The sequence below is a fragment of the Tessaracoccus sp. SD287 genome (assembly GCF_017355265.1).
In the GTDB taxonomy this organism is placed as follows: Bacteria; Actinomycetota; Actinomycetes; order Propionibacteriales; family Propionibacteriaceae; genus Aestuariimicrobium.
The window spans coordinates 171,519-227,031 of sequence record NZ_JADIJQ010000001.1 but is presented as its reverse complement, the minus strand read 5'-3'; the positions used below and the strand labels follow the sequence as shown (position 1 = coordinate 227,031).

The 55,513-nt window shown below is 69.6% G+C and carries 54 protein-coding genes and 2 tRNA genes (2 of these 56 only partly in view); 43 read left to right on the top strand and 13 right to left on the bottom strand.

Annotated elements, in window-relative coordinates:
• The 3 genes in view from IPV09_RS01065 to recN are tightly spaced (at most 40 nt apart) and all read left to right on the top strand, a layout consistent with a single transcriptional unit that may run on beyond the window.
• On the top strand, positions 1-326 hold the 3' portion of the coding sequence (locus IPV09_RS01065) for a TlyA family RNA methyltransferase (protein ID WP_207473012.1). It extends 445 nt beyond the left edge of the window; 326 of the gene's 771 nt are visible here — the last part of the coding sequence; its start codon lies beyond the left edge, outside the window; its stop codon occupies positions 324-326.
• A 40-nt stretch (positions 327-366) separates the two neighbouring features.
• Positions 367-1,335, top strand: a complete 969-nt coding sequence (locus IPV09_RS01060) for an NAD kinase (protein WP_207473011.1) — start codon at positions 367-369, stop codon at positions 1,333-1,335.
• 3 nt (positions 1,336-1,338) lie between these two features.
• Complete coding sequence (gene recN, locus IPV09_RS01055; RefSeq protein ID WP_207473010.1) at positions 1,339-3,063, top strand: DNA repair protein RecN; 1,725 nt, start codon at positions 1,339-1,341, stop codon at positions 3,061-3,063.
• On the opposite strand, the gene IPV09_RS01050 is transcribed toward recN, so the two are convergent.
• Positions 3,036-4,091 carry an ATP-dependent DNA ligase gene (locus IPV09_RS01050; RefSeq protein ID WP_207473009.1) on the bottom strand — a complete coding sequence of 352 codons (1,056 nt, stop codon included), beginning with the start codon at positions 4,089-4,091 and terminating at the stop codon, positions 3,036-3,038. The genes recN and IPV09_RS01050 overlap by 28 nt on opposite strands.
• 102 nt (positions 4,092-4,193) lie before the next feature.
• Here IPV09_RS01050 and IPV09_RS01045 point away from each other — a divergent pair, with 102 nt between their 5' ends.
• From IPV09_RS01045 to IPV09_RS01000, 10 genes are all read left to right on the top strand, one after another.
• Positions 4,194-5,909, top strand: coding sequence for a CTP synthase (locus tag IPV09_RS01045; protein ID WP_207473008.1), 1,716 nt, complete (start codon positions 4,194-4,196; stop codon positions 5,907-5,909).
• A gap of 20 nt (positions 5,910-5,929) precedes the next feature.
• Positions 5,930-6,556 carry an NUDIX hydrolase gene (locus tag IPV09_RS01040; protein WP_207473058.1) on the top strand — a complete coding sequence of 209 codons (627 nt, stop codon included), beginning with the start codon at positions 5,930-5,932 and terminating at the stop codon, positions 6,554-6,556.
• Positions 6,531-7,493, top strand: a complete 963-nt coding sequence (locus IPV09_RS01035; protein ID WP_207473007.1) for a site-specific tyrosine recombinase XerD — start codon at positions 6,531-6,533, stop codon at positions 7,491-7,493. The genes IPV09_RS01040 and IPV09_RS01035 overlap by 26 nt, the downstream gene beginning before the upstream one ends.
• Before the next feature lie 117 nt (positions 7,494-7,610).
• The gene (locus IPV09_RS01030; protein ID WP_370590171.1) at positions 7,611-8,582 is read left to right on the top strand and encodes a ParA family protein; all 972 of its coding nucleotides are present in this window, start codon (positions 7,611-7,613) and stop codon (positions 8,580-8,582) included.
• Positions 8,567-8,995, top strand: coding sequence for a hypothetical protein (locus tag IPV09_RS01025; RefSeq protein ID WP_207473006.1), 429 nt, complete (start codon positions 8,567-8,569; stop codon positions 8,993-8,995). The genes IPV09_RS01030 and IPV09_RS01025 overlap by 16 nt, the downstream gene beginning before the upstream one ends.
• On the top strand, positions 8,995-9,825 hold the full coding sequence (locus IPV09_RS01020; RefSeq protein ID WP_207473005.1) for a ScpA family protein: 831 nt from the start codon (positions 8,995-8,997) through the stop codon (positions 9,823-9,825). The genes IPV09_RS01025 and IPV09_RS01020 overlap by 1 nt, the downstream gene beginning before the upstream one ends.
• The gene (locus tag IPV09_RS01015; protein WP_370590167.1) at positions 9,822-10,532 is read left to right on the top strand and encodes an SMC-Scp complex subunit ScpB; all 711 of its coding nucleotides are present in this window, start codon (positions 9,822-9,824) and stop codon (positions 10,530-10,532) included. The genes IPV09_RS01020 and IPV09_RS01015 overlap by 4 nt, the downstream gene beginning before the upstream one ends.
• On the top strand, positions 10,522-11,436 hold the full coding sequence (locus IPV09_RS01010; protein ID WP_207473004.1) for a pseudouridine synthase: 915 nt from the start codon (positions 10,522-10,524) through the stop codon (positions 11,434-11,436). Before IPV09_RS01015 ends, IPV09_RS01010 begins: the two co-directional genes overlap by 11 nt.
• A gap of 69 nt (positions 11,437-11,505) precedes the next feature.
• A complete protein-coding gene (locus IPV09_RS01005; RefSeq protein ID WP_242681070.1) occupies positions 11,506-12,981 on the top strand; it encodes a proteasome accessory factor PafA2 family protein in 1,476 nt (491 codons plus the stop codon).
• A gap of 48 nt (positions 12,982-13,029) precedes the next feature.
• Entirely contained in the window at positions 13,030-14,097 is a 1,068-nt protein-coding gene (locus tag IPV09_RS01000) for an FKBP-type peptidyl-prolyl cis-trans isomerase (protein WP_207473001.1), read from the top strand.
• A gap of 38 nt (positions 14,098-14,135) precedes the next feature.
• Here the strand turns inward: IPV09_RS01000 and gluQRS are convergent, their stop codons facing one another.
• Positions 14,136-14,996, bottom strand: a complete 861-nt coding sequence (gluQRS, locus tag IPV09_RS00995) for a tRNA glutamyl-Q(34) synthetase GluQRS (protein ID WP_370590166.1) — start codon at positions 14,994-14,996, stop codon at positions 14,136-14,138.
• A 146-nt stretch (positions 14,997-15,142) separates the two neighbouring features.
• Here gluQRS and IPV09_RS00990 point away from each other — a divergent pair, with 146 nt between their 5' ends.
• The 7 genes from IPV09_RS00990 to IPV09_RS00960 all read left to right on the top strand — a co-directional run bounded on the left by IPV09_RS00990 (position 15,143) and on the right by IPV09_RS00960 (position 22,637).
• Positions 15,143-16,168 carry a YafY family protein gene (locus tag IPV09_RS00990; RefSeq protein WP_207472999.1) on the top strand — a complete coding sequence of 342 codons (1,026 nt, stop codon included), beginning with the start codon at positions 15,143-15,145 and terminating at the stop codon, positions 16,166-16,168.
• Positions 16,165-17,148: a YafY family protein gene (locus IPV09_RS00985; protein WP_207472998.1), complete on the top strand. Its 984-nt coding sequence runs from the start codon at positions 16,165-16,167 to the stop codon at positions 17,146-17,148. Before IPV09_RS00990 ends, IPV09_RS00985 begins: the two co-directional genes overlap by 4 nt.
• A gap of 10 nt (positions 17,149-17,158) precedes the next feature.
• On the top strand, positions 17,159-17,410 hold the full coding sequence (locus tag IPV09_RS00980) for a hypothetical protein (protein ID WP_207472997.1): 252 nt from the start codon (positions 17,159-17,161) through the stop codon (positions 17,408-17,410).
• 131 nt (positions 17,411-17,541) lie between these two features.
• Positions 17,542-17,799 carry a twin-arginine translocase TatA/TatE family subunit gene (tatA, locus tag IPV09_RS14385; RefSeq protein ID WP_207472995.1) on the top strand — a complete coding sequence of 86 codons (258 nt, stop codon included), beginning with the start codon at positions 17,542-17,544 and terminating at the stop codon, positions 17,797-17,799.
• 19 nt (positions 17,800-17,818) lie between these two features.
• Positions 17,819-18,691, top strand: a complete 873-nt coding sequence (gene tatC / locus IPV09_RS00970) for a twin-arginine translocase subunit TatC (RefSeq protein ID WP_207472993.1) — start codon at positions 17,819-17,821, stop codon at positions 18,689-18,691.
• Positions 18,691-19,653, top strand: a complete 963-nt coding sequence (locus tag IPV09_RS00965; RefSeq protein WP_242681029.1) for a diacylglycerol kinase family protein — start codon at positions 18,691-18,693, stop codon at positions 19,651-19,653. Before tatC ends, IPV09_RS00965 begins: the two co-directional genes overlap by 1 nt.
• Before the next feature lie 179 nt (positions 19,654-19,832).
• Positions 19,833-22,637, top strand: coding sequence for an RNA helicase (locus tag IPV09_RS00960; protein ID WP_207473053.1), 2,805 nt, complete (start codon positions 19,833-19,835; stop codon positions 22,635-22,637).
• Between the two features lie 4 nt (positions 22,638-22,641).
• On the opposite strand, the gene IPV09_RS00955 is transcribed toward IPV09_RS00960, so the two are convergent.
• From IPV09_RS00955 to IPV09_RS00945, 3 genes are read right to left on the bottom strand one after another with little or no spacing between them, the layout of a single operon-like run.
• Positions 22,642-23,169, bottom strand: coding sequence for a DUF4112 domain-containing protein (locus IPV09_RS00955; protein ID WP_207472992.1), 528 nt, complete (start codon positions 23,167-23,169; stop codon positions 22,642-22,644).
• Complete coding sequence (locus IPV09_RS00950) at positions 23,166-24,557, bottom strand: metallopeptidase TldD-related protein (protein ID WP_207472991.1); 1,392 nt, start codon at positions 24,555-24,557, stop codon at positions 23,166-23,168. Before IPV09_RS00950 ends, IPV09_RS00955 begins: the two co-directional genes overlap by 4 nt.
• Positions 24,557-26,071: a TldD/PmbA family protein gene (locus tag IPV09_RS00945; protein ID WP_207472990.1), complete on the bottom strand. Its 1,515-nt coding sequence runs from the start codon at positions 26,069-26,071 to the stop codon at positions 24,557-24,559. Before IPV09_RS00945 ends, IPV09_RS00950 begins: the two co-directional genes overlap by 1 nt.
• A 67-nt stretch (positions 26,072-26,138) precedes the next feature.
• Here IPV09_RS00945 and hisF point away from each other — a divergent pair, with 67 nt between their 5' ends.
• The 9 genes from hisF (at position 26,139) to IPV09_RS00900 (ending at position 34,893) form a co-directional block, all read left to right on the top strand.
• A complete protein-coding gene (gene hisF / locus IPV09_RS00940; protein WP_207472989.1) occupies positions 26,139-26,936 on the top strand; it encodes an imidazole glycerol phosphate synthase subunit HisF in 798 nt (265 codons plus the stop codon).
• A gap of 3 nt (positions 26,937-26,939) precedes the next feature.
• Positions 26,940-27,905 (top strand): 2-hydroxyacid dehydrogenase, encoded by a 966-nt coding sequence (locus IPV09_RS00935; RefSeq protein ID WP_207472988.1) that lies wholly within the window; start codon positions 26,940-26,942, stop codon positions 27,903-27,905.
• Between the two features lie 21 nt (positions 27,906-27,926).
• Positions 27,927-28,298, top strand: coding sequence for an HIT family protein (locus tag IPV09_RS00930; protein WP_207472986.1), 372 nt, complete (start codon positions 27,927-27,929; stop codon positions 28,296-28,298).
• Positions 28,295-29,548: a glycosyltransferase family 87 protein gene (locus IPV09_RS00925; RefSeq protein ID WP_207472984.1), complete on the top strand. Its 1,254-nt coding sequence runs from the start codon at positions 28,295-28,297 to the stop codon at positions 29,546-29,548. Before IPV09_RS00930 ends, IPV09_RS00925 begins: the two co-directional genes overlap by 4 nt.
• Before the next feature lie 111 nt (positions 29,549-29,659).
• On the top strand, positions 29,660-30,193 hold the full coding sequence (locus IPV09_RS00920; protein WP_207472982.1) for an aromatic ring-opening dioxygenase LigA: 534 nt from the start codon (positions 29,660-29,662) through the stop codon (positions 30,191-30,193).
• Positions 30,194-30,476: 283 nt separating this feature from the next.
• Positions 30,477-32,222, top strand: coding sequence for an acetolactate synthase large subunit (locus IPV09_RS00915; RefSeq protein ID WP_207472981.1), 1,746 nt, complete (start codon positions 30,477-30,479; stop codon positions 32,220-32,222).
• Positions 32,219-32,749 carry an acetolactate synthase small subunit gene (ilvN, locus tag IPV09_RS00910; protein ID WP_207472979.1) on the top strand — a complete coding sequence of 177 codons (531 nt, stop codon included), beginning with the start codon at positions 32,219-32,221 and terminating at the stop codon, positions 32,747-32,749. Before IPV09_RS00915 ends, ilvN begins: the two co-directional genes overlap by 4 nt.
• A gap of 74 nt (positions 32,750-32,823) precedes the next feature.
• The gene (gene ilvC / locus IPV09_RS00905; protein WP_207472973.1) at positions 32,824-33,852 is read left to right on the top strand and encodes a ketol-acid reductoisomerase; all 1,029 of its coding nucleotides are present in this window, start codon (positions 32,824-32,826) and stop codon (positions 33,850-33,852) included.
• 87 nt (positions 33,853-33,939) lie between these two features.
• Positions 33,940-34,893 (top strand): DUF1648 domain-containing protein, encoded by a 954-nt coding sequence (locus IPV09_RS00900; protein ID WP_207472972.1) that lies wholly within the window; start codon positions 33,940-33,942, stop codon positions 34,891-34,893.
• Positions 34,894-34,955: 62 nt separating this feature from the next.
• Here the strand turns inward: IPV09_RS00900 and IPV09_RS00895 are convergent, their stop codons facing one another.
• Complete coding sequence (locus IPV09_RS00895; RefSeq protein WP_207472971.1) at positions 34,956-35,159, bottom strand: cold-shock protein; 204 nt, start codon at positions 35,157-35,159, stop codon at positions 34,956-34,958.
• 260 nt (positions 35,160-35,419) lie between these two features.
• On the opposite strand from IPV09_RS00895, the gene IPV09_RS00890 reads away from it, so the two are divergent.
• From IPV09_RS00890 to IPV09_RS00880, 3 genes are read left to right on the top strand one after another with little or no spacing between them, the layout of a single operon-like run.
• Complete coding sequence (locus tag IPV09_RS00890) at positions 35,420-36,007, top strand: NfeD family protein (RefSeq protein ID WP_207472970.1); 588 nt, start codon at positions 35,420-35,422, stop codon at positions 36,005-36,007.
• Positions 36,008-36,064: 57 nt separating this feature from the next.
• Positions 36,065-36,601, top strand: coding sequence for an SPFH domain-containing protein (locus IPV09_RS00885; protein WP_207472968.1), 537 nt, complete (start codon positions 36,065-36,067; stop codon positions 36,599-36,601).
• A 42-nt stretch (positions 36,602-36,643) separates the two neighbouring features.
• Positions 36,644-38,182, top strand: a complete 1,539-nt coding sequence (locus IPV09_RS00880) for a flotillin family protein (protein WP_207472967.1) — start codon at positions 36,644-36,646, stop codon at positions 38,180-38,182.
• An 89-nt stretch (positions 38,183-38,271) separates the two neighbouring features.
• Here IPV09_RS00880 and IPV09_RS00875 read toward each other — a convergent pair whose 3' ends face one another.
• The 3 genes from IPV09_RS00875 to IPV09_RS00865 all read right to left on the bottom strand — a co-directional run bounded on the left by IPV09_RS00875 (position 38,272) and on the right by IPV09_RS00865 (position 41,963).
• Positions 38,272-38,973, bottom strand: a complete 702-nt coding sequence (locus IPV09_RS00875; protein WP_207472966.1) for an L-ribulose-5-phosphate 4-epimerase — start codon at positions 38,971-38,973, stop codon at positions 38,272-38,274.
• Positions 38,973-40,622 carry a ribulokinase gene (locus IPV09_RS00870; protein ID WP_207472965.1) on the bottom strand — a complete coding sequence of 550 codons (1,650 nt, stop codon included), beginning with the start codon at positions 40,620-40,622 and terminating at the stop codon, positions 38,973-38,975. Before IPV09_RS00870 ends, IPV09_RS00875 begins: the two co-directional genes overlap by 1 nt.
• A gap of 282 nt (positions 40,623-40,904) precedes the next feature.
• On the bottom strand, positions 40,905-41,963 hold the full coding sequence (locus tag IPV09_RS00865; RefSeq protein ID WP_207472964.1) for a 3-isopropylmalate dehydrogenase: 1,059 nt from the start codon (positions 41,961-41,963) through the stop codon (positions 40,905-40,907).
• 165 nt (positions 41,964-42,128) lie between these two features.
• On the opposite strand from IPV09_RS00865, the gene cimA reads away from it, so the two are divergent.
• On the top strand, positions 42,129-43,697 hold the full coding sequence (cimA, locus tag IPV09_RS00860; protein WP_207473052.1) for a citramalate synthase: 1,569 nt from the start codon (positions 42,129-42,131) through the stop codon (positions 43,695-43,697).
• A 13-nt stretch (positions 43,698-43,710) separates the two neighbouring features.
• Here cimA and IPV09_RS00855 read toward each other — a convergent pair whose 3' ends face one another.
• Entirely contained in the window at positions 43,711-44,991 is a 1,281-nt protein-coding gene (locus IPV09_RS00855) for a thymidine phosphorylase (RefSeq protein WP_207472963.1), read from the bottom strand.
• An 89-nt stretch (positions 44,992-45,080) separates the two neighbouring features.
• On the opposite strand from IPV09_RS00855, the gene IPV09_RS00850 reads away from it, so the two are divergent.
• The 4 genes from IPV09_RS00850 (at position 45,081) to IPV09_RS00835 (ending at position 47,342) form a co-directional block, all read left to right on the top strand.
• Complete coding sequence (locus IPV09_RS00850) at positions 45,081-45,887, top strand: fumarylacetoacetate hydrolase family protein (protein WP_207472961.1); 807 nt, start codon at positions 45,081-45,083, stop codon at positions 45,885-45,887.
• The gene (locus tag IPV09_RS00845) at positions 45,884-46,849 is read left to right on the top strand and encodes a lysostaphin resistance A-like protein (protein WP_370590165.1); all 966 of its coding nucleotides are present in this window, start codon (positions 45,884-45,886) and stop codon (positions 46,847-46,849) included. The genes IPV09_RS00850 and IPV09_RS00845 overlap by 4 nt, the downstream gene beginning before the upstream one ends.
• Positions 46,850-47,144: 295 nt before the next feature.
• A tRNA-Gln gene (locus tag IPV09_RS00840) sits at positions 47,145-47,216 on the top strand.
• A 50-nt stretch (positions 47,217-47,266) separates the two neighbouring features.
• Positions 47,267-47,342, top strand: a tRNA-Glu gene (locus tag IPV09_RS00835).
• A gap of 57 nt (positions 47,343-47,399) precedes the next feature.
• On the opposite strand, the gene IPV09_RS00830 is transcribed toward IPV09_RS00835, so the two are convergent.
• Positions 47,400-48,125: an IclR family transcriptional regulator gene (locus IPV09_RS00830; protein ID WP_207472959.1), complete on the bottom strand. Its 726-nt coding sequence runs from the start codon at positions 48,123-48,125 to the stop codon at positions 47,400-47,402.
• Between the two features lie 146 nt (positions 48,126-48,271).
• On the opposite strand from IPV09_RS00830, the gene leuC reads away from it, so the two are divergent.
• Both leuC and leuD read left to right on the top strand, forming a co-directional pair.
• Positions 48,272-49,675: a 3-isopropylmalate dehydratase large subunit gene (gene leuC, locus IPV09_RS00825; RefSeq protein ID WP_207472958.1), complete on the top strand. Its 1,404-nt coding sequence runs from the start codon at positions 48,272-48,274 to the stop codon at positions 49,673-49,675.
• Positions 49,676-49,686: 11 nt separating this feature from the next.
• On the top strand, positions 49,687-50,295 hold the full coding sequence (leuD, locus tag IPV09_RS00820) for a 3-isopropylmalate dehydratase small subunit (RefSeq protein WP_207472957.1): 609 nt from the start codon (positions 49,687-49,689) through the stop codon (positions 50,293-50,295).
• Here leuD and IPV09_RS00815 read toward each other — a convergent pair.
• Entirely contained in the window at positions 50,279-50,506 is a 228-nt protein-coding gene (locus IPV09_RS00815) for a hypothetical protein (RefSeq protein WP_207472956.1), read from the bottom strand. The two genes, leuD and IPV09_RS00815, sit on opposite strands and share 17 nt — an antisense overlap.
• 95 nt (positions 50,507-50,601) lie before the next feature.
• On the opposite strand from IPV09_RS00815, the gene IPV09_RS00810 reads away from it, so the two are divergent.
• Both IPV09_RS00810 and IPV09_RS00805 read left to right on the top strand, forming a co-directional pair.
• Positions 50,602-51,459, top strand: coding sequence for a lysophospholipid acyltransferase family protein (locus IPV09_RS00810; RefSeq protein WP_207472955.1), 858 nt, complete (start codon positions 50,602-50,604; stop codon positions 51,457-51,459).
• Positions 51,456-52,562, top strand: a complete 1,107-nt coding sequence (locus IPV09_RS00805) for a D-alanine--D-alanine ligase family protein (protein WP_207472954.1) — start codon at positions 51,456-51,458, stop codon at positions 52,560-52,562. The genes IPV09_RS00810 and IPV09_RS00805 overlap by 4 nt, the downstream gene beginning before the upstream one ends.
• Before the next feature lie 16 nt (positions 52,563-52,578).
• Here IPV09_RS00805 and IPV09_RS00800 read toward each other — a convergent pair whose 3' ends face one another.
• Positions 52,579-53,043, bottom strand: a complete 465-nt coding sequence (locus IPV09_RS00800; RefSeq protein ID WP_207472952.1) for a DUF3515 family protein — start codon at positions 53,041-53,043, stop codon at positions 52,579-52,581.
• Positions 53,044-53,139: 96 nt separating this feature from the next.
• Between IPV09_RS00800 and IPV09_RS00795 the strand changes: the two genes are divergently transcribed.
• Positions 53,140-54,105, top strand: a complete 966-nt coding sequence (locus IPV09_RS00795) for a thiamine-phosphate kinase (protein ID WP_207472950.1) — start codon at positions 53,140-53,142, stop codon at positions 54,103-54,105.
• A gap of 66 nt (positions 54,106-54,171) precedes the next feature.
• Positions 54,172-55,513, top strand: the 5' portion of a protein-coding gene (locus IPV09_RS00790) for a DNA translocase FtsK (protein ID WP_207472948.1). Its footprint extends 1,181 nt past the window's final position; only the first 1,342 of its 2,523 coding nucleotides appear in the window; its start codon is at positions 54,172-54,174; its stop codon lies off the right edge, out of view.

Below are 55,513 nucleotides of genomic sequence, written 5' to 3'. Positions count from 1 at the left end.
AACTGGTGGACCTGGTCGTCTGCGACGTCTCGTTCATCTCGGTACGGATGCTGCTCGGGCCGGTGCTGTCGGTGCTCAAACCTGCGGGTCGGGCCCTGGTCATGGTCAAACCACAGTTCGAGGTCGGACGCAGCCGGCTCGGCGCCGGAGGCGTCGTCACCGACCCCGCCGTCCGGGACGAGGTCGTCCAGGCCGTGCGTGATGACGCCGCCGCACTCGGCTGGGCCAGCAGCGAACCGCGTCCGGCGGCGATCACCGGCAGCGCCGGCAACCAGGAGTTCTTCCTGGTGCTGCAGCGGGCCGACGGCGTCGGGGTCGGGGGCTAGGGTGTCAGTGCACCCGTCACCGAGCGCACCAGGAGATGAGATGGGCAACCGCCGCATTGCCGTCATGATCCACCCCATCCGTGAGGAAGCGCTCCACACCGCCGCCGAGTTCATCCGACGCATGGTCGAGTTCGGTGTGGACAGCATCGTGCTGCCCGAACAGGTGGAGCAGTGCACCCGGGCGCTGCCCGACCTGGTGGCAGCCGGCCACGTGCGGGCCGGCACCGACCTGTCGGCCGACGGCGTCGAACTGGTCGTCGTCTTTGGCGGCGACGGCACGATCCTGCGCGCCGCGGAATGGGCCAACGAGCCCGAGGTGCCCCTGCTGGGCGTCAATCTGGGCCACGTCGGCTTCCTCGCCGAACTCGACTCCTCCGACGTCGAACACCTGGTGACCCACGTCCTGGCACGCAGCTACGACGTCGAGGAACGCCTCACCCTGGCGGTCACCGTGCACGACCAGAGCGGCCAGCAGTTGTGGGAGTCGTTCGCCATCAACGAGGTCTCGCTCGAGAAGGCGTCACGGGAACGCATGCTGGAGGTGCTGGCCCACATCGACGAGCGCCCCATCAGCCGCTGGGCGGGGGACGGGGTGCTGGTCAGCACCCCGACCGGGTCGACGGCCTACGCGTTCAGCGCCGGGGGACCGGTGATGTGGCCCGACGTCGCGGCCATCGAACTGGTCCCGCTGTCCGCCCACGCCCTGTTCGCCCGCCCCATGGTGCTCAGCCCCAACTCGCGCGTCGACCTCGACATCCTGTCCCAGAACCTTGGCGCTGCCGTGCTGTGGTGCGACGGACGCCGCACCTTCGACGCCCACCCCGGCCACCGGGTCACCGTCGTGCGCGGCCACCATCCGCTGCGCCTGGCCCGCCTCACCGAGCAGCCGTTCACCACCCGGTTGGTGAAGAAGTTCAACCTGACCATTGACGGCTGGCGCCCGCCCCAGCAGCGCCACCCCCAGCAGGAAGCGGCTGCCACGAGCGGTCCGGCGCAGCCGGAGGCCTGAGTCGTGCTGCGTGAACTGCGCATCCAGAACCTGGGCGTGATCGCCGACGCCACGCTCAGCCTGGGCCCCGGCATGACCGCACTGACCGGCGAGACCGGCGCCGGGAAGACCATGGTCACCAGCGGGCTGGGACTGCTGCTGGGCGAACGCGCCGACTCGGGGGTGGTGCGCCACGGCAGCGACCGGGCCCTGGTCGAGGGACGTTTCGACGACGTGGACGAACAGGCCGTCGAGGACCGAGGCGGCGCACTCGACGACGGGGAACTGCTGGCCAGCCGTCAGATCAGCGCGGCCGGTCGCTCCCGGGCCTTCGTCGGCGGTGCCCAGACCACCCTGGCCGGGCTCAGCGCCGTCACCACCGAACTGGCCACCATCCACGGCCAGTCAGGGCAGGTTCGGCTGGCCAGCACCGAACGCCAGCGCGACGTCCTCGACCGTGCCTGCGGACCCGAGCACCTGGCCCGGGTGGCCGACCACCGCCGACTCCACGACCAGCGACGTGCCGTCCTGGCCGAGCTCGACGAACTCACCACCCGCGCCCAGGAACGTGCCCGGGAGGCCGGCCTGCTGCGCCTCGGCCTCGACGAGATCGCCGCCGTCGACCCCCACCCGGGCGAGGATCAGGCCCTGGCCACCGAGGCCGCCCGCCTGACCTCCCTGGACGAACTGCAGACACTGTCCCAGGAGGCCTCGATGCTCCTGTCCGGCAGCGAGGACCCCGCCAGTGACGACGTCGGGGCCGTGGGTCTGGTGGGCCGGGCCCGACGCGCCGTCGACTCACTGGCCGGGCTGGACCCCACCGCGGCCGAGTTGCTGGTGCGGGCCACCGAGATGGGCCACCAGCTCAACGACCTGGCCGCCGACATCGCCTCCTACCGGGCCGACCTGGACGCCGACCCGGCCCGGCTCGACCAGGTCCTGCAGCGTCAGTCCGAGGTGTCCGGACTCACTCGCAAGTACGGTTCAACGATCACCGAGGTGCTGGCCTGGGCCGCCCAGTCCGCCGTGCGCCTGGACGAGCTCGAGGGCTCCGACGAGCGCATCGAACAGCTCCGGACCCAGGTGGTCGACCTCACCGCCCGCTTGGACGCCTCGGCGGCGCAGATCACGGCAGCCCGGAAGGCCGGGGCCCAGCACCTGTCCGACGCGGTCCACGCCGAACTGGCTGCCCTGGCCATGCGCCACGCCCGCATCCAGTTCGCCCTGGTGCCCACCGACGAGGTGGGCCCGCACGGCGCCGAAGCGGTGCAGCTGCTGTTCGCCGCGAACGCGGGCAGCCCGCCGGCGCCGCTGGGCAAGGTGGCCTCGGGCGGCGAGTTGTCCCGCGTCCGGCTGGCGCTGGAGGTGGTGCTGGCCGGTGAGGGACAGGGACACACCTTCGTCTTCGACGAGGTGGACGCCGGCATCGGCGGTGCCGTGGCCCTGGAGGTGGGCCGACGGCTGGCCCGGTTGGCCGAACATGCCCAGGTGCTGGTGGTCACGCACCTGGCCCAGGTCGCCGCCTTCGCCGACGCCCAGTTCGTGGTGCTCAAGCAGTCCGACGGTGAGGTCACCTCCAGTGGCGTCGCCGAGGTCACCGGGGCAGCCCGTGAGGCCGAGCTGGCCCGCATGATGGGCGGCATGGAACACACCACCAGCGCCCAGGAACACGCCCGGGAGCTGCTCGCGACGGCGCTGGAGGCCCGCCAGCCCCGCTCAGCTCATTCGAGCATGGTGGCCAGGTCGTAGGCCGAGTCGACGTTCAACTGGTCGAGTCGGCATGACCGGGGATCCCGGTCCACCCGCCGCCGCCGGAACTTCGCCGGGTGCCGGAACTGGTTGCCCTCGAGCTGGTCGAACTCCACCTCGACCACCATCAACGGCTGCAGGGCCACCAGGGAGTGGGCGCTCATCGCCGTCCCCGCCCCCGGGAGCCCATGCAGCACCGGGGCGTCGGCGGCAGCCAGTTCCAGCGGACGCAGTTCCTCGGCCAGGTCGATGCGCTGCTGGTCGCTGAGGGCGTTGACCATCCCGACGTAGTGCAGCGACTCGTTCCCGGGGCCGTACATCGCCAGCACCAGGTGCCCCACCCCGCGGTAGCGCGGGGTGCGGCGGTAGCCGACGACGATGGCTTCGGCGGTGCGGGCATGCTTGACCTTCAACCAGCTGCGTCGTCCGTACTCGTAGACACCGGCAGCATCCTTGACCACCAGGCCATCCAGGCCGGAACCCTCAAAGCTGTCGAACCAGCCGCGGGCCACCTCGGCGTCGTGGGTCTGTGACGTCAGGTGCAGCCCCACGCCGGGGGCCACCTTGGTGAACAGTTCCTCCAACACGCGGCGCCGCGCGGCGAACGTCTGCTGGCGCAGGTCCTTGTCGTCGAGTGCCAACACGTCGAAGGCGACCATCTCGGCCGGCATCTGCTCAGCCATCCGTGCCACCCGACGCAGCGAGGGGTGCACCCGGCTGCTGAGCGCGTCCCAGTCGAGGTGCTGGGCGCCCATGGGCCCGTTGGGGACGATGATCTCGGTGTCGACGGCGCACCGTTCGGGCAGCGAGTCACGGACGTACTCGACGATCTCGGGAAAGTACGAGGTCAGCGACTTGTTCATCCGGCTGGTCAGCTCGATCTGGTCGCCGTCACGCAACACGATGCAACGGAAGCCGTCCCACTTGGGTTCGTAGAGATAACCGGCTGGTACCGCATCCGCCGCTGGGATCTCGCCAATGAGTCGTGCCAGCATCGGTGCGACTGGCACATCAATGGGCAGTTGCATGCCCCCAGTCTTTCATGTTTGCTGAACAGGTCTTGCCGTCGGCCGTTCGCCCTGCGCGAGGCGGGTCAGCGGCGAACCGAATTTGGCATAGGATGGCAGCCCGTGGGCAACGCGAAGGTAACCAAGCATCTATTCGTCACGGGCGGCGTCGTCTCGTCCCTCGGCAAGGGCCTGACCGCCTCCAGCCTCGGCAACCTGCTGGTCGCCCGGGGACTGAGGGTGAGCATGCAGAAGCTCGACCCGTACCTGAATGTCGATCCGGGCACGATGAACCCGTTCCAGCACGGTGAGGTCTTCGTCACCGAGGACGGCGCAGAGACCGACCTCGACATCGGCCACTACGAGCGCTTCCTGGACGTCAACCTCGACGGGGCGGCCAATGTCACCACCGGCAAGGTCTACTCGACGGTCATCGCCAAGGAACGCCGCGGCGACTACCTCGGCGACACGGTCCAGGTCATTCCGCACATCACCAACGAGATCAAGGAACGCATGCTCGCTGTCGGCGGGCCGGGCGTCGACCTGGTCATCCACGAGGTCGGTGGCACCGTCGGTGACATCGAGTCCTTGCCCTTCCTGGAGGCCGCACGCCAGGTCCGCCACGAGGTGGGACGCGACAACGTCTTCTTCCTGCACGTCTCCCTCGTGCCCTACATCGGCCCCTCGGGGGAGATGAAGACCAAGCCCACCCAGCACTCGGTGGCCAAACTGCGTGAGGTCGGCATCACCCCCGACGCCATCGTCTGCCGCGCGAACCGCGAGCTCGGCGAGGGCATCAAGCGCAAGATCGCGATGAGTTGTGACGTCGACGAGGAGGCGGTGGTGGCCTGCATCGACGCCCCCTCGATCTATGCCATCCCGCGGGTGCTGCACGACGAGGGCCTGGACGCCTACGTGGTGCGACGCCTCAGCCTGAAGTTCCGCGACGTCGACTGGACCAAGTGGAACCAACTGCTCGACAGCGTCGAGAACCCGACCGAAGAGGTCACCATCGCCCTGGTGGGCAAGTACATCGACCTGCCCGACGCCTACCTGTCGGTGACCGAGGCGTTGCGTGCCGGTGGCTTCGCCAACAAGGCCAAGGTCAACCTCCGCTGGGTCGCCTCCGACACCTGCGAGACCCCCGAGGGTGCCCTGGAGCAGTTGGGCGACGTCGACGGCATCTGCGTGCCGGGCGGGTTCGGCATCCGCGGCGTCGAGGGCAAGCTGGGTGCCCTCACCTTCGCCCGGCAGAACCAGATCCCGACGCTGGGGCTGTGCCTGGGCCTGCAATGCATGGTCATCGAAGCCGCCCGCAACCTGGCCGGCATCCCGGACGCGGCCTCCACCGAGTTCGAGCCCGAGACCGGCTCACCGGTCATTGCCACCATGGAGGAGCAGCAGCAGATCGTCCAGGGTGAGGGTGACCTGGGCGGCTCGATGCGGCTCGGTTCCTACCCGGCCGAACTGGTGCGCGGTTCGGTGGTCGCCCGCGCCTACGGCAGGACCAAGGTCGAGGAGCGCCACCGCCACCGCTACGAGGTCAACAACAGCTACCGCGAGGTGCTCGAGAAGGCGGGGCTGGTCATCTCCGGCACCTCGCCCGATCGCAACCTGGTGGAGTTCGTCGAACTGCCACGTGAGGTCCACCCCTACTACGTCGCCACCCAGGCCCACCCCGAGCTGAAGTCGCGCCCCACCCGTCCGCACCCGCTGTTCCAGGGGCTGGTCGCGGCGGCGCTGGCCCGAGCCCAGGCGAACCGGCTGCCGGTCGACGTCGACGGCAACCCGGTGGCTGCCGAGGCCGGGACCGAGGCCGAGGGCCCGGACCAGCCGTGAGCGCCCCCACCGACCAGCCGATGGCCTGGCCCGTCGCCTCCAGCGAGGTGCTGGCCCGGGGCCGGGTGTGCCACTTCATCCAGGAGTCGGTGGTGCCGCCCAGCGGTGAACCCTTCAGCCGCCAGTTCATCTCGCACCCGGGCGCCGTCGGCATCATCGCCGTCGACGCCCAGGACCGGGTGGCCGTGGTGCACCAGTACCGCCACCCCGTCGGCCTGGAACTCGTCGAACCGCCCGCGGGGCTGCTCGACGTCGATGGGGAGGACTTCCTGGTCGCCGCCCAGCGGGAACTCGCCGAGGAGGCGCAGCTGCAGGCCGCGCAGTGGCACGTCCTGGTCGACCTGTGCACCAGTCCGGGCGGCTCCGAGGAATCGGCACGCGTCTACCTGGCCACCGACCTGTCCCCGGCGTCCCACCCCGACGGCTTCGTGCTGGAGGACGAGGAAGCACACATGCAGACCAGCTGGGTGCCCTTCGACGACCTGGTCGACGGGGTGCTGCAGGGCCGACTGCAGTCGCCGCTGCTGGTCGCCGGCGTGATGGCGCTGGCCGCCGCCCGCGGTACCGGACGCCTCGAGCAGCTGCGTCGACCGGACGCCCCCTGGCCGGTGCGTGAGGTCCATGCCCGGCAGCGACGCTCCCGCTGAGACGCCCCGCCCGCTGACCCGGGTGGTGGAGGACTACCTGGACCACCTCGGCGTCGAGAGGGGACTGTCGGCCAACACGTTGGCCTCCTACCGGCGCGACCTGCAGCGCTACCTGGGGTTCCTGCACGCCCGCGGCATCACCTCGATCGCTGAGGTGACCCGCCCGGACGTGACCGCCTTCGCTGCGGACCTCGCCGCGCCTGCGGGGGACGGGCAGACGCTGGCCAAGTCGTCGATCGGACGCGCCATCGTCGCGGTCCGCGGATTCCACCGATTCACCACCGCCGAGGGCATCACCACCCTTGACCCCGCCCTGGAGATCTCACCGCCGCGGCTCGGCACCCGACTGCCGAAGGCCCTGGACCTGGACCAGGTGCAGGCCCTGCTCGCCACCCCGGACCCGACGACCATCGAGGGGTTGCGTGACGCGGCCCTGTTGGAGGTGCTCTACGGCACCGGCGCCCGCATCAGTGAGGTCTGCGCCCTGGACGTCGACGAGGTGGCCCGCAGCATCGCCGACCCCCAGGCCGGGCTGCGGCTGCTCGGCAAGGGCAACAAGCAGCGCGTCGTCCCCCTGGGCAGCTATGCCCGCGACGCCCTGGACGCCTGGCTGGTGCGCGGACGACCCCAGTGGCAGACCCGGGCACGGACACCGGGACCGGCGCTGCTGCTCAACACCCGCGGCAATCGCCTCTCACGGCAGAGCGCCTGGGCCGTCGTCCAGCAGGCGGCCCGACGGGCCCGGATCGGCGTCGAGGTCTCACCACACAGCCTGCGCCACAGTTTCGCGACGCACCTGCTCGACGGCGGCGCCGACATCCGGGTCGTCCAGGAACTACTGGGCCATGCCTCGGTCACCACCACCCAGATCTACACCCTGGTCACGGTGCAGCACCTGCGCGAGGTCTACCTGGAGGCCCACCCGCGGGCGCGCTGAGGCCTGCTGCCCGGCGGTGCGCCGGTCACACTAGACTTCGGTGAGCGATACGCAACCGAAGGGATCGACGTGGCTGAGACCCAGCAGGAACGCAATGGCGGGCGGACCGATGCCCCGCTGCTCAACGGCGAGGACCACCATCGGGTCACCGACGTCGGCGCGGGGCCTGACCCGGACGCCCTGTTCGCGGTTGCCGGGCCACCCGGGGTGACCACCTCGGCCAGCGACCAGGGTCTGGGCCACGACGAGATCGGCCCCACGGGGCGTCCCTTCCCCCGCCTGCCCGAACCCACCCCGCCGGGGCCGGGACCCACCCGGGCCGTCATCATCGCGATGACCAACCAGAAGGGCGGGGTCGGCAAGACCACGACCACCATCAACCTGGGCGCCGCACTCGCCGAGACCGGGCGCAAGGTGCTGCTGGTCGACTTCGACCCGCAGGGATCCTTGTCGGTGGGCCTGGGCGTCAACCCGCACACCCTGGAGCGCAGCATCTACAACCTGCTGCTCAGCAAGCAGTACACCCCCGACGAGGTGGTCGTCGAGACCGTCGTCGACGGACTGGACCTGCTGCCAAGCAACATCGACCTGTCCGCGGCCGAGGTCCAGTTGGTCAGCGAAGTGGCCCGTGAGCAGACCCTGAAGCGGGTGCTCGACAAGCTCAAGGGCTCCTACGACTACATCCTGATCGACTGCGCGCCCTCACTGGGGCTGCTGACGGTCAACGCCCTGACCGCCGCCGACCAGGTGCTGATCCCGTTGGAGTGCGAGTTCTTCGCCCTGCGCGGCGTCGCCCTGCTGACCGACACCATCGAAAAGGTCACCGATCGCCTCAACCCCGACCTGGAACTGCTGGGGATTGTCGGCACCATGTACGACGCCCGCACCCTGCACTCCCGCGAGGTGCTCGAGCGGGTCGTCCAGGCCTTCGGCGAAAAGGTCTTCCACACCGTGATCCGGCGCACCATCAAGTTCCCCGAGACCACCGTCGCCGGTGAACCGATCACCACCTACGCCAGCGCCTCGCCCGGCGCCCACGCCTACCGCTCGCTCGCCCGGGAGGTGCTTGCCCGATGCCACGTCGGGTGAGCCTGCCCGGGGCCTCGGAGCTGTTCCGCCGCACCGAGGCACCGCCGTCGGTGCAGCCGGGTGCCGCCCCGCCCCCCAGTGCCGACGACCGGCCCGCGTCGCGACAGTCCACACCGACCGCTGAACCCCCCACCGCTGAACCGCTGACCGCTGGGACACCGACCGCTGGAACACCGACGGCCCCGACCGAAGCCGTCCACACCGGACGCGTCCGCCACGACGAGAAGATGACCGTCTACGTCAGCGCCACCGAACTGGTCGCCCTGGAACAGGCGCGGCTGACCCTGCGCGCCGAACACGGCCTCAAGGCCGACCGTGGACGCATCGTGCGCGCCGCGGTCGCGATGGCCCTGGCCGACCTGGCCGAGCACGGCTCCGACGGGGAACTGGCCCGCCGGCTGCGGACGCCGTGATGTCCAGGGCTGCTGCGGCTGCCGTCCCCGACGCTGTCGACGCCCCCGCTGGTTTCACCGTGCGACTGGACAACTTCGAGGGCCCCTTCGATCTGCTGCTGCAATTGATCAGCAAGCACAAGCTGGACGTCACCGAGGTTTCGCTGTCGACGGTCACCGACGAGTTCATCGCCTACATCGCCGTCGGTGCCACCGCCTGGGACCTGGAGCAGACCTCGTCGTTCCTGCTGGTGGCGGCCACCCTGCTCGACCTGAAGACCGCCCGACTGCTGCCCTCGGGAGAGGTCGACGACCTGGAGGACCTGGCCCTGCTGGAGGCCCGCGACCTGCTGTTCGCACGGCTGCTGCAGTACCGCGCCTTCAAGACGGTCTCGGGTCACGTCGCGGCCAGACTGGGGGAGGAGTCCGCCCGATTCGCCCGCCCCGGCGGGCTCGAGGCGCAATTCGCCGCGCTCGTCCCCGACGTCACCCTGCCCCCGGCGGGACGGTTGGCCACGATCCTCGCCCGGCTGTTGGCCCCGCAGCAGGCCGCCGAGGTATCCCTGACCCACCTGCACGGGGGCACCGTCAACGTGAAGGAGCAGGCCCGACTGGTCGTGGCACGACTGCAGGCAGCCGGCACCCTGACCTTTCGGCGGCTCACCGCCGACGCCGACCGGGCCACCACGGTGGCCCGGTTCCTGGCCCTGCTGGAACTGTTCCGCGACGGCGCGGTCACCTTCGAGCAGCTGTCACCGTTGGGGGAGTTGACCCTGCGCTGGACCGGCTCGCACGACCAGTACGAGATCTCCGACGAATACGACCAGCCCGCCAGCCAGGAGAACCCGTGAGCCATCCCGAACAGCCCGAACCCCAGCAGGTCGAACCCGAACAGGTCGATCCCGTCGACCCGCAGCAGCTCACCGCACCCCTGGAGGCGCTGCTGCTGATGGTGACCGAACCCGTGCCGTCGGCCACCCTGGCCGAGGCACTGGAGGTGCCGGAGCAGCTGGTCGAGCAGGCCTGCCGACTGCTGGTCGACTTCTACGACCAGACCGGCCGCGGCTTCGAACTGCGCCACGTGGGCGGCGGCTGGCGGCTGTGGACCCGACCCGAACACGGCGAGCTGATCAGCCGCTGGGTGCTGGAGGGTCAGCAGTCCAAGCTCAGCCAGGCAGCCCTGGAGACGTTGTCGGTGATCGCCTACCTGCAGCCCATCTCACGCTCCCGGGTCTCGGCCGTACGCGGTGTCAACGTGGACGGCGTGGTGCGGACATTGCTGTCCCGCGGGCTGGTGGACGAGGCCCCGTCCCCGGAGCCGTCGGGTGCGATGCTGTTCCGCACCACCGACTACTTCCTGGAACGCATGGGGCTGGAATCGATCACCGACCTGCCCCCGCTGGCCCCGCACCTGCCCGACGCCGGTGAGCTCGAAGCCGAACTTGCGCGTATGGTTGAGGTTTCGCCCGGCGAGCAAGCAGACGCCGCAGCTGCACCGGCTGGTGACCAGCACGAGGCCGGCACCACCACCCCTGAGGAGAACCACGATGAGCACTGACCACCACCAGGACCCGCAGGTGGACGACGTCGTGCCGGCCGAGGAGACCGAGAACGACGACCTCGCCCCCAGCGATGACGCGCCCGTTGGTGACTCCGCCCCCGTTGATGATGGGGAGTCCGACGACGACTACGTCTCCGACGTGCCGGCCGACTACCAGGCCGACGAGCAGCCCGAGCAGCCCAAGATCCGGCTGCAGAAGGTGCTCGCCCAGGCGGGTATCGCCTCGCGGCGCGCCTCGGAAATCCTCATCGACCAGGGCCGCATCGAGGTCAACGGCCGCATCGTCACCGTCCAGGGCATGCGGGTCGACCCGGCCCGGGACACCATCCGCGTGGACGGCCAGCGCATCCCCCCGGCGCGCCACCACCTGTACTTCGTGCTCAACAAGCCCCGCGGCGTGGTCTCCACCATGGACGACCCCCTGGGCCGGGTCACCCTGACCCGCTACATGGATCGCCAGAAGGAGCGCCTGTTCCACGTCGGGCGCCTCGACACCGACACCGAGGGGCTGATCCTGCTGACCAATGACGGCGAGTTCGCCCACCGGATGGCCCACCCCAGTTACCAGGTGTCGAAGTCCTACATGGCAGAGGTGCTCGGCGAGGTCTCCGACAAGACCATCCAGCGACTGTCCAAGGGCCTGCGCCTGGAGGACGGCCCGGTGCGACCCGACAAGGTCAAGCTGATGGACATGGCTGGCGGTCGCAGCCTGGTCAGGATCACCCTGCACGAGGGACGCAACCGCATCGTGCGTCGGATGATGGACGCCGTCGGACACCCGGTCGACAAGCTCACCCGCACCTCGATCGGCCCCGTCCGGCTCGGCAACATGCGTCCCGGCGAGTCGCGTCACCTCACCAAGGAAGAAATCGGCGCCCTGTTCGACCTCGTCAAGATGTGAGCTCGGCGCCCGCCGGCGGCGGATTCCCGTCCGCGCGGCGGCGTGGCTAGGCTGGGCGTCGTGGCACCCATGAGCAGAAGAGTCCGCGGTCTGGAGACCGAGTACGGGCTGGCGATGCAGGTCCTGCGCCAGCGCGAGGTAGCCGGCAGCACCGAGGAGATGTGGCGCCAGCTCAGCGCCGACGAGGCCGCCCAGCACCTGTTCCGTCCGCTGATGCGCAAGCAGGCCACCACCAATGCCTTTCTGAAGAACGGCGGGCGGCTCTACCTCGATGTCGGCTCGCACCCCGAGTACGCCACCCCCGAGTGTGACCGCATCCACGACCTGATCACCGCCGACCGTGCCGGTGACAGGATCGTGGACGACCTGGCCGAACGGGCACTCGCCGTGCTGACCGATGAGGGCATCACCGCCCGGCTGCAGTTGTACAAGAACAACACCGATTCGGCCGGCAACTCCTACGGCAGCCACGAGAACTACCAGGTCACCCGCGACCTGACCCTTGGCCAGTGGGTCGAGGCGTTGACACCCTTCCTGGTCGTCAGGCAACTGCTGTGCGGGGCAGGGAAGTGGGTCGTCGACAGCAGTGACGGCAAGGCCAAGGGCAAGCTGTGGCTGTCCCAGCGCGCCGCCCACCTGTGGGACCCTGTCTCCTCGACGACGACCAGGTCGCGTCCATTGGTGAACTCCCGCGACGAACCGCACGCGGACCCCCAACGCTACCGCCGCCTGCACGTCATGGCCGGCGACTCCAACCTGTCCCAGCCCACCCTGCTGCTGCGGATCGGCGCCACCGAACTGGTGCTGCGCGCCATCGAGGACGGTCACCGCTTCGAGCAGTGGGCCCTGGCCGACCCCACCGCGGCCATCCGTGAGGTGGCCCGCCACCGCGACGGACGCGCCCGGGTCGAACTGGCCAGCGGACGACTGGCGACGACCCTCGACATCCTGGAAGGCATTGGTGACCTGGTCGAGCCCTATGCCGACGACCAGGAACTGCGCGAGGCGCACGAACTGTGGCGCCAGGTGCTGGCGGCGGTCGCCGACCGCCAGCACTCCCGCATCGAACGGCTCATTGACTGGGCCATCAAGGAACACCTGCTGCTGCAGTACGCGCACCGTCACCAGCTGACCAACCAGGCCCCCCAGCTGGCCGAGATTGACCTGGCCTACCACGACATCCACCGTGGCGGCGATGCCCGGGCACGGGGGCTGTTCGCCCACGCCGAGGTCGCCGGGCACTGCAACCACCTGGTCGACCAGCTCGAGGTTGCCCGCGCCATGACCCACCCGGTGCCCACCACCCGCGCCCGACTGCGTGGCCGACTGATCAGCGCCGCCCGTGTGGCCCAGCGCGACTACACCACCGACTGGATGACCTTCACCTGCCGGGACCTGCCCGGCGGCACCCTGGTGATGCCCGACCCGTTGGTCAGCGACGACCCCCGCGTCGACGAGCTCATCGAGAGGATGGAGAACGAGCCCCGGCTCGACCGTTCCAGCTCCTTCACCGACCACCGCGCCGCCGGCAGCCCACCGGTCTGAGCCGGTTCGTGGTGGGGTCTCCACGTCGGGTAACCTGCACAGGTGCGCATGAACAAGTTGGACTCCTCCTCCATCCGTCGCCCTCGCCTGCGGGGCGTCGCGATCGTTGCTGCTGCCGTGGCGACCTCACTGGCCCTGGCAGCCTGCAGCGGCGACGCCGCCGATGATCCGACCACGGCCCCCACGAACACCAACGTGACGGCGACGGCAGTGCCCAGCCCCAGCGGTTCGGTCAGCGCGTCGGGTTCGGCCGCGCCCTCGGTGGCCGCCAGCACCGTCAGCAACCTGGACGCCATCGAGGTCGCCGGCGCATTCGGCAAGCAGCCCGCCGTGACGGGCAAGTGGCCCCTGGCCATCGCCAAGACCCAGGTCAAGGTGCTGAGCAAGGGAGACGGTCCGGTGGTCGCCAAGGGCGGCACCGTGCTGGTCAACTACACCGGCATCAATGCCCGCGACGGCAAGTCCTTTGACAGTTCCTGGAAGGAGGGGGTCGCCACCCCCGTCGCCTTTCCCCTCGACCAGGTGATCGCCGGTTTCCGGATCGGTCTGGAGGGCCAGAACATTGGCTCGCGCGTCGTCATCATGATGACCCCCGCCGACGGTTACGCCCAGGGCAACCCCCAGGCCGGGATCCTCGCCACCGACTCGCTGGTCTTCGTCGTCGACATTGTCTCTGCCCAGTTGGAGGGCCCCAGCGGCGCTGCGGTCACCCCGCCGGCGGGCCTGCCCACCGTGACCGACAACGGCGTGGGCAAGGCACCCACGATCACCATCGGCTCGGCCACCAAGCCCAGCGCCCTGGTCGTCCAGCCGCTCATCAAGGGCACCGGACCGGCAGTGAAGGCCACCGACGGCATCGTCGTGAACTACACCACCGTCGGCTGGAACGGTGAGGTGCTGGCCCAGAACTACGCCACCGGTCCCGAGACCGGCGCGCTGAACACGCTGATTCCGGGCTGGCAGAAGGGTCTGGTCAACCAGACCGTCGGCTCCCGCATCCTGCTGGTCGTCCCGCCGGCCGAGGCCTACCCCAAGGGCAATGCCACCCCGTCCATCCCGGCCGGTGAAACCCTGGTCTACGTGGTCGACATCCTGTTCGCCAGCGCCGGCAGCTGACCCAGAGCTGACCCCACGGCCTCACCCGCCCGGGGCGCTCAGCGCGTCAGGGTGGCGGCGTCCACCACCCACGGTTCGGCCGCCGCGCCCCACGCCTGCTGCGGCAACCCGAGGAGTTGGTCGTTGTCCAGCTCGGCGTCCAGCCCCAGGGAGGACAACAGCCACCCCCGCACCCGGCGGGCATCGCTGCCGCCGTCGGCCAGGTCGGCCAGGGTGACCGCGCCGTCCCGCTTGGCCAGCCGTGCCCCCTGAGGGTTCACCGCCATCCCGACATGCACGTACTCGGGCACCGGATAGCCCAACTGGTGGGCCAGCCACGCCTGCCGCGGTGACGAACTGAGCAGGTCGTCACCGCGCACCACCTGGCTGACCGACTGCAGCCCGTCATCGACCACCACCGCCAGGTTGTAGGCGGGCGTGCCGTCACCCCTCGCCACCACGAAGTCGTCGACCCGCCCGGTGACCTGACCGGCGAACCGGTCGGTGACCGTCATCGAGGCGCCGTGGGCCCGCACCCGCAGGGCGGCTGGCCGCTCCCGGCGCCGCCGCACCCGCTCAGCCTCCGACAGGTGGGCGCAGGTGCCCGGATAGGCACCCTGCGGGGTCGGCCCGTCGTGGGGCGCCTGGGACGCCTCGGCAATCTCACGCCGGGTGCAGTAGCACTCGTAGACCTCCAACTGAGCCAACGACTGCTGGTAGAGCCGGGTGCGCTCCGACTGGCGCACCACCGGGGGGCGCCAGTCCAGGCCGATCGCGGCCAGGTCGGCCAACTGGCGCCGGGCCACCGCTGGCGCCGCGGCCACCCGTTGCTGGTCGAGGTCCTCGACCCGGACCAGGAAGTCGAGCCCGTCGCGGCGCGCGAAGACCCACGCCAGCAGTGCCGTGCGCAGGTTGCCCACGTGCAGGTCCGACGTCGGACTGGGTGCAAACCGTCCCGCCACGCGGTCTCCCATCGGTTGAGGTGCTGCAGGGTGGCCCGCCACGCCGACAGGACCCCCGCTGATAGCCTCGCACCAGTATTCCGCTCGACGTCCAACGGAGGGACATGGCTGTGCCAGGCCAGAAGGCGAAGACCGTCCAGCGTGCCAAGGAGGGCAGGGGCAACACGCTGCGGCAGATGCACCTGCTGTTCATCCTGCAGTCGGTGCAGCAGCCGGTGTCGAAGGACCACCTGATGAGGCTGGTCGACGACTACAAGGACGCCAAGGACCCCGCCTCCGCCCACCGGATGTTCGAACGCGACAAGGCGTTCCTGCGCGACCTGGGGGTTGAGCTCGACGTCACCCGCATCGATGACCAGGAGCGCTACCTGGTCCGCTCCCGCGACTTCCTCCTGCCGGAGGTCGACTTCACCGCCGAGGAGCGCGGAGTGCTGGCCATCGCCCAACGGGTCTGGGGGGAGCAGTCGGTGGGCCAGCAGGCCCGCGGCGCCCTGGCCAAGCTCGCCGCCGCCGGCATCGAACTCGACGAGGACCCCGGCCGCGCCTTCCAACCCCACCTGGCCACCGACCCCAGCCTGGACGTCCTGTGGCGGGCCAACAGCGCCCGCCAGCGGGTGCGGTTCAGCTACCGATCCAGCGGCGGTGACCAGAGCGAACGTGACCTGGAACCGTGGCTGCTCGGCCAACGGGCCGGTGCCTGGTACGTGATCGGCCATGACCTGACCCGCCAGCAGCGTCGCACCTTCAAACTGGCCCGCATCGTCGGCACCCCGCAGGTCCACGGGACGCCCAACGCCTACCAGGTGCCCGCCGACCTCGACCCGGCCGCGCTGATGGCCTCGATCAGCCCCGAGCAGGGTCGCGAGCATGCCGTGGTCGCCGTCCGGGGGGAGTACGCCCCCTCGGTGCGCCGCCGCGGCCTGCCGACCACGCATCCCGGAACCCCCGACGGGTATGCCGCCTACGAAATCACCTACTCCCACGACCAGACCATCGTGGGCGAACTGGCCACCTTCGGTGCCGACGTGCTGGTGCTGGAGCCACCCCACCTGCGCCAGCTGATGGTTGCCCACCTGCGGCGCGTGGTCGAGGCCCACGGGGTGGCCGCAGCACCAGAGGAACGCCCATGAACGCCACCGACGACATCTCCCGGCTGTTCCGGATGATCCCCTGGCTGGCCGAGCGCCAGGGCGTCGCCGTCACCACCGCCGCCGCCGAGTTCGGGATCACCCCCCAACGCCTGATCCACGAACTGAGCACGTTGTGCGTGATCGGCTCCGACGTCGACGAGATCGCCCGCGGCAGCTATGAGTACCTGCTGGACTTCGACGTCGACGAGGCCGAGAACGGCCGGATCTTCGTCACCCCCTCGCGCTACGTCGCCCGCCCGCTGAGGCTGACCCAGGACGAGGCGCTCAGCCTGCTGGTGGCGCTGCGGTCGCTGCAGCACCTGGTCGACGACGAGTCGGCGGCCCACCTCGCCAGCGCCACCCAGAAACTGGAGGCCCTCACCGATGCCGACGCGGGCCACGTGGAGATCCAGGTGGACCACGGCACCGAGGACGTGCGCCACACGATCGCGGCAGCCATCAAGGACGCCGCCCAGCTCGAGATCGTCTACGACGGGGTGAACCGTGGCGTGACCACCCGTCCGACCATCGACCCGGTCGCGCTCATCGTCCGCAACGGCTCGGCCTACCTGCAGGCCTACAGCCACACCAGTGGGGGCTGGCGACTGTTCAAGGTGACCCGGATCGCCGAGGCCCGCCGTAGCGGCAAGCCGATCACCACCCTCGACACACCCCCCGAAGCCGACTGGGTCGACGCCGAGGACGTGGGCACCATCGAGGTGCACCTGGCCGCCGGTGCGGTGTACCTGCTGGAGTACGACCCCGTCCGCGAGTCCGGCGAGTTGGACGACCCGGTCTACCGGCGCTGGGCCCGGCTGCCGTTGGCCGACCACAGCTACCTCACCCACCGCCTGCTGCGGCTGGCCGACGACATCCGCCTCGTCGAACCCCACGCGGCCCAACGCGAGGCCGTCGCCATCGCCGAGGCTGCCCTGGCCCGCTACGAACAACTCGGCGACGCCGCCGGGGCCGGCCGCTAGGCTGGTTGCCATGATCTGGGTCTGGGTGTTCCTGGCGATCGCGGTCGCGGGACTGGTCGTGATGGTCAGCTACGGGGTGTGGCTGTTCCACAAGGCCGGCGACATCTACGCCGAGGTCACGATGCTGGGCCGACGCGCCGAGGAGCTCCACGCCCTGCTGGGCCAACTCGAGCTGAACCCGCAACCCCGCCGCGACGGTGCCGCCCTGGTGCCGGTCGTCGCGGCCCGCGAGGACGACCTGGAGGTCGCGCACAACGCTTGAGCAACGATCAGGGTGTGGCCGCCGACGCTCGACGCCGGTGGATAAGATGGACAGGCACGCGACCAGACGCAACGCGTAGGGTCTGATACATCTGGCCGGGACACGCTCGGCCACGAGCAAGGGAACACGACATGGGCGGCTTCGGCTGGCAGGAACTTCTGATCATTCTGGCTGTGGCGCTGCTGCTGTTCGGCGGCACCCGTCTGGCCGGCATTGGCAAGGCCTCGGGCCGCGCCATCCGCGAGTTCAAGGAAGAGACGCGCGACCTGAAGACCAGCGACAAGCCAGCCGAGGTGGCGACCAAGGAGGCGGCCGCGGACAAGGTCCTGGACGCCACCATCGTCGACGAGACCGTGACCCAGCCCGAGCACCACAAGCACCAGGCCTGAGCCGGGACGTTCCTGAGCCATGAGCGTCATCGAGAACGACACCGGTCGTCGACAGATCATTCCCGGCTGGCTGAAGCCGCCGGTCAATGACTCACCCGACGGCACGATGGCGCTGGTCGACCACCTGCGGGAGTTGCGCTACCGGGTGATCATGTCGTTCATCGCCTTCGTGGCGATCTTCATCGTCGCGCTGGTCATCGAGATGAACTGGCACTGGTTCTACGACGCGATCACCTACCCCTTGAACACGGCGAAGGCGGGTTACGAGGCCAGGACCGGCCAGGAGGTGCTGGTCACCACCGAAGGCATCATGGGCGGGTTCACCCTGGCCATGAAGATCGCGGCCATCGCCAGCCTGATCCTGACCTGCCCGGTGTGGATCTGGCACCTGTGGAAGTTCATCATGCCCGGGCTCCTCGAGAACGAGAAGAAGTACTCGACCCGGTTCATGGGCTCGGCGATCCCGCTGTTCCTGATGGGTGTGGCCATGGGCTTCCTGGTGATGCCCAAGGGATTCGAGGTCATGATGACCTTCAACCCGCCGGACACCACGCAGATCAACGAGATGAACGACTACCTCACCTTCGAGCTGCACATGCTGCTGATCTTCGGGCTCAGCTTCCTGCTGCCGGTGGTGCTGGTCGCGCTGAACCTGCTCGGCGTCGTCACCGGCAAACAACTCTCGAAGATGCGCACCGTCGCCATCTTCGTGTGCTTCGTCTTCGGCGCCATCGCCACCCCCAGCACCGACCCGTTCTCCATGTTGGCGCTGTCGCTGCCGATGGCCATCATGTACGTCATCGCCGAGGTCATCTGCCGCAGTCGTGACAAGCGGATGATCGCCGCGGGCCTGATGGTGGAACTCGACGACGAGGAAGATGCCAAGGCCTGATGGCACTGGGTCGCTTCGACGGCCCCACCATGACGGTGGTGGTCAACCCACGCGCCGGTCGCGGACGGGCAGGACGGATGCTCCCCAAGGTGGTGGCGGCCCTGGTCGCGGCGCGACCTGACACCCACCTGCACGTCCACCAGGCGACCAGTTTCGACGACGCCCGACTGCGCACCATCCAGGTGGTCGAACGGGCCCGGCCCCGTCAGGAGGAGGGCGCCACCGACTCGCTGGTCGTCATGGGCGGCGACGGTATGGCCCACCTGGGTGTCAACGCCTGCGCCGGCACCGACGTGAACCTGGGTGTCATCCCGGCCGGCACCGGCAATGACTTCTGCCGCGGCGTCGGCATCCCGGTGTCCGTGCCGGCCGCGACCGCCGTCGTCGCCGCCGGTCACAGCACCCGGGTCGACGTGAACCTGGCCTCCGGACGACTGGCCGACGGGGCCGAACGTCGCCATGTCGGCGGCACCGTCAGCACCGGCTACGACGCCAAGGTCAACCACCGCGCCAATGCCATCAGTCTGCCGCTGGGCCCGCTGGCCTACGGCTACGTGGCGCTCAGCGAACTGGCCACCTTTGAGCCGCTGAACTACCGGATCAGCATCGACGGCGACAGGTGGCAGTTGCCGGCGATGCTGGTCGGGGTCTCCAACAGCGCCTACTTCGGTGGCGGCATGCAGATCGCCCCTGGCGCCGACGTCACCGATGGGCTGCTCGACGTCACCATCATTCACCCCGTCAGCCGGGCCACCCTGTTGCGCCTGCTGCCCTCGCTGTACACCGGCAGGTTCGTCAAGGATCCTGCCGTCGAACAGCTCCGCGCGCGGGAGGTCGTCATTGACGGGGACGACATGTTCGCGATGGCCGACGGCGAACTGCTGGGCGAGGTGCCGATCACGGTGCGGGTCGAGCCCCTGCACCTGCACCTGTACCGCCCGGCCGGGGTGGCCCCGGCCTAGGCGCTCGGCGCGCACGCCAGCGTCGGGTGGGCGCGCCCACTAGTGTCGTTGACATGGCACATCCCGGCGACGAACCCCTCGACGACCTCGACCTCGATCGGGAACTGCAGCAACTGCTGGACCCCGCGACCCAGCCCTCGACGCCACCGCCCGGTCCGCTGTTCGAGGCCTTCAGTCGGATGTACAGCTTCTCGCTCGACGAGTACCAGGTGCAGGCGTGCGCCCACGTCGAGGCCGGGCACGGGGTGCTCGTCGCAGCACCCACCGGGTCGGGCAAGACCGTGGTGGGGGAGTTCGCCGTCTTCTGCGCCCTGGAACAGCGAACCAAGTGCTTCTACACCACCCCCATCAAGGCGCTGTCGAACCAGAAGTTCCACGACCTGGTCGCCCGCCACGGTGCCGAGAACGTGGGCCTGCTGACCGGTGACACCTCCATCAACGGGGAGGCACCGATCGTGGTGATGACCACCGAGGTGCTGCGCAACATGATCTACGCCGACTCCCGCACCCTGCACAACCTCGGCTACGTCGTCATGGACGAGGTGCACTACCTGGCCGACCGGTTCCGCGGCGCCGTCTGGGAGGAGGTCATCCTGGGTCTGGCCGAACGGGTCCAACTGGTCAGCCTGTCGGCCACCGTCAGCAATGCCGAGGAGTTCGGCGACTGGCTCGACGAGGTCCGCGGCAACATCCACGTGGTGCTCTCCGAACGACGCCCCGTCCCGCTCTACCAGCACGTGCTGGCCGGACGCACGCTCCATGACCTGTTCAGCGGGGATGCCCCCACGGCGGTGGCGCTGCCCAGCAAGGTCGCCCCCGAGGTCAACCCTGATCTGGTGCAGCTGGCCAGGACCGAGGCCCGCGGGCAGCGTGACGACAGCCGTCGTCCCCGCGGCCGGTCCGGCAAGGGCAAGCGCCCCACCCACGGCTCCGGACGCTACGGCGGGGCGGCCTCGGCGCTGGACGGACGCGGACGGGAACGCGACGAGCAGGGCCCCCGGCTGGTGCCCAGTCGATGGTCGGCCATCATCACCCTGGAGCGGGCCAACCTGCTGCCGGCAATCGTCTTCGTCTTCAGCCGCGCCGGGTGCGACGGGGCAGTGCGCCAACTGGTCGGCAGCGGTGCCCGCCTCACCACCCCGTCCGAGGCCGCCCGACTGGCACGGATCGCCACCAAGCACGTCGGCGGACTCAGCCCCCACGACCGGCAGGTGCTCGACTACGACTTCTTCCTCGACGCCCTGCAGCGCGGCATCGCCGCCCACCACGCCGGCATCCTGCCCGCCTTCAAGGCCATCGTCGAAGAGGGCTTCGCCGAAGGGCTGATCAAGGTCGTCTACGCCACCGAGACCCTGGCGCTGGGCATCAACATGCCAGCCCGCACCGTGATGATCGAGAAGCTGGTCAAGTACAACGGCGAGGCCCACGTCGACATCACCCCGGGGGAGTACACCCAGCTCACCGGGCGGGCCGGGCGCCGCGGCATCGACGTCGAGGGCCACGCGGTCGTCGTGTGGAGTCCCGGCATGGACCCGCGGGCCGTCGCCGGGCTTGCCTCACGCCGGACCTACCCGCTGAAGTCCTCCTTCACCCCCACCTACAACATGGCCGTCAACCTGGTCGGACGGATGGGGCGCGAGGCCGCCCGCGGCATGCTGGAGCAGAGCTTCGCCCAGTTCCAGACCGACCGCAGCGTCGTCGGCCTGGCCCGCACCGCGTCCCGCGACGCCGAAGCCATCGAGCAGTACCTGGCAGCCGCCGCCTGCGACCGCGGCGACTTCGGCGAGTACGCGCGACTGCGCGAACAGATCAGCGAGCTGGAGGCCGAACAGGCCCGCGGACGGCGCCGCGACTTCCGCGTCGAGGTCGAGGAGTCGCTGCGCCGGCTGGAACCCGGCGACATCATCTGGGTGACGGGTGGACGTCACCTCGGCTGGGCGGCGGTGATCGACGGCGGCGTCGGCCGCGACCGTGACCCGCACCCCATGGTGATGACCATCGAGCGGGAACTGGTCCGGTTGACCTTCAAGGACTTCCCGACGCCGACGACCAAGGTCGGCAAGCTGCGCATCCCCCGCAAGTTCGACCCCCGCAAGGCGCCGATGCGCAAGGCATTGGCGGCCAGCCTGCACCACCGCCTCAACGAACTGGACCCCTCGGTGCCGCAGCCGGTGCTCTCGCGCCCCGACGAGCAGATCCTCGACGAGATCGCGGCCCTGCGGGCGACGCTGCGGTCCCACCCGTGCCACGGCTGCCCCGACCGGGAGAGCCATGCCCGGTTCGCCGAGCGGGCCATGCGACTGGAGCGTGAGCACACGAGGGCACAGACGGCGTTGGCCAGGCGCACCAACACCATCGCGGCCACCTTCGACAAGATCTGCGGGGTGCTCACCTCACTGGGATACCTGGACGCCGACGACCCCGACCAGGTCACCCCGGAGGGGCGGATGCTCGCCCGCATCTACTCCGAACTCGACCTGGTCGCCGCCGAGGCGATCCGGACAGGCATCTTCGACGAGCTGGACGTGCCGCAGCTGGCGGCGGTGCTGTCCTCGCTGGTCTACGAGGCCCGCCGCACCGACCAGGGCCGGATGTCGCGGATGCCGGACGCGGCCTCGGAGCAGGCGCAGAGCGCGCTGCGGGCCGTGTGGCGCGATGTCGGCCTGGTCGAGCGCGACAACAAGTTGGAACGTGGACCCGAGCCCGACATTGGTTTCGCCGAGGCCGCCTACGCCTGGGCCGACGGGCAGCCGTTGGCCGAGGTCCTGTTCAGTGCCCAACTGCCGGCCGGTGACTTCGTCCGGTGGGTGCGGCAGGTGGCCGACATGGCCGGCCAGGTGGCGGTGGCCGCGGGCATGCGGGCCGACCTGGCCCACCAGCAGGGTGCCGCTCCCGGCCCGGCCGACGACCTGGCCCGGCGGTGCCGCACCGTGGTCGACATGATGCGCCGCGGCGTCGTCGACTTCGACCCCGACGAGGACTGAGGCCCTACCCGATCAGGTGGACCAGGATGCTCACCAGCGCCCACAGCATGAAGATCGCCGAGGCCACCATGAGCACCAGCACCCCGACGATGACGCCGGCGGCCTTGACCATGTACGCCGGGTAGGAGTCGTCGACACGCTCACCGGCATCGATCGCGTCCTTCAGCAGGCGGTAGTTCTTCCGGTTGGCACGGTGGGCGAAGTCGGCGGCGTCCCCGACCACCGGCACGTAGCCGAGTGCGGTGTCGATGACCAGGTTGAGCGCCATCCTCATCAGGACCGGGATCGGCACCCGTCGCCGTGCGGCATCGACCAGGATCGTCGCGGCCACGGTGGTGGTGACCGAGTCGCCGACACCTGGCACCAGGCCGAGCAGGCCGTCGAGCCCGATGCCGAAATTCGTGCCGGGCACGGTCACCAGGTCGTCGAGCACCTTGGCGAGCAGGTCCATCTGCTCGGCCGCGGGGTCGACGTCCTGGCGGGGCTTCGGGCGCTTCTTCCTGGACGGTTCCGGGTGTGGGCCGCCGGTCATGAGGCCTGGGAGACCGTCGACATGTTGAAGTCGCGCACCCGCACCGGCGGGGCGACGGTCAGGTTGAACCAGTCGTTCCACTCCCGGCACAGGGTCCGCTCGGCGGCTCCGACCTCGGTGATGCGGTCCAGCAGCCCCACCGGCGACTCGTTCCAGCGGAAGTTGTTCACCGCCCCCACGATCCGGCCGTCCTCGACCAGGTAGACCCCGTCACGGGTCAGCCCGGTCAACAGCAGCGTCCGGGGGTCCACCTCGCGGATGTACCACAGGCAGGTGAGCAGCAGCCCCCGCCGGGTGCCGGCCACCATCTGCTGCAGGTCCGCGGTGCCGTGGCCGTCGATCAGCAGGTTCGAGGTGGGGTAGGGCAGCGGACCGCTCAGGCCATGGGCCCGCTGTTCGTGGGAGGTCTCCACCAGGCTCCGCAGGGTGCCATCGGCCAGCCAGTCGACCCGACCCACCGGCGCACCATTGTCATAGACCGATGCCAGACCGGCGCTCGACGCCCCGGCGGCGACGAACGGTGCCCGTTCCATGCCGGGGGCCTGCGGATCGCTCCACATGTCCAGGGGCGCCGAGGTCAACGCCTCACCGACCCGGGTGCCGCCCCCGGTCGCGGAGAAGACCGACTGGCCCTCGCGGGCATCCCTGCCCGACATGGACCAGTAGGCATAGATCATCAGGTCGGCCAGCGCCGACGGCGGCAGGATCACCTCGTAGCGCCCGGCGGGCAGGTCGACCCGGTTCTCGGCCCAGGACAACCGCTCCAGGACCTCGGCGAGCTTGCCGGGCAGGTCGACGTCGCTGAAGTCGGTGGTCGACTGCCCCACCCAGGCCGAGCCGACCATGTCCGGGTGCTTGGCATTCAACTCGAGGCGGCCATTGCGGCCCACCGAACGTCGCCGGGCGCCGGTGCTGCTGCCCAGCCAGGTGGTCGAGACGATGTGTTCGGCGAAACCGAACAGCAGGTGCCGGTCGCCGGCCTGCTCGAAGGCGGTGCCCAGGGCCGAGGCGATCGGGGTGAACACCTCGAAGGAGGTCGTCGCCGCCGGGTCGTCGAAGTCGGCGTCGACGCTGCCCCGGGGCAGGTCGTGGGCGTCCTCGTCGGGGCTGCCGGCAGCGGCGACGGCGGCTGCCCGACGGACCAGGTCGACCAGTTGGGCCGCGTCGCTGACCGGCCCCTGCAGGCAGCCGGACGCGACTCCGCCGTCGACGTCGGCGAGTGCCACCACCTCGGCGCTGATCCGGTGCATCTGGCCGTTGGTGGTCAGCGCGTTGTTGGCCCAGCGCACATTGGTCTCGTGGGTCTCGGTGAGGATCACCACGGTCCCACGGTTGGCCCCGGGCAGGGCGGCGGCCGCGTCCAGGGCGGCGTCGATCCAGTTCCTCATCAGTTCTGTCCTGTCTGTTCGGCCTCGGCAGCGGTGTTCAGCACGTTGACACCCCGGAAGAGCGCCACCGGGGCGCCGTGGCTGACGGCCGCAACCTGCCCGGGCTGACCCTTGCCGCAGTTGAAGGCACCCTCCAGCGACCACGTCGAGGGGCCACCGACGGCTTCCATCGACCCCCAGAAATCGGTGGTCGTCGCCTGGTAGGCCGCGTCACGGACCTGGCCGACGATCCTGCCGCCCTTGACCCGGTGAAAACGCTGCCCGGTGAACTGGAAGTTGTAGCGCTGCATGTCGATCGACCACGACTTGTCCCCGACCACGTAGAGACCGTCCCCCAGTTGGGCCAGCAGGTCGTCCAGGGTGGTGTCGTCGGCGGCAGGGGCCAGGGAGACGTTGGGCATCCGCTGCATCGGGATGTGGCTGGCCGAGTCGGCATAGGCGCACCCATTCGACCGGCCCCCGTTGAGGCCACGCTCGGCGGCCATCTGGCGGTTCAGCTGGTAGCCGACCAGCACCCCGTCACGGATGATGTCAAAGGTCTGCGCCTCCACCCCCTCACAGTCCCAGGCCACAGTGGCCAGGCCGTGCTCGGTGACCCGGTCGCCGGTGACGTTCATCACCGGTGATCCGTACTGCAACGAGCCGAGCTTGTCGATGGTGGCGAAGGAGGTGCCGGCGTAGGCCGCCTCGTAGCCCAGCGCACGGTCCAGTTCGGTGCCGTGGGCGACCGACTCGTGCAGCGTCAGCCACAGCTGGCTGGGGTGGACCAGCAGGTCGGTGGGGCCGGCCTCGACGGTGGGGGCGGCGACGTTCTCGGCGAGCAGTTCGCCCAGACCGGCGACCTCATCGTCCCAGTGCGCAGCCCCCGTGCCGAGGTACTCCCAGCCGCGGGCCGTCGGGGGAGCGATGGTCCGCATCGTCGAGATCCGCCCCTCGGCCGTCGAGATGGCGGTGAATGCCGGGTGCATCCGCACCCGCTGCTGCAGGGTGCGGGTGCCGGCCAGGTTCGCGAAGTAGGTGTTCTCCTGGGCGATCATCAGGCGGGCGCTGGTGTGGTCGACACCGGGCTGGGCGCCCAGCGCCTCGGACAGTTGGACCAGGCGGGCCACGCGATCGGCCTCGGCGACCTCGAACGGGTTGAGTTCGTAGGCCGCCACCCACTCGCCCCGGTGGACGGGCTCGTCGGCCAACTCGACCGGCCGCGGGGTCAGCGGGGCGGCGACCTCGGCGATCCGGCAGGCCTGCTCGGCGAGCGCCGCGGCCGCTTCGTTGGTCAGCGCGATGCCGGCGGCGAAGCCCCAGCAGCCACGGTGGACCACCCGCACCGAGATCGCCAGGTCGCTGGAGTCGCTGCTGGTGGTGACCTTGGCGTCGCGCAGGGCGGTGACCGCCTGGCGGTGGCGTTCAATGCGGACGTCGGCATGGCTGGCGCCCAGGTCGCGGGCGCGGCTGAGCGCCGCGTCGGCCAACTGGTCCAGCGGGAGTCCGGTGAACACCGGGTCAAGTTCTGGCATGGCGACCACTCTAGGGACTGCCGCGGACAAAACGGGGTCACACGTCGCAGGGACTAGTCTGGCTGGCATGTCTGTCGCCATCAGAGTCATTCCCTGTCTGGACGTCCACGCCGGGCGCGTGGTCAAGGGCGTGAACTTCGTCAACCTGCGCGACGCCGGCGACCCCGTCGAGATGGCCCGCGTCTACGACCAGGCCGGTGCCGACGAGATCACCTTCCTCGACATCTCCGCGTCGAACGAGGGGCGCGAGACCACCCGTGACATGGTGGTGCGCTGCGCCGAGAACGTGTTCATCCCGCTGACCGTCGGCGGGGGCGTCAGCAGCGTCGAGGACGTCGACCTGCTGCTGCGCTGCGGCGCCGACAAGGTGGGCATGAACACCGGCGCCATCCGGCGTCCCCAGGCCATCACCGAGATCGCCGAACGCTTCGGCAACCAGGTGCTGGTGCTCAGCCTGGACGCCCGCCGCGAGCCCGGCATGCCGTCCGGCTTCGGGGTCACCACTCACGGGGGACGCACCAGCGCCGGACTGGACGCCATCGAATGGGTGCGGGAGGCGGTGGACCGGGGCGTCGGTGAGGTGCTGCTGAACTCGATGGACGCCGACGGCACCACCAATGGTTTCGACCTGGAAATGCTGGAGTCCGTGCGCCGGGTCATTGACGTCCCGCTGATCGCCTCCGGGGGGGCCGGCACCACCGAACACTTCGTCGAGGCGGCGCGGGTCGGCGCCGACGCCCTGCTCGCGGCCAGCGTCTTCCACTTCGGCACCCTGTCGGTGGGCCAGGTGAAGGACGCGCTGCGCTCCGCCGACTTCCAGGTTCGCATCGACAACGCCACCGCGACCACCACGACAGGAGCCTGACCCATGACTCGAGCCGCGGCCTGGGTGCCGTTCCAGACCGAAGCCGAGGCCCGCGCCGTGCTGGGCGGCGGGCTGGACATCGACCTGGTTCCCTTCACCGACAACCAGTTCCTGCCCGCCAGCATCGACCGGGTCGAGTTCCTGGTGCTGCCCTACGGCGTGCCCCAGGACACCATCTTCGAGCGCACCCACCAGATGCCGCGGCTGCGGGTCATCCAGGGCCAGATGGCCGGCACCGACGCCATCAACGCCCTGGTGCCCCACGGTGTCACCCTGTGCAATGCCGCCGGTGTGCACGACACCGCCACCTCGGAACTGGCCGTCAGCCTGGCCCTGGCCCGCGGTCGGCACCTCGACGTGTATGCCCGCGACCAGGTCGCGGGACAGTGGCAGCCGCGATGGGGAGTCGGGCTGGCTGACGCCCGGGTGCTGATCTTCGGCTACGGCAACATCGGACGCGCCATCGAGCGCCGCGTGCGGGGCTTCGAACCAGCCAGCATCACCCGGGTCGCCAGCAGGGCTCGCACCGACGAGTTGGACGGTGAACCGGTGGAAGTGCGCGCCAGCGCCGACCTGGTCGACCTGCTCGCCACCACCGACGTGCTGTTCATCATCACCCCGCTCACCGAGCACACCCGCGGGCTGGTCAATGCCCGGTCGCTGGCGGCCATGCCCGACGGCGCCATGGTGGTCAATGCCGGCCGCGGCCCCATTGTCGACACCGACGCCCTGGTTGCCGAGTGCGCCTCGGGACGCCTGCAGGCCGCCCTCGACGTCATCGACCCCGAGCCGGTGCCGGCTGACCACCCGCTGCGCGGCACCCCCAACGTGCTGTTCTCACCCCACGTCGGGGGGTTCACCAACGCCTTCATCCCTCGCCGCAACGCGCTGGTCCGGGCCCAACTTCAGCGCTTCACCGCGGGGGAGCCGTTGGCCAATGTCGTCACCGTCGGACCACTCACGCACTGACCACCTGCCAAGGACCACGCCATGAGTTGCATCTTCTGTGCCATCGCCAGCGACGAGATCACCGTCGCCCGCATCGACGAGGACAGCACCGGGGTGGCATTCCCCGACGCCAAGCCGAAGTCGCCCGGCCACCTGCTGGTTGTCCCGCGCCGACACGTGCAGGACCTGCGTGACGGCGGCGACGCCTACGCCGAGATCGCCCCCCTGGTCGCGCGGGTGTCCCGACAGCTGCAGGAGAAGCTGGGCGCCGACGGCATCAATCTGGTCGTCAACTCCGGGACCAGCGCCGGCCAGGAGGTGTCCCACCTGCACGTCCACGTCATTCCCCGTTACGGGGAGGTGGAGCCGCCGGCCACCCCGGAGGCGGCCATCGAAGCGCTCACCCGCGGATGACCCCTGCCCCGCCACCCGGGGCCAGCCCCAGCACGCAGACGCCGCGGCGAGCCCACGACGGGGAGGACTGGGCGCTCGGCGTCCTGCGATGGTTCAGTACCACCCTGCCCGTGGCCCTGGTCGCCCTGGTGATGGCACCATTCGTCGTGGCCGGTGGCAGCCTGCTGCCGTGGCGGCCGGTGATGCCCGACCTGGGCACCATGATCCAGGTCGCCACCCAGATGGTGGACGGACGGGTGGTCTTCGGCACGGCCAGCACCGCACACTTCGTCTACACCCCGTTCGGGGCGCTGCTGCTGGCGCCGCTGGCCCTGTCGGGGCCGACCCTGTGGCAGGTGGTGCTGACCGTGGCGTCGGTCTCGGCGCTGCAGCACCTGCTGCGACGGCTGTTCGGGCTCCAGGGGCCGCAGCTGCTGCTGGCCGGGTCCCTGGTGGTGGTCATGGTCGAACCGGTGCGGGCCGCCCTGGGTGTGGGCCAACTGAGCCTGCTGGTGACCGCACTGGTGGTCGCCGATCTCACCGAACCCCGCCTCGGCGGCCGTCGCGGTCGCGTGCTGCCCCCGGGCAGCCTGACCGGCATTGCCGGCGGCATCGCCGTGAGCCCGCTGTGGGTACTCCTGGCGCTGCTGCTGGCCGGACGTCGACGCATCGCGCTCACCGGTCTGGCCGCGGCCCTGGGCTGCGCGGTGCTGGGATGGATCGTCATGCCGGGGCAGAGCGAGGGCTGGCTGGAGGGCCGCACGGCACCGGTTGTGCCGGACGCACTGTGGGCCGCGAACCAGTCCCTGGGCGCTGCCCTGGTCAGGTTCGGCTCGCCGGCCGTCGTGGGTCAGGTGGCGGCGCTGCTGGTGACGATCGCCGGGGCCTGGGTCGCGGCGCGCTGGTGGCGCAGCGAACCGGTGCTGGCCCTGGGACTGGTCCTGGTGGCCTCGGTCGTGGGCCGCGACCCCGCCTGGACGTGGCAGTTGGTGGGGGTGGTGGTGCTGACCGCCGGCCTGCTGCCGGGACGGCGCCGACTGCGGGCTCCGCTGCTGGCACTGGGTGGACTGTGGGTTGGCTGGGCGGCCCTGGGGGTGCCGCAGTTGATCGCCTCCGGCGGCCCGGTGCCCACGGGTGTCGAGGCGCTGCTGGGCAGCGTCGGGCCGGTCCTGGTGGTGCTGCTGGTGGTGGCGGCGGCGCTCACCGCGCCGGGGCGTCGACCCCGGCGCCACCCCGCCCACAGGGACGTTCCCCGGGGCCCCACGAATTAGGCACCCCCCGTCGGGGGGCAGTCAGCCCCTTGCTACTGTCTTATTCAACGACTACGGAACGTCGTAGAATCCACCGGCGTCACCTTGTCGCCCAAACCAGGAAGGGCTCTGATGAGTTCGAAGCCCGCCAAGATCATTGGCATTCTGTCCATCGTCGCCGGCCTCGTCATGATCGTCGCCGGCATCGTGACGTGGAACATCGTCACCTCACAGCTGAAGGACGAGCGCATCACCGTCCCCGCCGACGCCGACAAGGTGATGGGCGTGACCGTTGCCGGCAAGAAGGTTGAGGGGCCGCTCACCGCCTTCGGCCAGGCCGAGATCATCAAGAAGCACGCGCTCAAGAGCTCCGAGGGCAAGACCTACGCCGAGATCGGCGCCGACCAGACCAAGGCCCGCGCGGACCTCGAGAAGGCCACCAGCGACTCCGAGAAGGCAGCCGCCCAGGCTGCTCTTGACAAGGCGACCCAGTCCCGCACCACCGTGATGAACGCAGCCTTCCTGCGCTCCTCGCTGTTCAGCTCGGTGATCACCTACGGCATCGCCGCCCTGGTCGTCGGCCTGGGCCTCATGTTCGCCCTGCTCGGCTGGGCGCTGACCACCCTGAAGCCCGCCGTCACCGCCACCACGGTCCGCAACGACTGACCGAGGCACCCGATCGCACCGGCGTCGCTCCCGTCAGGGGGGCGGCGCCGGTGTCGCGTGGGGGCGTGGTCCAGCACCTGAGACTGGCCGGGGCGCGGTTGACCTGTGCGATGGGATGGGACATTGTGAAGGGGTGCAGTACCGAATTCTCGTAGTTGCCAAGCGCTGACGTCTCTCGACAGACGACGTAAGCGCTCCCTCGTGTGCCCCAGGTGGCCTCGGGGGTTTTTTGTTGTACGAGACCTTGGACCCACATCTGACCAACTCGGTGAAAGGACATGACATGGCAGGCGATGAAGCCACGACCATCCTCACCGGTGCGCAGGCACTGGTGACCTCACTCGAGCGGATGGGTGTAGAGGTCGTCTTCGGCATCCCCGGCGGCGCCATCCTTCCCGCCTACGATCCGCTCTACGACTCCAAGGTGCGCCACATCCTGGTCCGCCACGAGCAGGGCGCCGGCCACGCCGCCGAGGGCTACGCGTCCTCCACCGGCAAGGTGGGCGTCTGCATCGCCACCTCCGGTCCCGGCGCCACCAACCTGGTCACCCCGATCGCGGACGCCTACATGGACTCGGTCCCGATGGTGGCCATCACCGGCCAGGTGAACTCGAACTTCATTGGCACCGACGCCTTCCAGGAGGCCGACATCCGCGGCATCACGATGCCGATCACCAAGCACAACTACCTGGTCACTCACGTCGCCGACATCCCGCGGGCGATCAAGGAGGCCTTCCACATCGCCAGCACCGGCCGTCCCGGGCCCGTGCTGGTCGACATTGCCAAGGATGCCCTGCAGGACAGCGCCCCGTTCGTGTGGCCCGACACCGTGCGGCTGCCCAGCTACCGTCCCAACACCCGTCCCCACGCGCGCCAGTTGAAGGCCGCCGCCCAGATGATCGCCGACTCGGTGCGTCCGGTGCTCTACATCGGTGGTGGGGTGGTGCGGGCCCAGGCCAGCGACGAACTCGCCGAACTGGTCAAGCTGACCGGCATTCCGGTGGTCACCACCCTGATGGCCCGCGGCGCCCTGCCCGACAGCCACGAACTGAACATGGGCATGCCGGGCATGCACGGCACCGTCGCGGCGGTGGGTGCCATCCAGCGCTCGGACCTGCTGATCGCCATCGGTACCCGCTTCGACGACCGCGTCACCGGACGCCTGGAGTCCTTCGCCCCCGAGGCCAAGGTGATCCACGCCGACATCGACCCCGCCGAGATCTCGAAGAATCGCATCGCCGACCTGCCGATCGTCGGTGACGCCCAGGAGGTGCTGGCCGGTCTGGTCAGCGCCCTGCGCAACCACCAACTTCCCGACCTGTCGCAGTGGCACGAGTACACGGCCAGCCTGAAACGTCGCTACCCGACCGGCTACGACGAGCCCACCGACGGCACCCTGAGCCCCCAGTACGTCATCAAGCGCATTGGTGAGATCTCCGGGCCGGACGCCATCTTCGCCGCCGGCGTCGGCCAGCACCAGATGTGGGCCGCCCACTTCCTGCCGCACGAGAAGCCGCGCAAGTGGCTCAACTCCGGTGGCGCCGGGACGATGGGCTACTGCGTCCCCGCCGCCATGGGCGCCAAGGTCGCCAACCCTGACACCGTGGTGTGGGGGATCGACGGTGACGGCTGCTTCCAGATGACCAACCAGGAACTGACGACCTGCGCCATCGAGGGCATCCCCGTCAAGATCGCCGTCATCAACAACCAGGTGCTGGGCATGGTGCGCCAGTGGCAGACCCTGTTCTACGACAGTCGCTACTCCAACACCGAACTGCACTCGGCGCGGGTCCCCGACTTCCAGAAGCTGGCCGAGGCCATGGGCGCGGTCGGCCTGCGCGCCGAGACCGTCGACGAGGTGGACGACGTCATCAACCAGGCCATGGCCATCAATGACCGCCCGGTCGTCGTCGAGTTCCTCGTCCACAAGGACGCCATGGTCTGGCCGATGGTGGCCGCCGGCACCGGCAACGACGACATCAAGATCGCCCGCGACATGGCTCCGGACTGGGAAGAGGAAGTGCTGTGAACACCTACACCCTGAGTGTCCTGGTCTACAACCGGCCCGGCGTGCTGGCCCGCATCGCCGGCCTGTTCTCGCGGCGCGGGTTCAACATCGAGTCGCTGACCGTGGGCACCACCGACGACCCTGAGGTCAGCCGGATGACCGTGGTCGCCGGGGTCGAGGACGAGCAGGTGCTCGAGCAGATCGTCAAGCAGCTGCACAAGCTGATCGAGGTGCTCAAGGTGCTCGAACTCGACGCGTCGGCGGTCCAGCGACAGCTGATGCTGGTCAAGGTCCGCTCCGACCTCGAGAACCGGTCCAATGTGATCGACACGGTGGCGCTGTTCCGCGGCAAGGCCGTCGACGTCAGTCAGGAGTCGATCACCGTCGAGGCGACCGGCAGCAAGGACAAACTGGACGCCCTGGTCGCGATGCTGGAACCATTCGGCATCCTCGAACTGGTGCGGTCCGGCCACGTCGCGCTGGGCCGCGGCGGTCGCGCCATCACCGACAAGACCCGATCGGACCGTCAGCGCGAGCTGCAGGACTGAGATCCACCCCCCATCGTTCCGGATGACCCAGATGGTCTGCGGACAACTTTCCACCCGAAGGAGAACCACCACTCATGGCCACGATGTTCTATGACTCAGACGCCGACCTGTCCCTGCTCCAGGACCGCCAGGTTGCCGTCATCGGCTACGGCTCGCAGGGCCACGCCCACGCGCTGAACCTTCGCGACTCGGGTGTTGACGTCCGGGTCGGCCTGGCCGAGGGCAGCTCCTCGCGCGCCAAGGCCGAGGCCGAGGGCCTGCGGGTCCTCTCGGTTGCCGAGGCAGCCAAGGAAGCCGACCTGATCATGATCCTCACCCCCGACCAGGTGCAGCGGACCCTCTACGCCGAGCAGATCGCCCCCCACCTCGAAGAGGGTGACGCCCTGTTCTTCGCCCACGGCTTCAACATCCGCTTCGGCTACATCACCGCCCCCGACGGCGTTGACGTGTGCATGGTCGCCCCCAAGGGCCCCGGCCACCTGGTGCGCCGCGAGTACGCCGACGGCCGTGGCGTCCCGGTGCTCGTCGCCGTCGAGAAGGACGCCTCGGGCCACGCCAAGGACATCGCCCTGGCCTACGCCAAGGCCATCGGTGGGCTGCGTGCCGGCGGCATCGAGACCACCTTCACCGAAGAGACCGAGACCGACTTGTTCGGTGAGCAGGCCGTCCTGTGTGGCGGCGCCTCGCAGCTGATCATGGCCGGCTTCGAAACCCTCACCGAGGCTGGCTACCAGCCTGAGGTCGCCTACTTCGAGTGCCTGCACGAGCTGAAGCTGATCGTCGACCTGATGTACGAGGGCGGCATCGCCAAGCAGCGCTGGAGCGTCTCCGACACCGCCGAGTACGGCGACTACGTCTCGGGCCCGCGGGTCATCGACGCCCACGTGAAGCAGAACATGAAGGCCGTCCTGGCCGACATCCAGAACGGTGCCTTCGCCAAGCGCTTCATCGAGGACCAGGACGCCGGCGCCCCCGAGTTCAAGAAGCTGCGCGCCGAGGGCGAGGCCCACCCGATCGAGACCGTCGGCAAGGACCTGCGCAAGCTGATGGCCTGGGTCAAGCCCGCTGACTCCGACTACGTCGAGGGCACTGCCGGTCGCTGACCCCCGGATCAGGGACGCTGTGGGACGGGGACGAACCCCGTCCCACAGCTCTTTTCGTCGTGGAAACATGCCTTTGGGGGGGGCCACGTGGAGAAACGCACGACTGGTCGGTCGAGGAGCGCCGGGCAGGAGGTCTGGGCCGCTGTCACGACCGCCGTCATCACCGCCGTCGGAGTGGGGATCGTCTGGGCCGTTCGTGGTCGTCTGCCCGAGCCGGTCGCCACTCACTGGGGTGTCGACGGTCAGGCCGACGGGTTCTCCGGGCTGTCGACGGTCCTGGTCGGGCAGGTGCTGCTGGGATTCGGCCTGCCGATGGTCCTGCTGCTGCTCGGTGTCGCCCTGAAGTCGGTGCGTGAGATGGCCATCCTGGCGGTGGGGCTGGCGGTTTTCGGCGTCACCATGGTGACCGGCTCGGTCTGGTCCCAGCGCGACCTGGCTGACGCGCGCGAGGCCACGTTTGGCCCAGAAGTGCTGGTCGCGCTCGTCCTGGGCACGCTGGCAGCGCTGGCCTGGTGGTGGGGGACCCGTCGAAGGGGACCGCTGCCGACCGCCGACCGGCCCGCTGTCACGACGATCGGGATCGCCTGGACCGGTGAACTGCGTCGGGGCGGCGGCAACTGGCTCGTGGGCGCGAGCGTTGCCCTGGTGCTGGTCTTCGCCGCGGTCTCCGGCTACCAGAAGATGTGGTGGATGGTGGCCGTCATGCTGCTGCTGGCTGCGGTGGTCACGTTCTTCGCCAGCGCACTGTGTGCGACGGTGAGCATTGACGGCGAGGGCGTACGGGTCCGTAGTCTGGGATTCCTGCGGTGGGCCAGCATCCCGCTGGCGACCATCGAGGGCGCCAAGGTGGTGACGGTTGAGGGGCTGGGCGACTACGGGGGCTTCGGCCTGCGCAAGGGGTTCGACGGCAGCAGTGCACTGGTCACCGCCAGCGGGGAAGCGCTGAGGATCGAGCGCGCCGGACTGCCGGCGTACGTGGTGACCGTCGCCGATGCCCGTGCTGCGGCGCAGACCCTGAATCAATTGATGGGCCGGGAATAGCAAACGCGGGCCGCCCCCGAAGGGACGGCCCGCGTCAAAGCTCGGTGAGGAGCGGGGTCAGATCAGATGACCTGGGCCTGAACGGCCTGCAGGCCCTTGGGGCCCTGCTCGACCTCGTAGGAGACCTTGTCGTTCTCGTTCAGCGAACGGTAGCCGTTCGACTGGATCGCCGAGAAGTGCACGAAGACGTCGGCCGAGCCGTCGTCGGGGGAGATGAAGCCGAAGCCCTTGTCGGCGTTGAACCACTTGACAGTTCCGGTAGCCATGATTTGGCCTTTCCTTAGGTGTTACGAAAGCACGATTGCGCCCTCTGGTGCTGGAGGCGAAACCTTTATCGCAACCCTGTGGAACTCCGCTGGGGACGGAGGCCGCGTGAAGCTGAACGCAGGGGTATACCTCAAACAACTTCCCCAAGCATAGCAGCCATCGGGTCGCACGCCGCTACTTCGCGCATGAATTTCCCCCGGTGCGCCCGACGGCCCTGCTCCGGCAGGCCGATACACTGGGCCCTCGGAAGGCGGTGCGCATGGAATTCCTGATCATTGGCGGCATCGGGCTGGTCATCCTCGTGGTGGCGCTGCTACTGGGCGACTTCCTGGACCTGTCGGTGCCCTTTGACGGGATGCTCGACAACGACGTCTTCTCGATCGCGACGATCAGCGCCTTCATCGGCGCCTTCGGTTTCGGCGGTGCCATCGCCCAGCAGATTTTTGGCACGCTGTGGCTGGCCGTCCCGGTCGCCGTGGTCATGGGCGTGCTGTTCAGCTGGTTCACCATCTGGTTGACCCGCGCCCTCAAGAACTCTGCCACCGGCACCTCGGTGAACACCCGGTCGCTGGTCGGGCGCGAGGCCCGGGTGGTGACCGCCGTCCCGGCAGACGGCTACGGCCAGGTCTCGTTGAGCGTCAACGGGCACCGGACGATGTACTCGGCCAGGGCTGCGGCGGCCGTCGAGGCCGGCACCAGCGTGTGGATCTCCAACGTGCTCTCGGCCACGGCCGTCGAGGTGCAGCCCACCCACCCGCTCGACGCCACCACCGACGCCCCGGAACTGGGCGCGACCAGCACCGACGCAGACGGGCCGGTCGGTCCGGACCCCAACACCGCGCCCTGAGGACCGCTGCCACCGTGCGGCACTCATACCTGAAGATCTGAATGAGAGGAATTCACCATGGACGTCATGGTGTTCGTGGCCGTGGGCCTGTTCGTGATGGCGGTAGTGGCCTTCGTCTACTTCGTCTGTGCCCACAAGACGGCCGGCGAGGGCCAGGCCTACGTCTACGGGGACAAGGTGATCACCAACAGCGGCGGCTTCGTCTTCCTGCCCACCGGCCGCCGCGTCTTGGACCTGGCGCGGCGCCCCATCACCACCTCGGCCGCACCCGCCCGCACCCGCGACCACCAGCTGGTCACCGTCACCCTGGACGCTGACGTCTCGGTGCCCGCCGACCACGAGTCCATCCGCATCGCTGCCAGGCATTTCGCCGGCGTCGAGGACACCATCGATGCGGTGGCCGGGGAACTGCTGGAGTCGGCCGTCGCCAGCATCCTGGCCACCTGCGACCAGGCCGGCCTGGCCGATCGGGCCGGCTTCGCCGAGCGGGTCCGCAGCCGGGCCAACAGCGGACTGGCCAGGCTCGGGCTGACGCTGGACTCGGTGCAGATCTCGTCGCTGGTGACCACGCCCGACGAACTCATCGCCCGCTAGGCTCCGCCTGACAAGCCTCGACACCACCCAAGGAGAATCATCGTGGACCTGCCCGTTCTATGGATAGCAGTAGGTGCGCTCGTCGTCCTGCTGGTCCTGCTCGTGCTGCTGATCCTCAGCCGCTACAAGGTCGCCGGACCCAACGAGGCCTACATCGTGACCGGCCAGAAGGGACGTGAGGTCAAGAACCCCGAGACCGGCGTGGTCTCCACCGACCTGTCGGGCCAGAAGGTGGTCATGGGTGGTGGCGTCTTCGTCGTCCCCTTCGTCCAGCGCCTGCACATCCTGGACCTGTCCAGCCGTCGCATCATGATCCAGATCCGTGGCGCCGTCTCGGGCCAGGGCATCAAGCTCAACCTGGACGGTGTCGCCATCGTCAAGGTGGGCGGCAACGAGGACTCCATCCGTGCCGCCGCCCAACGGTTCCTCACCCAGCAGGACGAGATCGAGACCTTCACCCAGGAGACGCTGGCCGGCTCGCTGCGTTCGATCGTCGGCTCCCTGTCGGTGGAGCAGATCATCCGTGACCGGGCCGCGTTCGCCCAGCGGGTCGCCGACGAGTCCGAGGCCTCGCTGACCGGTCAGGGACTGGTCCTGGACACCTTCCAGATCCAGGACATCACCGATGACGGCTCCTACCTCAGCGACCTCGGTCGTCCCGAGGCCGCCAAGGTGCAGCAGATTGCCTCGGTGGCCGAGGCCGGTGCCCGGCAGGAGGCCGAGCAGGCCCGCATCGCCGCCGAGCAGCAGATCGCCATCAGCCAGCGCGAGCTGATGCTGAAGACCGCCGAGATCAAGTCCGAGACCGACGCCGCCGCCGCCACGGCTGCCGCGTCGGGTCCGTTGGCCCAGGCCGACCGCGACCAGGCCATCCTGGGCGAGCAGGAAAAGGTGGCCGTGCGCCAGGCCGCCCTGAAGGACCGACAGCTCGACACCGAGGTGCGCAAGCCGGCCGACGCCGAGCGGTACCGCATCGAGACCGAGGCCGAGGCGAAGAAGAACTCCGACATCTTCCAGGCCGAGGCCGCCAAGCAGACCTCCATCGCGCGTGCCCAGGCAGAGGCAGAAACCGCACGCCTGACCGGTGAGGGCGACAAGTCCCGCCGTTCGGCGCTGGCCGAGGCCGAAGCCATTGAGGGTGCCCGACGCGGTGAGGCCGAGAAGGCCCGCCGTATTGCCGAGGCCGAGGCACTGCGTGCCGAGGGTGAGGCCCAGGCATCGGCGATCCTGGCCACCGGTCAGGCCGAGGCAGAGGCCATGACCAAGCGCGCCGAGGCCTTTGCCCGGTACAACGAGGCCGCCGTGCTGCAGATGCTGGTCGAGGTGCTCCCGCAGGTCGCCGAGAAGGTGGCGGCCCCGATGGGCAACATCGACAAGCTGACCGTGGTGTCCACCGACGGTGCCGCCGCGCTGCCCAAGACGGTGACCGACAACGTGGTGCAGACGATGGAGCTGATCAAGAACACCACCGGGGTGGACCTGGGCTCGCTGATCGGCAAGTACTCCGGTGCGGCCACCGAGAAGGCCGCCACCCAGCGGGCCGCACCGAGCAGCACCATCATTCCCGGTCAGGTGAAGTGAGGTCTCGCTGAGACCCGCCCCGCGCGGGGAACGCACCAGGCCCGGACGATCTCTCGTCCGGGCCTGGTGCGTTCAGCGGTCGTCCGGGGCTACTTCTGGCCGTACACGTTCTGGTAGCGGTCGAAGAGCTGGTCGATCTGCTCCTGGGGAATGGGGATGACCTCGCCCAGCTGGCGCGCAATGTGCACGGTGCGGGCGACCTCCTCGACCATCACGGCCGCCTTGACCGCAGCCTTGGCGTCCGACCCGATCGTGAACGGGCCGTGGTTGCGCATCAGCACGGCGCGTGACCGCGAGTCGCGCAGGGTCTCGACGATGCCGCGCCCGATGGAGTCGTCACCAATGATCGCGAACGGTCCCACCGGGATCGGCCCACCGAACTCGTCACCCATCATGGTCAGCACGCAGGGAATCTCCTCACCGCGGGCAGCCCACGCCGTGGCGTAGGTCGAGTGGGTGTGCACCACCCCGCCGACGTGGTCCATGTTCCGGTACACGTAGGCGTGGGCCGCAGTGTCCGAGGACGGGCGCAGCCGGTCGGGGGTGCCGTCGGCGATCTTGTCCCCGTCCAGGGTGCAGACCACCATGGTGTCGGCGCTGAGCTCGTCATAGGAGACGCCCGAAGGCTTGATGACGAACAGGTCAAGACCCGGCACCCGCTGGGACACGTTGCCGGCGGTCCACACGACCAGCTCCCAGCGCGGGAGCTCGCCGTGCAGGGCCGCCACGACTTCGCGGGTGCGCTGGATCTCGGCCTGCTGATCGACGGTGAAGTCGGCCAGAGCGATCATCACTTGCCCTCGGTCGCCTCGCGGCGAATCTGCTTCAGGGTGTGCATGACCTCGTTGCCGCCCTTACCGAAGTAGTCGTGGAGCTTGACGTACTCGGCGTAGAGCTTGTCGTACTTCGCGGCACGCTCCTCGTCGGGGGTGTACTTGTTCTCCTCCTTGCCGCCCATGGCCTCGGAGGCGGCGAACACGTCGGGGTAGATGCCGGCGGCGACCGCGGCGTAGATGGCGGCACCGAGGGCGGGAGCCTGGCTGGAGGTCGCCACCGACAGCGGACGGCGGGTGATGTCGGCGTAGAGCTGCATCAGGAACTCGTTCTTCAGCAGACCGCCGGCACCGACGATCTCGGTGATGGCCACGCCGTGCTCCTCGAAGTTCTCGATGATCCGGCGGGCACCGAAGACGCAGGCTTCCTGCAGGGCGCGGTACTGGTCCTCGGCGGTGGTGGTCAACGTCTGGCCCAGGATCATGCCCGACAGGTTGGCGTCGGCCAGGATCGAACGGTTGCCGTTGTGCCAGTCCAGGGCCAGCAACCCGTGCTCGCCGACCTCCTGGCTGGCGGCCTTGTCGGTCAGCAGCTCGTGCAGGCTGACGCCCTTCTCGTCGGCCTCGGCCTGGTAGTGGGCCGGGACGCTGTTCTCGACGAACCAGGCGAAGATGTCGCCGACGGCGGTCTGGCCACCCTCGAAGCCCCAGTAGCCGGGCACGATGCCGCCATGGACGATGCCGAAGGTGCCAGGCACCTCCTTGTAGTCCTCGCCCGAGACGACCCAGCACACCGAGGTGCCCAGGATGCCGGTCAGCTGGCCGGGCTCCACGGCCTTGACGGCGGTGGCGGTGACGTGGGCGTCAATGTTGCCGGAGGCCACGGTCACGTCCTCGCCCAGGCCGAGCTCCTTGGCCCACTGCGGGGTCAGGGTGCCGACAGCGGCGCCGAGCGGGACGATCGGGGCCGGCATCTTCTCCTCGAAGACATTGGCGAAGTCAGGGTTCAGGGCGGTCAGGTACTCCTTGGACGGGTAGGCGCCGTCCTGGTACTGGCGCTTGTAGCCCGAGTCGCCCTCGGCGTAGGCGAGGGTGCCGGTCAGCTGCCACGGAATCCAGTCCAGGGCGTTGACGATGTGCACGGCCGCCTTGAAGACCTCGGGCGCCTTCTCCAGGGTCTCCAGTGCCTTGGGCATCAGCAGCTCGGAGGAGAGCACGCCGCCGTAGCGTCCCAGCCACTCCTCGTTGCGCTCCTCGGCCAGGGCGACGATCCGGTCGGCCTGCTCCTGGCCACCGTGGTGCTTCCACAGCTTGATCCACGCGTGCGGGTTGTCCTGGAACTCCTCAAGCTGGTTCAGCGGGGTGCCGTCCTCGGTGGTGACCAGCACGGTCGCCGAGGTGTGGTCCAGGCCGATGCCCTTGATCTCGCTGGGATCGATGCCGGCGTCCTTGATGGCGGCGGGGATGGCGTGACGCATCACGTCCAGGTAGTCCTGCGGGTCCTGCAGGGCGAAATCCGGGGGGAGCTTCTTGCCGGCGAGTTCGCGGTCGATGACCCCGTGGGGGTAGTCCATCACCCCGGTGCCGACCTCCTCGCCGGTCTCGGCGTTCACCACGATGGCGCGCCCCGACAGTGTTCCGAAGTCCATTCCAATGACGTAGCTCATGCTGTGCAGCTCCTTTGTCAGCGACGTGAGCGCGCGCGCAGTGAGGCCGGCGGGCCGGCAGGAACAGCACTGCTCACCACCTGGTGCCCAACATGCTGCCGCCGTCACCCGGAACCGCCGAGACGATCCCTGACGCGAACGTATTGCTGATCACCCTAGCCGCAGCCCCGGCCCCGGTTGGGGTGGGGGTGGACAAGCCTGCACGAACGCGCGCGCCCGGCACCGGCGGCTCGCACCATGTGTGCGAGCCACCCGGACCGGGCGCGATGACTGGCGTCTGGTTCAGCCGGCGACGGCGGTGGCGATGGCGTCACCGACGGCGGACGTGGAGCGCGGCGCCGAGCCGCGGCTGGTGATGTCGGCGTGGACCGCCGTCTCGATGCGCTGGGCATCCTCGGTGCGACCCAGGTGGTCCAGCAGCAGCGCCATGGAACTGATGGCCGCCGTTGGGTCGGCGACCTGCTGGCCGGCGATGTCGGGGGCCGAGCCGTGCACCGGTTCGAACATGGAGGGGAACTCGCGGCTCGGGTTGATGTTGGCCGAGGCGGCCAGGCCGATGCCGCCGGTGACCGCGGCGGCCAGGTCGGTGATGATGTCCCCGAACAGGTTGTCGGTGACGATGACGTCGAAATGGCTGGGGTCGACGACCATCTTGATCATGGCTGCGTCGATGTGCAGGTAGTCACGCTGCACCTGCGGGTACTCCTCGCCGATCTCGGTGAACAACCGGTTCCACAGCCCGCCGGCGTTGACCAGCACGTTGTGCTTGTGCAGCAGGGTCAGCTTGTTGCGGCGCCGGGTGGCGCGCTCGAAGGCGTCGCGGATGACCCGGTCGACGCCGTAGGCGGTGTTGACGCTGACCTCGGTGGCCAGTTCGTGCGGGGTGCCGACGCGCACGGCGCCGCCGTTGCCGCAGTACAGGCCCTCGGTGCCCTCACGGACGACCACGAAGTCGATGGTCCTGCCCTCGACGATGCTCGGGGCCAGGGGAGTGGCCACGCCGGGGTACAGCACGCTGGGTCGCAGGTTGACGGCATGGTCGAGCGCGAAGCGCAGCTTCAGCAGCAGACCGCGCTCGAGCAGTCCGCTGGGGATCTCGGTGGAGCCGGGGGCAGCGCCGACCGCTCCCAGGATGATCGCGTCGACGCCCTTGAGTTCGGCCAGCACCGCGTCGGGCAACACCTCGCCGGTGCGCTGCCAATAGCTGGCACCCAGGTCGTAGTCGACGAAGCTGAAGGTGTTCTCGCCGACGGTGGCCTTGAGCACCTTGAGCGCTTCCGCGGTGACCTCGGGGCCGATGCCGTCTCCGCCGATGACGGCGATGGTGGGGGTCTGGTTCATGCCGACCACCCTATGGCGCTGCCCGCGCGCCGCCGCGCACATCTCAGGTGGACAGGGGCGTCCCACGTGACGGACGTCACGGGTCACTGACGGGCCCGCGCGCAAGACTGAATGATCGGTGGGGCCGACGCTTTCACCCTGATGCCTTGATCTGGAGACTCCATGATGACCAGCCCGGTGGCCCCTGAACAGGTGCACATCTATGACACCACCCTGCGCGACGGCGCCCAGCAGGAGGGCCTGCGGCTCAGCGTCGCGGACAAGTTGCGCATTGCCGGCCTGCTCGACGAGCTGGGTGTCAGCCACATCGAGGGTGGTTGGCCGGGCGCCAACCCCAACGACACCGCCTTCTTCCAGGCGGCCGCCGAACGGCTGACCCTGCGCAACGCGCAGCTGGTCGCCTTCGGGGCCACCCGCAAGGCCGGTGTCAGGGCCGCCGACGACCCTCAGGTCGCCGGCCTGCGCGACGCCGGCACCGACCTGATCTGCCTGGTCGCCAAGTCCCACGACCGTCACGTCGAGCAGGCCCTGCGCACCACCCTGGACGAGAACCTCGAGATGGTCCGAGACACCGTCACCCACCTGGTCGGTGAGGGCAAGCGGGTCTTCGTCGACTGCGAGCACTTCTTCGACGGCTTCCTCGAGAACCGCACCTACGCCCTCGAGGTGGTCCGCGCCGCCGCCGAAGCCGGGGCCGAGGTCGTCATCCTGTGCGACACCAACGGCGGCATGCTGCCCAGCCGGATGGGTGACATCGTCTCGGCCGCCAGCGCCATCGGCGTCGACCTGGGCATCCACTGCCACAACGACACCGGCTGCGCGGTCGCCAACTCGATGGCGGCGCTGGAGGCCGGCGCCATGCACGTCCAGGGCACCATCAACGGCTACGGCGAACGGACCGGCAACGCCGACCTGACCACTGTCGTGGCGAACCTGCAGCTCAAGTACGGCTGGGACGTGCTGGGTGGGCGTGGACTGGAGTCGCTGACCAGGATCAGCCACACCATCAGCGACATCACCAACCAGTCACCGCAGATGCGCCAGCCCTACGTCGGACGCTCGTCCTTCGCCCACAAGGCGGGTCTGCACGCCAGCGCCATCCGGGTCGACCCGAACCTGTACCAGCACGTCGACCCCGACCTGGTCGGCAACCACATGCGGATGCTGATCTCCGACATGTCGGGACGTGCCAATGTGCTGATCAAGGCCGAGGAGCTCGGCATCGAACTCAGCGACCGTGCCGCCGCCGCCCGCGTCGCCGATCGGATCAAGCAGCGCGAGGCCGAGGGCTACTCCTACGAGTCGGCCGACGCCAGCTTTGAACTGTTGCTGCGCGACGAGCTGGGCAGCCTCACCAAGCCATTCGTCGTCGACACCTGGACCGTCTCGACCACCCACGCCGCCGATGGTGAGGGCGACTCCACCGCCACCATCCACCTGGGCGAACAGACCTACGAGAGCATCGGCAACGGTGCCCTGAACGCGCTGGACGCCGCCCTGCGTGACGCCCTGGTCGGCGACCACCCGGCGGTGCAGCACTACAGGCTGGTCGACTACCGGGTGCGGATCGTCGAGCAGGAGCACGGCACCGACTCGGTGGTAAGGGTGCTCATTGACACCGTCAACGAGCAGGAGACCTGGACCACCGTCGGGGTGGGCACCAATGTCGTGGAGGCCTCCTGGGAGGCCCTGTCCGACGCCTACCTGTACGGACTGGTCAAGCACTACGCCTAGCCCGCCAGCACGCTCAGGCGGTGATCCTCTCGAGCACGAGCGGGGTCGGTTCGCCGGACTGGTCGGTGATGGTCCAGCCACCCTGCAGCGCCTCGACGGCCCGGGCGACGGCATCGGGGGTGTCGGTGTGCAGTTCCAGCAGCGGCTGGCCGGCTCGCACCGGGTCGCCGGGCTTGGCCAGCATCCGCACCCCGGCCGCGGCCTGCACCGGGTCCTCCTTCCGGGCGCGGCCCGCGCCCAGCCGCCAGGCCGCGATGCCCACCGCCATCGCGTCCAACGTGGTCAGGACCCCGTCCCGCTCGGCCGTCACCACCTCCACGTGCCTGGCGGTCGGCAGCGCGGCGTCCGGGTCGCCGCCCTGGGCCGCGATCATCCGCCGCCACGCATCCATGGCCGAGCCGTCGGCGAGCCGATCCGCCGGGTCGACGTCGACCCCGGCGGCGCTGACCATCTCGCGGGCCAGGGCCAAGGTGAGCTCGATGATGTCGGCGGGACCGCCGCCGGCCAGCACCTCCACCGACTCGGCCACCTCGAGCCCATTGCCGGCGGTCAACCCCAGCGGGGTGTCCATGTTCGTCAGCAGCGCGGTGGTCCTCACCCCGGCCGCCGTGCCCAGGGCCACCATCCGCCGGGCCAGTTCGGCGGCGTCGCGGTGGTTCTTCATGAACGCTCCCGACCCGACCTTGACGTCGAGCACCAGCGCGTCGGTGCCCTCAGCGATCTTCTTGCTCATGATGGAAGAGGCGATCAACTCGATCGCCTCGACGGTCCCGGTCACGTCGCGCAGGGCATAGAGCTTCTTGTCGGCCGGCGCCAGTCCCGAACCGGCCGCACAGATGACGGCGCCCACGTCCTCCAGCTGGTTCCAGACCTGCTCATTGGTCAGGTTCGCCCGCCAGCCGGGGATGGCCTCCAGTTTGTCCAGGGTGCCGCCGGTGTGGCCCAGGCCTCGTCCGGACAACTGGGGGACGGCCACCCCGCAGGCCGCGACCAGGGGGGCCAGCGGCAGGGTGATCTTGTCGCCCACCCCACCGGTGGAGTGCTTGTCGGCGGTGGGCCTCGACAGGCCGGAGAAGTCGAGGCGCTCACCGGTCTCGATCATCGACGTGGTCCAGGAGCTGAGTTCGCGATCGTCCAGGCCCCGGAAGAGGACCGCCATCGCCATCGCCGACATCTGCTCGTCGGCAACGGTGCCGTCGGTGTAGGAGCGGATCAGCCACGCGATCTCGGCGTCGCTCAGCACACCTCCGTCCCGCTTGGTGCGAATGAGGTCAACGACGGCGAATTCAGGCATGGCGACAGTCTGGCAGAGCGGGCCCTGCCCGTGCAGTGCGGTGGCACAGGAGTTCCGCCCGGGCGCCGGGCGACCCCTAGTCTGGGGGCATGCGCATTGCTCGATACTCCGCCCCCGGCCAGGACCCCGCCTACGGCATCGTCGAACTCGCCGCCGACGGCGGCGATCATCCCGACACCGTTGCCACCCTGACGGCCGATCCGCTCGCGGGTCCGGTGAACTTCACCGGTGCTCGCCACGCACTCGACGAGGTCCGGCTGCTGGCCCCGGTCATCCCGCGGTCCAAGGTCGTCGGGGTGGGGCGCAACTTCTCGGCGCACGCCGCCGAACTGGGCAATGAGGTGCCCAAGAGCCCCCTGATCTTCTTCAAGCCCAACACCACCGTCGTCGGCCCCGCCGACGTCATCGTGCGACCGGCCGCCACCAACGACCTCAACTTCGAGGGCGAACTCGCCGTGGTGATCGGCCGCATCTGCAAGCAGGTGCCGATCGAACGCGCCGCCGACGTCATCTTCGGCTACACCATCGCCAATGACGTCACCGCCCGCGACCTGCAGCAGGTCGAGCCGCAGTGGGCGCGGGGCAAGGGCTCGGACACGTTCTGCCCGCTCGGGCCGTGGATCGTCACCCACCTGGACCTGGACGAGGCAGCGAACCTGTCGATCCGGACCACCCTGGACGGTGCGGTGCAGCAGGACGGCAACACCAACCAGATGGTCTTCGGCATTGCTGAACTGGTCAGCTTCATCTCCTCGTTCACCACCCTGCTGCCCGGTGACGTCATCCTGACCGGCACCCCGGCCGGGGTCGGACCGATGGAGCCCGGCCAGGAGGTCAGCATCACCATCGAGCAGATCGGCACCCTCACCAACACCGTGGTGGCGGAGGACCAGTGAGCCAGGCGCGCCCGCCGAAACCCTTGCCCGCCCACGACCCGGTGCTGCCCTTCGGGGGATCGACCCAGCCGGTGCGGCCCCCCGAGCCGGGGGTGCCGTTCACCCAGGTGCTGCGGGGACCGGGCTTCCTGCCGGTGCGCAGCTGGGTCGGGCTCGCCTTCGCGCTGTTCGGGTATGCCCTGGTCGTGCCGCTGACCAACCAGGCCCTGAACTGGGTGTTCTGGCTGGTCTGGGGCAACGGTCAGAGCTTCGCCAACTACTTCCGGCGGGCCAATGCCTACGCGATGCCCCAGGGTCTGGTCGCCGGACACCTGGCCCTGGCGACGTTGACGTTGATCGCACTGGTGATGGTCGTGTTCTGGCACCGTCGACCCGGCGCCTTCCTGTCCAGCGTGCAGCCGGGGCTGCGTTGGCGCTACCTGCTGTTGTGCCTGCCGGTGGCCGCCGTCATCCTCAACGTGGTGCTGTGGGTGGGGCAGGGGTCGGTGCCCGAGTTCACCCTGCCCGACGGCTGGTGGTGGTGGGTGCTGGCCATCGTGCTGTTCTCACCGTTGCAGGCCGCCGGTGAGGAGTACTTCTTCCGCGGCTACCTGCTGGCCGGCATCGGCTCGCTGTCGAGGCACCGCTGGGTCGGGATCGTCGCCTCGGCGCTGGTCTTCGCCCTGTTCCATGGTGTCCAGAACGTGTGGCTGTTCGTCGACCGGTTCGCCTTCGGGTTGCTGGCCGCCCTCCTGGTGGTGGTGACCGGCGGACTGGAGGCAGCGATCGCCGCCCACGTCGCCAACAACGTCTTCGCGTTCGGGTATGCGGTGTTCACCGGGTCGGTGGCCAGCACCCGCGCCGTCCAGCAGATCGGCCCCCTCCAGGCGGCGATGGACGTGGTGGGCTTCGCGCTGGTCGCGGTGGCCTGCTGGGCGCTGGGACGACGGCTGAAGGTGGCCACCACCACCCCGGGTGGCTGAGCGTCCGGTCGGGCCGTCCCCTGTGGACGCCGAGCCGACAGGACGATGTGGCACCCGGGCCACAACGTCGCGTGGGTCGGGCGTGTGAGCAGGACATGGTGGCACCCAGGCCACGATGTCGGGTCGTCGAGCTGATTCGACGCGACGTCGTGGCACCCAGGTCACAACGTCCGGTGGACGAGTCCGGAGAGCCCGCCGATTTGCCGCCGGGCGACCAGTCCTCTAGAGTTAATCCTCGTTGCCGAGGGTTCGAGGCGGGCACCGCAGGTGCTTGTCAGAGGCCGATCGACAGCTTTGGGGTATGGTGTAATTGGCAACACGGATGATTCTGGTTCATTTGTTCTAGGTTCGAGTCCTAGTACCCCAGCGCAGCGAGTTTGCGCGAGTGCCCAGCACCTCGCTAGCATTCTCTAGCTCGCCCCCGTTGTATAGCGGCCTAGTACGCTGCCCTCTCACGGCAGTAGCGCCGGTTCGAATCCGGTCGGGGGTACCACGCAGCAGGGCCCGCTCCCTTTCGGGGGAGCGGGCCCTGCTGCGTTCTGGTTCTGGGTCATTCGGTGATGGCCGCGCGCCGCAGCACCTCCGAGAGACGCTCGGCCGCCGACATCACCGCCGGGGCGTGCAGCCGTCCGGGCTGCCGGGTCAACCGCTCGATGGGCCCGGAGACCGACACCGCGGCAATCACCTTGCCCGAGGGGGCCCGCACCGGGGCCGAGACCGAGGCCACCCCGGCCTCGCGTTCGGCAATCGACTGGGCCCAGCCGCGGCGGCGGACACCGGCCAGGGCGACGGCGGAGAAGCTGGACTGGGTGAGCCCGCGCTGCATCCGGTCGGACTCCTCCCAGGCGAGCAGTACCTGGGCGGCAGAGCCTGCGGTCATGGTCAGGGACGACCCGACCGGGACGGTGTCGCGCAGGCCCGGGGGGCGCTCCGCGGCGGCCGCACAGATGCGCACGTCGCCCTGCCGGCGGAAGAGCTGCGCCGACTCGCCGGTGATGTCCCGCAGCCGTGCGAGGATGGGACCGGCGGTGGCCAGCAGACGGTCCTCGCCGGCCGCCGATGCCAGTTCGGCCAGCCGGGGGCCGAGCACGAACCGGCCCTGCAGGTCACGTCCCACCAGCCGGTGGTGTTCCAGGGCAACCGCCAGTCGATGCGCGGTGGGTCGGGCAAGACCGGTCGAGGTGACCAGTCCTGCCAAAGTGGTGGGGCCGGCCTCGAGGGCTCCGAGCACCAGTGCTGCCTTGTCGAGTACGCCGACGCCTGAGCTTTCGTCCATGTAGTGAGACTACGATCTCACCTAATGAAATGCCAACTGTACTCTGGGGGAGCGATATTCACGCAGGCTGCGTGCTGCGACGACACCCGGGGACCCGCGCCCCGGTCGGCGCCGCAGGGTGGCACCGACACAGAACCGGAGTGGTGATGGGCAAGACGCTGAGCGACAAGCTCTGGGACGCACATGTCGTCCGACAGGCCGAGGGCGAACCCGACCTGCTGTACATCGACCTGCACCTGGTCCATGAAGTGACCAGCCCGCAGGCCTTCGACGGACTCCGGCTCGCCGGACGCACCGTCCGTCGTCCCGAGAACACGCTGTGCACCGAGGACCACAACACCCCGACCCTCAACATTCTCGCGCCGATCGCCGACCCGGTCAGCCGGGCCCAGGTGGACACGCTGCGCAAGAACGCCGCCGAGTTCGGCCTGCGCATCCACTCGTTGGGCGACAAGGACCAGGGCGTGGTCCACATCATCGGACCCCAGCTGGGCATCACCCAGCCCGGCATGACCATCGTCTGCGGCGACTCGCACACCTCGACCCACGGCGCCTTCGGTGCGCTGGCGTTCGGCATCGGCACCTCCGAGGTGGAGCACGTGCTCGCCACCCAGACCCTGCAGCAGGCCCGGCCCCAGACGATGGCGGTCACCGTGAACGGCGTCATGCCCGAGGGTGTCACCGCCAAGGACCTGGTGCTGACCCTGATCAGCAAGGTCGGCACCGGCGGCGGCCAGGGCTACATCGTCGAGTACCGCGGCACCGCCATCGAGTCGCTCTCGATGGAGGGCCGCATGACGATCTGCAACATGTCGATCGAGTGGGGCGCCAAGGCCGGCATGATCGCTCCCGACCAGAAGACCTTCGACTACCTGCAGGGACGGCCGCACGCCCCCGAAGGTGCCGAGTGGGACGCCGCCGTGGAGTACTGGCAGACCCTGCGCACCGACGACGACGCCGTCTTCGACCGCGAGGTCGTCATTGACGCCGCCGAGCTCACCCCCTTCGTCACCTGGGGCACCAACCCCGGGCAGGGTGTCCCGCTGGCCGGTGCCGTGCCCCGCCCCGAGGACTTCACCGACCCGGTCGACAAGTCGGCCGCCGAGCGGGCCCTGGAGTACATGGACCTGGTCGCCGGCACCCCGATGCGCGACATCTCGGTCGACACCGTCTTCCTGGGATCGTGCACCAACGGACGCATCGAGGACCTGCGGTTGGCCGCCAGCGTCCTGAAGGGCCACAAGATCGCCGACAGCCTGCGCATGCTGGTCGTCCCGGGCTCGGCCCGGGTCCGCGTCGAGGCCGAGGCCGAGGGGCTGGACAAGATCTTCCTGGACGCCGGCGCCGAGTGGCGCGCCGCCGGGTGCTCGATGTGCCTGGGCATGAACCCCGACCAGTTGACCCCCGGTGAGCGTGCCGCGTCGACCTCGAACCGCAACTTCGAGGGCCGTCAGGGCAAGGGCGGACGCACCCACCTGGTCTCCCCGGCCGTCGCGGCCGCCACCGCCATCACCGGACGCCTCAGCTCGCCGGCCGATCTGAAGAACTGAAGGACGCAGACATGGACAAGTTTCTGACCCACACCGGTGTCCCGGTGCCGCTGCGTCGCAGCAACGTCGACACCGACCAGATCATCCCGGCCGTCTACCTGAAGCGGATCACCCGCACCGGCTTCGAGGACGGGCTGTTCGCCGCGTGGCGCAACGACCCCGAGTTCGTGCTGAACCAGGACGCGTACAAGGCCGGCACCATCCTGATCCCCGGACCCGACTTCGGCACCGGCTCCTCGCGTGAACACGCGGTCTGGGCGTTGCAGAACTACGGCTTCAAGGTCGTCATCGGCAGCCGCTTCGGCGACATCTTCCGCAACAACTCCGGCAAGGCGGGTCTGCTGGTGGCAGGCGTCGAGCAGGACGTCGTGGAGAAGTTGTGGGACTGGGTCGAGGCCCATCCCGGCACCGAGATCACCGTCAGCCTGGAGGACCGCAGCATCGTCCTGGCCGACGGCACCCGCTACGAGTTCCAGATCGACCCGTTCACCCGGGAGCGACTGCTCGAGGGGCTGGACGACATCTCGATGACGCTGACCCATGAGGACGACATCAGCACCTATGAGGCCTCGCGCCCCAGCTTCAAGCCCAAGAGCCTGCCGGTCAGGACCGCTGACTGATCCCAGCGCCGGGCAGGCCGACCCGGGTGCCGCCAATGGTGACCCGGACCAGGGCCCCGCGCTCGTCGAGGCTGGCCAGCACCCGCTGGCCGGTCACCGGCGCCAGACCGGCGGCGGCGCTGGCAGGCACCTCGACGCGCTCACCGCGGTCGGTCACCGCGGTCCAGCCGGTCCCGGTGGGACGGCCGAGGGTGAGCGCGAGCAGGGGCATGGAGCCACTGTAGTGACGTCGGGGAGCCTGCGCGCGTGGGTGGGGTGATCATCGCTACCCTTTTGGGGCAGGCCGCTGACCACCGAGGAGCATCCGTGACCGAGAACTCGCCCGGCATCGTGGCGAACGACACCTCCGAGCGCCAACGGTTGTCGCTGCGCCAGGCCAACGCGGAGCCGGCAGAGCCCGTCTTCCGGGCCCTGGGCCGGGTGGTGCACGCCGCCTGCGGCGCCTTGTTCGGACGCACCTGGTACAACAGCGACCGGCTGCCCACCACCGGCGGCATCATCGTGGTGAGCAACCACATGTCCTACATGGACGCCCTGATCCTGGGTGAGTACCTGATCTGGTCGGGTCGCTGGCCGCGATACCTCGGCAAGGCCGAACTGTGGACCATGCCGGTGATCGGGTGGCTCGCCCGCCAGTGCGGACAGATCCCGGTGCACCGTCGTACCGCCAGGGCCGGCGATGCCCTGGTGGAGGCGCAGCAGGCACTCGAGCGGGGTGCTGCTGTCACCATCTTCCCCGAGGGCACCGAGACCAGTGACCCCGAGCTCTGGCCGATGAGCGCGCACACCGGCGCCGCCCGGCTGGCGCTCCAGGGCGGGTGGCCCGTCATCCCGGTGGCCCAGTGGGGAGCGCAGCGGATCATGCCGGACGGGCGGGTCACCTGGCCACGGCTGCTGCCGCGCAAGCACTGCAGCGTGGTCTGTGGCGACCCGGTGGACCTGTCCGACCTGGCGCAGCACCTGGGCACCGCCCGCGAGTCCGAGGCCGTCCGGGCCGCCACCGACCGGGTGCTGGACGCACTGACCGCACTGCTCGCCGACCTGCGGCAGGAGCGGCCACCCAGCGGCGGACGCTGGCAGCACAGGACCTCGACCCGCATCCCCAGCAAGCCGATGCTGGAGCAGACCCCACCTCGTCCCATCGCACCGGAGGACCACCAATGAGCCCCGCCGAGCGTCCCACCGTGCTGCTGGTCTTCGGCGGCAAGAGCTCCGAGCACCCCGTCTCGTGCCTGACCGCCGCCAGCGTCCTGGCGGCCATCGACACCGACCACTACCAGGTCGTCGCCGTCGGCATCACCCGCGACGGACGCTGGACGCTGGTGCCGCTGGCCGAGGCAGCGGCCATGAAGACCGTCGACGGCACCCTGCCGACGGTCACCGGGGAGCACCCGGAGGTCGTCCTGGGCAATGGGGGAGTGCTGTACCGGGTGGCCGGCGGTGCGTTGGGTCCGGTGGCCACCGTCGATGTGGCGCTCAGCCTGATGCATGGTCCCTACGGCGAGGACGGGACCATCCAGGGGTTGTTCGAGATGGCCGGGATCCGCTTCGTCGGGTCCGGGGTCGCCACCTCCGCCAACGGCATGGACAAGGCCCTGATGAAGACCACGTTCGCCCGCTTCGGCATTGCGCAGGGGCCCTGGCAGCTGGTCACCGACCTCGACTGGACGCAGCGCCGTGAGGCCACGCTGACCCGGCTCACCGAGCTGGGCCTGCCGCTGTTCGTGAAGCCCGCCCGGGCCGGCTCGTCGATCGGCATCACCCGGGTCACCGACCTGGCCGACCTGCCGGCGGCCATCGGGACCGCCCGCGAGCACGATCCCCGGGTGGTGGTCGAGCACGGACTGGCCGGGGTCCGCGAAATCGAGTGCGCCGTCCTGCAGGGCCGCGACGGGGCGCCGCCGCGGGCCTCGCTGCTGGGTGAGGTGCGGATGCTCACCGACGGCTTCTACGACTTCGACGCCAAGTACCTGCCCGGTGACCAGGTCGCCCTGGACATCCCGGCCACCGTGGACGACCGGTTGCAGGCTGCCGCCCAGGCCCTGGCGGTGCGCACCTTTGAGGCCATGGACGCCGAGGGCCTGGCCCGGGTCGACATGTTCGTCACCCCCGACGGCCAGGTGCTGGTCAACGAGATCAACACCATGCCCGGATTCACCCAGTACTCGATGTACCCATCGTTGTGGCAGGCCAGTGGCATGTCCTACGCGGAGTTGATCGACGAGCTGCTGGGGCTGGCACTGTCCCGTCCGCTGGGTCTGCGCTGAGCGTCATTGCCGGCCCTCAGGCGCAGGGGGTGACCAGCGCCATCTTCGCCACCGCCGCGCTGAGGTCCATCAGTGCGTCACCGGCGGGTTCGAGATCCTCGGTGACGACCACTTCGATGAAACCCGTGCGTCCGATGGTGGTGAACCGCCAGGCCTCGTCCAGTGCGGTGCCCGGTTCCTCCGAGAACCAGCCAATTCCGTTCAGCTCGTCGCAGGGACTGGTCCGGTCGAGTCCCGCGGGCTGCTCGACACCGCAGCGCAGGCTGATCCGGGCCTGGCCCCAGGTGGCGATGTTGCCGGTCACGACGCGCTCGCCCTGGCCCATCACCTGCTGCGGCAGCGCAGTCATCACGCTGGCACACTGGCTGGCCACCGCACCCGAGGGCGAGGGCTGTGCCAGGGTCGGCGGCCCGGCGCTGCACCCACCGCTGAACCCTGCGACGAGCAGCGCCATCGTGGTGGCCAACACCCCTGGTCGCATCTGACCTCCTGCTCGCGAATGGTTGCCTCGACACGCCCACGGTAGCGTGGAGCACCGGACCGCGGCGGCCGCCGTCCGTGCGAGCAGGAGGCGTTGATGGCGCAGACCCAGGAAACCACCCTCGGGCAGATCGGCGAGTTCGGGCTGCTGCGAGACCTGCTGGCCGACCTGCCCAGTTCACCGGCGGTGTCGGTCGGACCGGGGGACGATGCCGCGGTCTTCCTGGTCAGCGGCTCGGCGGTCGTCAGCACCGACATGCTGGTCGAGGGGGTGCACTTCCGCCGGGACTGGTCGGAGCCGCGCGAGATCGGTCACAAGGCCGTGGCGGTCAACGCCTCCGACATCGAGGCCATGGGGGCGCGTCCGGTGGCGATGGTGATCGGGCTGGGCGCGCCGCCGCACACCCCGGTCGCGTGGGTACGCGAATTGATGGTGGGCATCACCGAGGAGGCTGCCCAGGCCAATCTGGTGCTGGTCGGCGGGGACACCACCCGTTCGGCCGACATCAGCATCTCGGTCACCGTCATCGGCGAGACCGATGGACTCGCCCCCGTGCTGAGGTCGGGGGCCCGTCCCGGCCAGCTGGTGGCCTTCGCTGGACGACTCGGCTGGGCGGCCGCCGGGCTGACCACCCTGCAACGCGGATTCCGCTCACCCCGCGCGGCCGTGATGGCCCAGCGCATGCCCCAGGTGCCCTACGGCCAGGGTCGGATCGCGGCCGAGTCGGGGGCCACCGCCATGATCGACATCTCCGACGGCCTGCGCGGGGACCTTGGCCACATTGCCCGCGCCTCGGGGGTGGTCATCGACCTGGACACCAGCCTGGTGCCCATCGACGAGCCGCTGCGGGTGGTCGGCCAGGCCACCGGTGTTGATCCGCTGACCTTCGCCCTGGGTGGGGGTGAGGACCAGGGCCTGGTGGCCACGTTCGACCCGGGCTTCGTCCCCGAGGGCTGGACCGTGATCGGTGAGGTCAGGCGGGTGCCCGGAGGGATGGAGCCGATGGTCCTGGTCGACGGGACCGCCCCCGAGGGGCCCGCCGGATGGGACCACTTCAGCTGATCCCTGATCAGGCCTGCCCGGTGTGGCAGTCGCCAGACCAGCTGCCCGGTCGGTAGCCTACGACCCATGGCGACCCGCGTGTCTTCCCCACCGCGGGCCAAGAGCGGCAGCACGCGCTCTTCCGGTTCGCGGTCGTCCGGAAGCAAGACAACCACCCGACGACCTGCCGCGAAACCAGCGCGGCAGTCCCAGGGCAATCCCTTCTTCCGCGGTGTCGCCGCCCTGTGGCGCGGACTGGCCCACCTGGTGGGCAATGCCTTCCGCGGACTCGGCGAGGGTGTCGAGGACATTGACCCGCAGGTGCGCCGCGACGGCCAGGGCCTGTTCCTGCTCGGCCTGGCCATCGTCACCGCCGCCGAGTTCTGGTACGGGCTGCCGGCCCCGGTCGGCACCTGGATCCATGTCGGATTCGCCACCGTCTTCGGGGCCGTGAGCTACGCCCTGCCGCTCGGCTTCCTGGCCATGGCCTACCGCACCCTGCGCCACCCCGAACGCAATGGCGCCACCGGCCGGCAACTGATCGGCTGGTCGTGCACCCTGTTCGGCGTGCTCGGCCTGGTCAACATCGTCCGCGGCCTGCCCACGCCGGCCGACCAGCCTGCCCTGCGCGCCGCCGGCGGCGCCCTGGGCTACATCTCCTCCAGCATGTTCACCGAACTGCTCACCCGCTGGGTGGCGATCCCGCTGCTGGTCCTGATGGCCCTGTTCGGTCTGGTGGTCATCATCGGCATGCCGCTCTACGAGATCGGCGACCGGATCCATGCCGCCCGGCTCAGGGCCAGCGAGCACCGCGCCGCCCGTCCCCGCCCGCCGAAGCTCGAACTGGGCGTCGACCAGGCCTATGACAGTCCGCTGCTGCGCGACGAGACCCCCCATGACGAGGACGACCACGACGAGGATGACGCCACCGACGTCCTGACCTTCCCTGCCCCGGGCGCCGCGGTCGGCGCTGAGGTCGGCGGCGACGAGGTCTTCGACCTGGACGCGTTCAACACGGCCCCCGAACCGGGTGGGGCTCCCACCACCGCCGGGCTGGCACCGGCAGCGGCCAGGCCCGAGCCGAGCGCCCCCGAGCACTCCCCGGCACCGACCGGACGGGTCGAGCAGCACACCCTGACCGGCGACGTGCAGTACCTGCTGCCCGACCCGGCCACGCTGAAGCCCGGCAGCACACCCAAGGCCCGCAGCGCCGCCTCCGACGCGGTCGTCGGTCGGCTCACCGAGGTGCTGACCCAGTTCGGCATCGACGCCACCGTCACCGGCTACACCCGCGGCCCGACGGTCACCCGCTACGAGGTCGAACTCGGCCACGCCGTCAAGGTCGAGAAGGTCACCGCCCTCAGCAAGAACATCGCCTACGCGGTGGCCTCGCCCGACGTGCGGATCCTGTCGCCCATCCCCGGCAAGT

What these genes read in the sequence shown, in the direction of transcription:
- IPV09_RS01060 (WP_207473011.1), top strand. Translation starts at nt 367, where the DNA reads ATGGGCAACCGCCGCATTGCCGTCATGATCCACCCCATCCGTGAGGAA.
- IPV09_RS01050 (WP_207473009.1), bottom strand. Translation starts at nt 4,091, where the DNA reads ATGCAACTGCCCATTGATGTGCCAGTCGCACCGATGCTGGCACGACTC.
- IPV09_RS01040 (WP_207473058.1), top strand. Translation starts at nt 5,930, where the DNA reads ATGGCCTGGCCCGTCGCCTCCAGCGAGGTGCTGGCCCGGGGCCGGGTG.
- IPV09_RS01035 (WP_207473007.1), top strand. Translation starts at nt 6,531, where the DNA reads ATGCCCGGCAGCGACGCTCCCGCTGAGACGCCCCGCCCGCTGACCCGG.
- IPV09_RS01025 (WP_207473006.1), top strand. Translation starts at nt 8,567, where the DNA reads ATGCCACGTCGGGTGAGCCTGCCCGGGGCCTCGGAGCTGTTCCGCCGC.
- IPV09_RS01020 (WP_207473005.1), top strand. Translation starts at nt 8,995, where the DNA reads ATGTCCAGGGCTGCTGCGGCTGCCGTCCCCGACGCTGTCGACGCCCCC.
- IPV09_RS01010 (WP_207473004.1), top strand. Translation starts at nt 10,522, where the DNA reads ATGAGCACTGACCACCACCAGGACCCGCAGGTGGACGACGTCGTGCCG.
- IPV09_RS01005 (WP_242681070.1), top strand. Translation starts at nt 11,506, where the DNA reads ATGAGCAGAAGAGTCCGCGGTCTGGAGACCGAGTACGGGCTGGCGATG.
- IPV09_RS01000 (WP_207473001.1), top strand. Translation starts at nt 13,030, where the DNA reads ATGAACAAGTTGGACTCCTCCTCCATCCGTCGCCCTCGCCTGCGGGGC.
- IPV09_RS00990 (WP_207472999.1), top strand. Translation starts at nt 15,143, where the DNA reads ATGGCTGTGCCAGGCCAGAAGGCGAAGACCGTCCAGCGTGCCAAGGAG.
- IPV09_RS00985 (WP_207472998.1), top strand. Translation starts at nt 16,165, where the DNA reads ATGAACGCCACCGACGACATCTCCCGGCTGTTCCGGATGATCCCCTGG.
- IPV09_RS00980 (WP_207472997.1), top strand. Translation starts at nt 17,159, where the DNA reads ATGATCTGGGTCTGGGTGTTCCTGGCGATCGCGGTCGCGGGACTGGTC.
- tatA (WP_207472995.1), top strand. Translation starts at nt 17,542, where the DNA reads ATGGGCGGCTTCGGCTGGCAGGAACTTCTGATCATTCTGGCTGTGGCG.
- tatC (WP_207472993.1), top strand. Translation starts at nt 17,819, where the DNA reads ATGAGCGTCATCGAGAACGACACCGGTCGTCGACAGATCATTCCCGGC.
- IPV09_RS00965 (WP_242681029.1), top strand. Translation starts at nt 18,691, where the DNA reads ATGGCACTGGGTCGCTTCGACGGCCCCACCATGACGGTGGTGGTCAAC.
- IPV09_RS00960 (WP_207473053.1), top strand. Translation starts at nt 19,833, where the DNA reads ATGTACAGCTTCTCGCTCGACGAGTACCAGGTGCAGGCGTGCGCCCAC.
- IPV09_RS00955 (WP_207472992.1), bottom strand. Translation starts at nt 23,169, where the DNA reads ATGACCGGCGGCCCACACCCGGAACCGTCCAGGAAGAAGCGCCCGAAG.
- IPV09_RS00950 (WP_207472991.1), bottom strand. Translation starts at nt 24,557, where the DNA reads ATGAGGAACTGGATCGACGCCGCCCTGGACGCGGCCGCCGCCCTGCCC.
- IPV09_RS00945 (WP_207472990.1), bottom strand. Translation starts at nt 26,071, where the DNA reads ATGCCAGAACTTGACCCGGTGTTCACCGGACTCCCGCTGGACCAGTTG.
- hisF (WP_207472989.1), top strand. Translation starts at nt 26,139, where the DNA reads ATGTCTGTCGCCATCAGAGTCATTCCCTGTCTGGACGTCCACGCCGGG.
- IPV09_RS00935 (WP_207472988.1), top strand. Translation starts at nt 26,940, where the DNA reads ATGACTCGAGCCGCGGCCTGGGTGCCGTTCCAGACCGAAGCCGAGGCC.
- IPV09_RS00930 (WP_207472986.1), top strand. Translation starts at nt 27,927, where the DNA reads ATGAGTTGCATCTTCTGTGCCATCGCCAGCGACGAGATCACCGTCGCC.
- IPV09_RS00925 (WP_207472984.1), top strand. Translation starts at nt 28,295, where the DNA reads ATGACCCCTGCCCCGCCACCCGGGGCCAGCCCCAGCACGCAGACGCCG.
- IPV09_RS00920 (WP_207472982.1), top strand. Translation starts at nt 29,660, where the DNA reads ATGAGTTCGAAGCCCGCCAAGATCATTGGCATTCTGTCCATCGTCGCC.
- IPV09_RS00915 (WP_207472981.1), top strand. Translation starts at nt 30,477, where the DNA reads ATGGCAGGCGATGAAGCCACGACCATCCTCACCGGTGCGCAGGCACTG.
- ilvC (WP_207472973.1), top strand. Translation starts at nt 32,824, where the DNA reads ATGGCCACGATGTTCTATGACTCAGACGCCGACCTGTCCCTGCTCCAG.
- IPV09_RS00895 (WP_207472971.1), bottom strand. Translation starts at nt 35,159, where the DNA reads ATGGCTACCGGAACTGTCAAGTGGTTCAACGCCGACAAGGGCTTCGGC.
- IPV09_RS00890 (WP_207472970.1), top strand. Translation starts at nt 35,420, where the DNA reads ATGGAATTCCTGATCATTGGCGGCATCGGGCTGGTCATCCTCGTGGTG.
- IPV09_RS00885 (WP_207472968.1), top strand. Translation starts at nt 36,065, where the DNA reads ATGGACGTCATGGTGTTCGTGGCCGTGGGCCTGTTCGTGATGGCGGTA.
- IPV09_RS00875 (WP_207472966.1), bottom strand. Translation starts at nt 38,973, where the DNA reads ATGATCGCTCTGGCCGACTTCACCGTCGATCAGCAGGCCGAGATCCAG.
- IPV09_RS00870 (WP_207472965.1), bottom strand. Translation starts at nt 40,622, where the DNA reads ATGAGCTACGTCATTGGAATGGACTTCGGAACACTGTCGGGGCGCGCC.
- IPV09_RS00865 (WP_207472964.1), bottom strand. Translation starts at nt 41,963, where the DNA reads ATGAACCAGACCCCCACCATCGCCGTCATCGGCGGAGACGGCATCGGC.
- cimA (WP_207473052.1), top strand. Translation starts at nt 42,129, where the DNA reads ATGACCAGCCCGGTGGCCCCTGAACAGGTGCACATCTATGACACCACC.
- IPV09_RS00855 (WP_207472963.1), bottom strand. Translation starts at nt 44,991, where the DNA reads ATGCCTGAATTCGCCGTCGTTGACCTCATTCGCACCAAGCGGGACGGA.
- IPV09_RS00850 (WP_207472961.1), top strand. Translation starts at nt 45,081, where the DNA reads ATGCGCATTGCTCGATACTCCGCCCCCGGCCAGGACCCCGCCTACGGC.
- IPV09_RS00830 (WP_207472959.1), bottom strand. Translation starts at nt 48,125, where the DNA reads ATGGACGAAAGCTCAGGCGTCGGCGTACTCGACAAGGCAGCACTGGTG.
- leuC (WP_207472958.1), top strand. Translation starts at nt 48,272, where the DNA reads ATGGGCAAGACGCTGAGCGACAAGCTCTGGGACGCACATGTCGTCCGA.
- leuD (WP_207472957.1), top strand. Translation starts at nt 49,687, where the DNA reads ATGGACAAGTTTCTGACCCACACCGGTGTCCCGGTGCCGCTGCGTCGC.
- IPV09_RS00815 (WP_207472956.1), bottom strand. Translation starts at nt 50,506, where the DNA reads ATGCCCCTGCTCGCGCTCACCCTCGGCCGTCCCACCGGGACCGGCTGG.
- IPV09_RS00805 (WP_207472954.1), top strand. Translation starts at nt 51,456, where the DNA reads ATGAGCCCCGCCGAGCGTCCCACCGTGCTGCTGGTCTTCGGCGGCAAG.
- IPV09_RS00800 (WP_207472952.1), bottom strand. Translation starts at nt 53,043, where the DNA reads ATGCGACCAGGGGTGTTGGCCACCACGATGGCGCTGCTCGTCGCAGGG.
- IPV09_RS00795 (WP_207472950.1), top strand. Translation starts at nt 53,140, where the DNA reads ATGGCGCAGACCCAGGAAACCACCCTCGGGCAGATCGGCGAGTTCGGG.